Annotated in this window: 53 protein-coding genes and 2 tRNA genes; 19 read left to right on the forward strand and 36 right to left on the reverse strand. The window is 70.1% G+C overall.

The genetic code is table 11. The features are described from left to right. Window positions 1-137: 137 nt before the first annotated feature. Both IIE03_RS26065 and IIE03_RS19285 read left to right on the forward strand, forming a co-directional pair. Entirely contained in the window at window positions 138-257 is a 120-nt protein-coding gene (locus tag IIE03_RS26065) for a DLW-39 family protein (protein WP_318843072.1), read from the forward strand. Between the two features lie 32 nt (window positions 258-289). Then, window positions 290-362 (forward strand) — tRNA-Ala (locus IIE03_RS19285). 80 nt (window positions 363-442) lie between these two features. Here IIE03_RS19285 and IIE03_RS19290 read toward each other — a convergent pair. From IIE03_RS19290 to IIE03_RS19350, 13 genes are all read right to left on the reverse strand, one after another. After that, entirely contained in the window at window positions 443-1,636 is a 1,194-nt protein-coding gene (locus IIE03_RS19290; RefSeq protein ID WP_192864400.1) for a site-specific integrase, read from the reverse strand. After that, a complete protein-coding gene (locus IIE03_RS19295; RefSeq protein WP_192864401.1) occupies window positions 1,633-1,851 on the reverse strand; it encodes a helix-turn-helix domain-containing protein in 219 nt (72 codons plus the stop codon). Before IIE03_RS19295 ends, IIE03_RS19290 begins: the two co-directional genes overlap by 4 nt. 26 nt (window positions 1,852-1,877) lie before the next feature. Then, a complete protein-coding gene (locus IIE03_RS19300) occupies window positions 1,878-3,464 on the reverse strand; it encodes a replication initiator (protein ID WP_192864402.1) in 1,587 nt (528 codons plus the stop codon). After that, on the reverse strand, window positions 3,461-4,147 hold the full coding sequence (locus tag IIE03_RS19305) for a DNA cytosine methyltransferase (protein WP_192864403.1): 687 nt from the start codon (window positions 4,145-4,147) through the stop codon (window positions 3,461-3,463). The genes IIE03_RS19300 and IIE03_RS19305 overlap by 4 nt, the downstream gene beginning before the upstream one ends. Beyond that, window positions 4,144-4,413, reverse strand: a complete 270-nt coding sequence (locus IIE03_RS19310) for a WhiB family transcriptional regulator (RefSeq protein ID WP_192864404.1) — start codon at window positions 4,411-4,413, stop codon at window positions 4,144-4,146. Before IIE03_RS19310 ends, IIE03_RS19305 begins: the two co-directional genes overlap by 4 nt. Then, on the reverse strand, window positions 4,410-5,123 hold the full coding sequence (locus IIE03_RS26485) for a DUF2637 domain-containing protein (protein ID WP_192864405.1): 714 nt from the start codon (window positions 5,121-5,123) through the stop codon (window positions 4,410-4,412). Before IIE03_RS26485 ends, IIE03_RS19310 begins: the two co-directional genes overlap by 4 nt. Beyond that, window positions 5,120-6,922 carry an FtsK/SpoIIIE domain-containing protein gene (locus IIE03_RS26875; protein ID WP_192864406.1) on the reverse strand — a complete coding sequence of 601 codons (1,803 nt, stop codon included), beginning with the start codon at window positions 6,920-6,922 and terminating at the stop codon, window positions 5,120-5,122. The genes IIE03_RS26485 and IIE03_RS26875 overlap by 4 nt, the downstream gene beginning before the upstream one ends. Then, window positions 6,919-7,173, reverse strand: a complete 255-nt coding sequence (locus IIE03_RS19325) for a hypothetical protein (protein WP_192864407.1) — start codon at window positions 7,171-7,173, stop codon at window positions 6,919-6,921. The genes IIE03_RS26875 and IIE03_RS19325 overlap by 4 nt, the downstream gene beginning before the upstream one ends. Beyond that, on the reverse strand, window positions 7,173-7,424 hold the full coding sequence (locus IIE03_RS19330; protein ID WP_192864408.1) for a hypothetical protein: 252 nt from the start codon (window positions 7,422-7,424) through the stop codon (window positions 7,173-7,175). Before IIE03_RS19330 ends, IIE03_RS19325 begins: the two co-directional genes overlap by 1 nt. Next, complete coding sequence (locus IIE03_RS19335; protein ID WP_192864409.1) at window positions 7,424-7,570, reverse strand: hypothetical protein; 147 nt, start codon at window positions 7,568-7,570, stop codon at window positions 7,424-7,426. Before IIE03_RS19335 ends, IIE03_RS19330 begins: the two co-directional genes overlap by 1 nt. A gap of 101 nt (window positions 7,571-7,671) precedes the next feature. Continuing rightward, window positions 7,672-8,043 carry a hypothetical protein gene (locus IIE03_RS19340; protein ID WP_192864410.1) on the reverse strand — a complete coding sequence of 124 codons (372 nt, stop codon included), beginning with the start codon at window positions 8,041-8,043 and terminating at the stop codon, window positions 7,672-7,674. Continuing rightward, entirely contained in the window at window positions 8,040-8,435 is a 396-nt protein-coding gene (locus IIE03_RS19345; protein WP_193107591.1) for a hypothetical protein, read from the reverse strand. The genes IIE03_RS19340 and IIE03_RS19345 overlap by 4 nt, the downstream gene beginning before the upstream one ends. A gap of 35 nt (window positions 8,436-8,470) precedes the next feature. Continuing rightward, a complete protein-coding gene (locus IIE03_RS19350) occupies window positions 8,471-8,944 on the reverse strand; it encodes a plasmid replication, integration and excision activator (protein WP_192864412.1) in 474 nt (157 codons plus the stop codon). Window positions 8,945-9,206: 262 nt separating this feature from the next. Between IIE03_RS19350 and IIE03_RS19355 the strand changes: the two genes are divergently transcribed. Both IIE03_RS19355 and IIE03_RS19360 read left to right on the forward strand, forming a co-directional pair. After that, window positions 9,207-10,004, forward strand: coding sequence for a GntR family transcriptional regulator (locus IIE03_RS19355; protein WP_318843073.1), 798 nt, complete (start codon window positions 9,207-9,209; stop codon window positions 10,002-10,004). Further along, entirely contained in the window at window positions 10,001-10,660 is a 660-nt protein-coding gene (locus IIE03_RS19360) for a bifunctional 4-hydroxy-2-oxoglutarate aldolase/2-dehydro-3-deoxy-phosphogluconate aldolase (protein WP_192864413.1), read from the forward strand. The genes IIE03_RS19355 and IIE03_RS19360 overlap by 4 nt, the downstream gene beginning before the upstream one ends. A 188-nt stretch (window positions 10,661-10,848) precedes the next feature. Here the strand turns inward: IIE03_RS19360 and IIE03_RS19365 are convergent, their stop codons facing one another. From IIE03_RS19365 to IIE03_RS19385, 5 genes are all read right to left on the reverse strand, one after another. Beyond that, window positions 10,849-12,939 carry a BbrUII/HgiDII family restriction enzyme gene (locus IIE03_RS19365; protein WP_192864414.1) on the reverse strand — a complete coding sequence of 697 codons (2,091 nt, stop codon included), beginning with the start codon at window positions 12,937-12,939 and terminating at the stop codon, window positions 10,849-10,851. After that, entirely contained in the window at window positions 12,936-14,000 is a 1,065-nt protein-coding gene (locus tag IIE03_RS19370; protein ID WP_192864415.1) for a DNA cytosine methyltransferase, read from the reverse strand. Before IIE03_RS19370 ends, IIE03_RS19365 begins: the two co-directional genes overlap by 4 nt. A 934-nt stretch (window positions 14,001-14,934) precedes the next feature. After that, window positions 14,935-16,143, reverse strand: a complete 1,209-nt coding sequence (locus IIE03_RS19375) for a Dyp-type peroxidase (protein WP_225998040.1) — start codon at window positions 16,141-16,143, stop codon at window positions 14,935-14,937. Next, window positions 16,140-16,976, reverse strand: coding sequence for a hypothetical protein (locus IIE03_RS19380; protein ID WP_192864416.1), 837 nt, complete (start codon window positions 16,974-16,976; stop codon window positions 16,140-16,142). The genes IIE03_RS19375 and IIE03_RS19380 overlap by 4 nt, the downstream gene beginning before the upstream one ends. A gap of 83 nt (window positions 16,977-17,059) precedes the next feature. Then, a complete protein-coding gene (locus tag IIE03_RS19385) occupies window positions 17,060-18,406 on the reverse strand; it encodes a right-handed parallel beta-helix repeat-containing protein (RefSeq protein ID WP_192864417.1) in 1,347 nt (448 codons plus the stop codon). A 272-nt stretch (window positions 18,407-18,678) separates the two neighbouring features. On the opposite strand from IIE03_RS19385, the gene IIE03_RS19390 reads away from it, so the two are divergent. Continuing rightward, window positions 18,679-23,514, forward strand: a complete 4,836-nt coding sequence (locus IIE03_RS19390; protein ID WP_192864418.1) for an SdrD B-like domain-containing protein — start codon at window positions 18,679-18,681, stop codon at window positions 23,512-23,514. Between the two features lie 201 nt (window positions 23,515-23,715). On the opposite strand, the gene IIE03_RS19395 is transcribed toward IIE03_RS19390, so the two are convergent. Then, complete coding sequence (locus IIE03_RS19395; RefSeq protein WP_192864419.1) at window positions 23,716-24,843, reverse strand: hypothetical protein; 1,128 nt, start codon at window positions 24,841-24,843, stop codon at window positions 23,716-23,718. Between the two features lie 118 nt (window positions 24,844-24,961). Between IIE03_RS19395 and IIE03_RS19400 the strand changes: the two genes are divergently transcribed. Together IIE03_RS19400 and IIE03_RS19405 are read left to right on the forward strand one after the other, a co-directional pair. Further along, entirely contained in the window at window positions 24,962-25,504 is a 543-nt protein-coding gene (locus IIE03_RS19400; protein ID WP_192864420.1) for a peptidylprolyl isomerase, read from the forward strand. Window positions 25,505-25,714: 210 nt separating this feature from the next. After that, on the forward strand, window positions 25,715-26,422 hold the full coding sequence (locus IIE03_RS19405) for a rhomboid family intramembrane serine protease (protein ID WP_319643989.1): 708 nt from the start codon (window positions 25,715-25,717) through the stop codon (window positions 26,420-26,422). Between the two features lie 155 nt (window positions 26,423-26,577). Here the strand turns inward: IIE03_RS19405 and IIE03_RS19410 are convergent, their stop codons facing one another. Next, entirely contained in the window at window positions 26,578-26,838 is a 261-nt protein-coding gene (locus IIE03_RS19410; protein ID WP_192864421.1) for a cell division protein CrgA, read from the reverse strand. 130 nt (window positions 26,839-26,968) lie between these two features. On the opposite strand from IIE03_RS19410, the gene IIE03_RS19415 reads away from it, so the two are divergent. The 4 genes from IIE03_RS19415 (at window position 26,969) to IIE03_RS19430 (ending at window position 29,511) form a co-directional block, all read left to right on the forward strand. Continuing rightward, window positions 26,969-27,742, forward strand: coding sequence for a DUF881 domain-containing protein (locus IIE03_RS19415; RefSeq protein WP_318843074.1), 774 nt, complete (start codon window positions 26,969-26,971; stop codon window positions 27,740-27,742). Beyond that, window positions 27,739-28,554, forward strand: coding sequence for a class E sortase (locus IIE03_RS19420; RefSeq protein WP_318843075.1), 816 nt, complete (start codon window positions 27,739-27,741; stop codon window positions 28,552-28,554). Before IIE03_RS19415 ends, IIE03_RS19420 begins: the two co-directional genes overlap by 4 nt. Before the next feature lie 7 nt (window positions 28,555-28,561). Beyond that, window positions 28,562-28,720 carry a hypothetical protein gene (locus IIE03_RS19425; protein WP_192864423.1) on the forward strand — a complete coding sequence of 53 codons (159 nt, stop codon included), beginning with the start codon at window positions 28,562-28,564 and terminating at the stop codon, window positions 28,718-28,720. Window positions 28,721-28,827: 107 nt separating this feature from the next. Further along, on the forward strand, window positions 28,828-29,511 hold the full coding sequence (locus tag IIE03_RS19430) for an anthranilate synthase component II (RefSeq protein ID WP_192864424.1): 684 nt from the start codon (window positions 28,828-28,830) through the stop codon (window positions 29,509-29,511). A gap of 59 nt (window positions 29,512-29,570) precedes the next feature. On the opposite strand, the gene pknB is transcribed toward IIE03_RS19430, so the two are convergent. The 7 genes from pknB to IIE03_RS19465 are packed head-to-tail and all read right to left on the reverse strand — an operon-like array spanning window position 29,571 to window position 39,163. Then, a complete protein-coding gene (pknB, locus tag IIE03_RS19435) occupies window positions 29,571-31,637 on the reverse strand; it encodes a Stk1 family PASTA domain-containing Ser/Thr kinase (protein ID WP_192864425.1) in 2,067 nt (688 codons plus the stop codon). After that, the gene (locus IIE03_RS19440; protein WP_192864426.1) at window positions 31,638-33,341 is read right to left on the reverse strand and encodes a serine/threonine-protein kinase; all 1,704 of its coding nucleotides are present in this window, start codon (window positions 33,339-33,341) and stop codon (window positions 31,638-31,640) included. Then, window positions 33,341-34,864, reverse strand: coding sequence for a peptidoglycan D,D-transpeptidase FtsI family protein (locus tag IIE03_RS19445; protein WP_192864427.1), 1,524 nt, complete (start codon window positions 34,862-34,864; stop codon window positions 33,341-33,343). The genes IIE03_RS19440 and IIE03_RS19445 overlap by 1 nt, the downstream gene beginning before the upstream one ends. Next, window positions 34,861-36,414, reverse strand: a complete 1,554-nt coding sequence (locus IIE03_RS19450; RefSeq protein ID WP_192864428.1) for an FtsW/RodA/SpoVE family cell cycle protein — start codon at window positions 36,412-36,414, stop codon at window positions 34,861-34,863. Before IIE03_RS19450 ends, IIE03_RS19445 begins: the two co-directional genes overlap by 4 nt. Continuing rightward, the gene (locus tag IIE03_RS19455; RefSeq protein ID WP_192864429.1) at window positions 36,411-37,925 is read right to left on the reverse strand and encodes a protein phosphatase 2C domain-containing protein; all 1,515 of its coding nucleotides are present in this window, start codon (window positions 37,923-37,925) and stop codon (window positions 36,411-36,413) included. The genes IIE03_RS19450 and IIE03_RS19455 overlap by 4 nt, the downstream gene beginning before the upstream one ends. Window positions 37,926-37,932: 7 nt before the next feature. Next, window positions 37,933-38,439, reverse strand: a complete 507-nt coding sequence (locus IIE03_RS19460; protein ID WP_192864430.1) for an FHA domain-containing protein FhaB/FipA — start codon at window positions 38,437-38,439, stop codon at window positions 37,933-37,935. A 10-nt stretch (window positions 38,440-38,449) separates the two neighbouring features. Continuing rightward, a complete protein-coding gene (locus IIE03_RS19465; protein ID WP_123816171.1) occupies window positions 38,450-39,163 on the reverse strand; it encodes an FhaA domain-containing protein in 714 nt (237 codons plus the stop codon). A gap of 247 nt (window positions 39,164-39,410) precedes the next feature. On the opposite strand from IIE03_RS19465, the gene IIE03_RS19470 reads away from it, so the two are divergent. Together IIE03_RS19470 and IIE03_RS19475 are read left to right on the forward strand one after the other, a co-directional pair. After that, window positions 39,411-39,494, forward strand: a tRNA-Leu gene (locus tag IIE03_RS19470). A 346-nt stretch (window positions 39,495-39,840) separates the two neighbouring features. Further along, complete coding sequence (locus tag IIE03_RS19475) at window positions 39,841-40,686, forward strand: class I SAM-dependent methyltransferase (protein ID WP_192864431.1); 846 nt, start codon at window positions 39,841-39,843, stop codon at window positions 40,684-40,686. Window positions 40,687-40,783: 97 nt separating this feature from the next. On the opposite strand, the gene IIE03_RS19480 is transcribed toward IIE03_RS19475, so the two are convergent. Then, entirely contained in the window at window positions 40,784-41,566 is a 783-nt protein-coding gene (locus tag IIE03_RS19480; protein ID WP_192864432.1) for an alpha/beta fold hydrolase, read from the reverse strand. A 456-nt stretch (window positions 41,567-42,022) separates the two neighbouring features. Between IIE03_RS19480 and IIE03_RS19485 the strand changes: the two genes are divergently transcribed. After that, entirely contained in the window at window positions 42,023-42,904 is an 882-nt protein-coding gene (locus tag IIE03_RS19485) for an NAD(P)H-binding protein (protein ID WP_192864433.1), read from the forward strand. Between the two features lie 29 nt (window positions 42,905-42,933). Next, entirely contained in the window at window positions 42,934-44,004 is a 1,071-nt protein-coding gene (locus IIE03_RS19490) for an alpha/beta hydrolase (protein ID WP_192864434.1), read from the forward strand. Here IIE03_RS19490 and IIE03_RS19495 read toward each other — a convergent pair whose 3' ends face one another. Further along, a complete protein-coding gene (locus IIE03_RS19495; RefSeq protein WP_225998041.1) occupies window positions 44,005-45,342 on the reverse strand; it encodes a serpin family protein in 1,338 nt (445 codons plus the stop codon). It abuts the gene before it with no gap. Window positions 45,343-45,497: 155 nt separating this feature from the next. Next, complete coding sequence (locus tag IIE03_RS19500; RefSeq protein WP_192864435.1) at window positions 45,498-45,773, reverse strand: hypothetical protein; 276 nt, start codon at window positions 45,771-45,773, stop codon at window positions 45,498-45,500. A gap of 144 nt (window positions 45,774-45,917) precedes the next feature. Here IIE03_RS19500 and IIE03_RS19505 point away from each other — a divergent pair, with 144 nt between their 5' ends. Both IIE03_RS19505 and IIE03_RS19510 read left to right on the forward strand, forming a co-directional pair. Continuing rightward, window positions 45,918-47,087 carry a pyridoxal phosphate-dependent aminotransferase gene (locus tag IIE03_RS19505; protein ID WP_192864436.1) on the forward strand — a complete coding sequence of 390 codons (1,170 nt, stop codon included), beginning with the start codon at window positions 45,918-45,920 and terminating at the stop codon, window positions 47,085-47,087. A 1-nt stretch (window position 47,088) separates the two neighbouring features. Continuing rightward, window positions 47,089-47,901 (forward strand): endonuclease/exonuclease/phosphatase family protein, encoded by an 813-nt coding sequence (locus IIE03_RS19510; protein ID WP_318843076.1) that lies wholly within the window; start codon window positions 47,089-47,091, stop codon window positions 47,899-47,901. A 272-nt stretch (window positions 47,902-48,173) separates the two neighbouring features. Here the strand turns inward: IIE03_RS19510 and IIE03_RS19515 are convergent, their stop codons facing one another. Further along, window positions 48,174-48,500, reverse strand: coding sequence for a hypothetical protein (locus IIE03_RS19515; protein ID WP_192864437.1), 327 nt, complete (start codon window positions 48,498-48,500; stop codon window positions 48,174-48,176). 225 nt (window positions 48,501-48,725) lie between these two features. Between IIE03_RS19515 and IIE03_RS19520 the strand changes: the two genes are divergently transcribed. Beyond that, window positions 48,726-49,631: a LysR family transcriptional regulator gene (locus IIE03_RS19520; protein ID WP_192864438.1), complete on the forward strand. Its 906-nt coding sequence runs from the start codon at window positions 48,726-48,728 to the stop codon at window positions 49,629-49,631. Window positions 49,632-49,746: 115 nt separating this feature from the next. After that, complete coding sequence (locus tag IIE03_RS19525; protein ID WP_318843077.1) at window positions 49,747-50,562, forward strand: 2-phosphosulfolactate phosphatase; 816 nt, start codon at window positions 49,747-49,749, stop codon at window positions 50,560-50,562. Here IIE03_RS19525 and IIE03_RS19530 read toward each other — a convergent pair. The 5 genes from IIE03_RS19530 to gcvPB all read right to left on the reverse strand — a co-directional run bounded on the left by IIE03_RS19530 (window position 50,549) and on the right by gcvPB (window position 56,139). Further along, window positions 50,549-50,971 carry a (deoxy)nucleoside triphosphate pyrophosphohydrolase gene (locus tag IIE03_RS19530; RefSeq protein WP_192864439.1) on the reverse strand — a complete coding sequence of 141 codons (423 nt, stop codon included), beginning with the start codon at window positions 50,969-50,971 and terminating at the stop codon, window positions 50,549-50,551. The two genes, IIE03_RS19525 and IIE03_RS19530, sit on opposite strands and share 14 nt — an antisense overlap. Before the next feature lie 128 nt (window positions 50,972-51,099). Next, on the reverse strand, window positions 51,100-51,330 hold the full coding sequence (locus tag IIE03_RS19535) for a response regulator transcription factor (RefSeq protein ID WP_192864440.1): 231 nt from the start codon (window positions 51,328-51,330) through the stop codon (window positions 51,100-51,102). A gap of 188 nt (window positions 51,331-51,518) precedes the next feature. After that, on the reverse strand, window positions 51,519-51,890 hold the full coding sequence (gene gcvH / locus IIE03_RS19540; protein WP_192864441.1) for a glycine cleavage system protein GcvH: 372 nt from the start codon (window positions 51,888-51,890) through the stop codon (window positions 51,519-51,521). Between the two features lie 27 nt (window positions 51,891-51,917). Beyond that, window positions 51,918-53,075 carry a glycine cleavage system aminomethyltransferase GcvT gene (gene gcvT, locus IIE03_RS19545; protein WP_192864442.1) on the reverse strand — a complete coding sequence of 386 codons (1,158 nt, stop codon included), beginning with the start codon at window positions 53,073-53,075 and terminating at the stop codon, window positions 51,918-51,920. Window position 53,076: 1 nt separating this feature from the next. Continuing rightward, window positions 53,077-56,139, reverse strand: a complete 3,063-nt coding sequence (gene gcvPB / locus IIE03_RS19550; protein WP_318843078.1) for an aminomethyl-transferring glycine dehydrogenase subunit GcvPB — start codon at window positions 56,137-56,139, stop codon at window positions 53,077-53,079. Window positions 56,140-56,292: the final 153 nt, after the last annotated feature.

The raw sequence follows: 56,292 nt of genomic DNA on the forward strand, positions 1-56,292 counted from the left end.
TGGCCCCGGGCCCGCCACCTGGTGCGTGGGTCGATCCTGCTCCGCTCCGACTGGTCGTTGTCGCCGGGAATGTGGGATTGTGGAACGCACGAGGACCGGAGACATCGGTCCGGCGTTCACTGACCACGGAGGAACTCGTGAAGAAGTTGCTCGTCCTGATTCTGGCTGCCGGCGCCGGGTACATCCTGTGGCGCAAGCTCAACGAGGACGCCGAGGGCCGTGACCTCTGGTCGGAGGTCACCGACACCGTCGAGTAGTATGTGCGGGGCGCCGATCAGGCGTCTCGTTCGGGGCCATGGCGCAATTGGTAGCGCACCTGCTTTGCAAGCAGGGGGTTAGGGGTTCGAGTCCCCTTGGCTCCACCCACTCCCACCAGGCACGATACCGAATCGGCCCGGTGGGATTCGTCGTCTCGGGGCCGCGATCCTGACGAACGTCCTGACTAGGCCGCTTCATCGTCGCCGCTCTTCCCGCCGTCCAGGTGGCCGAACACGTCATCCATGACCGTCGCGCCCGTCTCCAGGACTGGCCGCAGCTCGTGGCGGTAGACCAGCTCGGTCACGGCGGTTCCGGAATGACCCATGAGCCGCGAGATTTCCTCGATGGGCAGCCCGTGACGGGACAGGATCGAGACGAACGACGGCCGCAGCTCGCGGGTGACCCAGTCCTCTGGGTCGATGCCCGGCACGAGGCGAAGGGCATCCCGGAACATCCGCAGCACGTTGTGCGCGTCCTGCACAGTGCCGACCTCGGACGGGAAGACGAGGTTCGCTTCCTTCCACCGCTCCCCCGCACGACGCCGGGCCTCGTCCTGGTCGTCGCGGTGCTTGCGGAGCACCGTCGCGGCGTAGCCCGAGATACCGAGAGTCCGGCGAGACTTGGGAGTCTTGGTGTCTCCGCCGAGCCGGTCCGCTCGCCACACCTCGATGTGGGGAGGCTGCCCGCCGACCGTGTCGAGCTGAACCCGATCCCAGGTCAACACGCGTTGCTCTTCGACGCGGACCCCGGTCAGCAGGCCGACCACGATGTACGCGTGCATCTTGTGATCCTTCGTGTTCGCGAGGACCGCCGAAGCCTGCTCCAGGGTGAGCGACTTCGAGCGCCGACCATCGCGCCCCTTGGGGGCCACGCACAGGTCCACCACATTCCGCTCCGCGAGGCCGCGCTTGATTGCGCGGTCGATGGACCGCTTGAGCACCGAGCGCACCTGCTTGAGTGACGACGTCGAAAGGTTGGGCGCGAGCTTCTCAAGCCAGTCATCGACTTCGTCATGCCGCAGGTCAGCGAGCTTTCGCTTGCCGAGATGCGGCTCAATGTGGTTGAGGTAGTTGTCCTCGTTGCCCTCCTTCGTCTTCGGACCGACGTCACCACGACCGTGATCGAGCCAGTCTTTGCAGACTTGTGCGACGGTCACCCGCCGGGAGTCCGCCAGCAGGCCAGCCTCGTACTCGCGGATCTTCTCCCTGAGCGAGTTGCTGGCCGCCGTCCGCGTCTTGCCCGTACCGGTCTTCACGATCCGCTTGCCGTTGTCAGCCCGGTAACCCACGGTCTTCTCAGCGATCCACAGGTTCTTGGACGCCTGCCACCGCAGGCCACCCTCACCACGTGCCCGGCGCGGCTTCTCGTTCTCGCTCACGCCGCCGCCTCCAGACCGTTCGCGTACTCGACCACGGCCGACACCGGCACGAGGCGACGAGCGCCGACCTTGACCGTGCGGAGCGCCCCGCAGCGGATGAGGTCATACACCGTGCGCCGCGACAGGCTCAGAGCCCGGGCGGCATCCTCGACCCGGTACAGCACCGGGACGACGTTCGCGGCCGTGGCCTTGTTCGTGTTGTTCTTGCTGGTCATGTCCTCATCCCTTCACTGCTGGTCAGTCATCGAGACGTGCGCTGGTCTGCCTGCCATTGGGCGTATTCGCGGGCGCGTGCGGCTGCGGCGTCGGCGAGGGCTTTGTCGCCGGGTGAGCCCCATCCGGCGGCGCGGAAGGTCCATTCGCCGACGACGAGGGTGGTTTCTTCGTCCTCGTCCGCGAGTAGCCGGCGTTCGAGGTCGGCCACGTCCAGGGGTACGCCGCGGCGTTCGGCATCGGCGCGGAGGCGCGCGTAGCGGGCCCGTGCGTTGCGGAGCTTGCCGAGGGTGACGGAGTAGGCTCGCGACTTGGAGGAGAAGTGTCCGCGGAAGCCGAGCATGCGCGCCCACTTCGCGAGCAGCCGGTAGGGCGAGTCGGCGCACGTGCCGCACCAGCAGCCCTCATCGTCCTCCGGGTCGGGTCCGTCCAGGGTCCGGCAGGCCGTGGCCGCCCGTTCGGCCAGGTAGCGCGCCGTCTGAGCCATACGGACCAGGTGAGGGCGTGGCGCGGCGGGGTCGATGCCGGTTGACTTGGTGGAGTACTTCGCCAGGTACCCGGCGACCTGCTCCGGGCTCAGCTTCCCGCCGTCGTCGTTGGTGTCCGGTAGGCCGGTGCGCACGGTCCGCACTTCCTGCTGTTCCCCGAAGGACAGCAGGCGCGGCACGTCTGCACCGTCGACCGGAGGTGCCTCGAAGGAGACGGCACCGATGGCGTGTTCGACTGCGGCTTTGAGCGCTTCCCCGTCCAGCGGGGCAGCGTTCCCGGCGTCGGCCAGGCGGGCGCCGACCGGAGCGGTGTTGGGTCCGTCGAGGCGGATGAGGGCGTGGAAGTGGACGAGGCCGCGTGCCTGGAACTCGGCGACCTTGGCGAACTCGAGCGCGGCCCGTTCCCGCAGCCGAGACTCGGGCACACCGAGCACGGAGGCGAGGTGTCGGCGCAGGGTGATGGTGAAGCGCCGCCACAGCTCCGGGGCCCACCACTGCCAGACCACGGCGGTGTTCCAGTCGTAGCAGTCGAAGCACAACGGCTCCCCGAGGTGCTTGTCCTCGGGTCCGTGCTTGCGCCAGCAGGAGACCGGCCGGCCGTGCGGGCAGTACTTGGCCCGTCCTCGGGGCAGGCAGGGTGCGGGGGTGCCGTCCTTCTTGGTGCGGATGCCGTGCACGTGCCCGACGCCGGGCGCGGTCAAGGTCGCGAACACCAGCGGGTTCGCCGTCACGGTCTCGGGGACGGTTTTGCCGCCCACGGCGCCGGCGCGGATCATCTCGAAGGTGTCACGGGCGTAGACGCGGGAGCAGGCGGGGCACACGTCCGCGCGCCGGTTCCCGCATGCCCGGTACAGCTCCCCCAGCGGCGCATCCGCAGACCGGTACTCCGACAGCACCTCACCGGTAGCCCGGTCGATCGTCATCGAGGACCCGGCCAGGCGCACCGGGTGGGAGCAGTACCCGACCGACGCCGCCACATCCGCGAACGCGCCGGAGGTGCGATTGCGTAGCCGGCCGATCAGGGAACCGACTTCCGCGTCGGTCAGGTTCCCCAGGTCCAGGGGCGCATCCGGCCCGAACCCAGGGAACCCGGACCGCGACCCGGCGTCGAGGTCGAGGGTGTTCATGCCGCCGCTCCCCGAGAGGCCGCCGCGGTGCCGGCGTGGGTGGTGGCGGTGAGGTGTTCGGCGAGCTGTGTGCCGATGAACTGGGTGTAGGCCGGCGGGATGGCCTGGGACAGGCCGGGGCCGGTCATCCAGTCGATGCCCATCGCGGGCCCGCCGATGCTGGTGCCGATGTCCCCGGTCACGGAGATGTTCAGGCCGGCGTCCCAGTCGGTGCGCCGCTTCTTGGTCGAGGTGCGCACCCGGTGGGACGGGTGGGACGGGAGGGCGAGCAGGGTCGGGCCGGCGATGAGGAACTTGCGGTGCCGGTAGACGCGAAGCCCGAACATGCCCCCGCACAGCACCATGTCCGCCCGCATGGGCGCGCCCATGACGTTCTCGACCACGTACGTGTCCACGAGGGTCGGCAGGAGGTCCAACGTCGCGTCCAGGAGCCAGCCCGTGCCCTGCATCCCAGCTCGGGAGCGCAGCGAGGAGTGGTCGTGACACGGCGGGGAGGCATGCACGACGTCGAACCGGTGCGCATACCGGCTGGCGTAGTCCAGCGCGTCGGCCTGCACGAACTCGAACGGGTACCGCGGCTGCGGTTCGCTGTCGATGCCTACGACGTCGAACCCGGCGCGGTGGTAGCCCATCGCTGCGCCGCCCTGGCAGCAGTACAGGTCCAGCAGTCGAGGCCGTCTCATGCCGCCACCGCCACCACGTCCAGGCCCGGGAGGGTGTCCTGTTCGGGCAGGTCGGGTTCGGTGCGGTCGTGGCCGGCCCAGAACCCGGCCGTGGTCTGCGTGGTCGCGACCTCCACGGCGCAGCGGATGAATGCCGGGCAGGTGGCGCACACGCGGGCCATCGCGGCCCGTTCCCGGATTGAGGCATCCTCAGAGACCCAGGGCAGATCCCGGTTCTCGGGACGGGCGCACGCCGCGTCTCGCATATCCTCGGTCGAGGCGATCATGCTTCGGCCCCCACGACGTCCAGGCCCGGCAGGGTCGCCTGCCGCACCGGAGCCACCCGACGGGCCACCGCACGCACCGGACGGCCAACCCGAGCAGGAGCAGCCGGAGCGGGAGCGGCCGACGCCGGGGTATCCGCGACCGCCGCCGGCTCCGGGACGGGAGCGGGTTCGGGCTGCGCGTCGATGTCGACGGCGGGCGGTTCGATCGCGGCCGGGGCCGGCGTTGCATCGACGGTGGGTGCGGGTGCCGGCTCAGGCACCGCGGCGACAGCGGCCGGGGCGTCGGCCACCACGAGTGAGGCCAGCGCATGCGTGGAGGTCAGCACGGACAGCGGGGCGAGGGCCACGAGGACGACGCCGACCAGGGCGCGGACCTCGGGGCCGACGTCGTAGGCGTGTGCCGCGTTGGCGCCGACGCTGACCACGGTGAAGAAGAACATCAGCAGCCACGCCCAGGCCGAGGACCGGCCGCGTGCCCGTAGGACGAGCGCGACGAGCCCATACACGAGGACGCTCGCATCGATGACGACGGGCACGAGGAACGCCAGCGCGTGCGGCACGCGGCCCCAGGTCGCGGCATCCCGCAGGGACGCGAACGACAGCGCGAACGACGCCAGGGCGACCGCGACCGTGAGGGCGACGGTGAACACGAGGACCGGCCGGGAGTCGGCCGCGATTCGGGCCATGGGCCCGGGCATGGTGCGGTTCATGAGTTCGTCTCCTTTTCAGGTGTGGTCTGGTTTCCCGTGGAACCGTCGACGGCCTGGGTGGTTGCGTCGGCCGGGCGGCGGTTGCGGGTGGACTTGCGGGCAGAGCGCTTGCGCTTGGGCTGTTCCGATGCCGGGGCGGCGTCGTTGGCTGGGTTGTCGTTGACTGGGCCGTCGTCGTTCGGGCCGGGGTTGGCCGGAGCGTCGAGGGCGGGCAGGCGTCCGCCGGCGGCGAGCCATGCCGAGGCCGCGTCAGCGACCGGAGCCGCGGCCGGGGTGTCGGGATAGGTGGGTGCCGGGTAGCGCTGGGCGACGGCGTGGATGAGTTGGTCGGGCCAGTAGTCGAAGCGGCACAGGGTCGGGGTGCCGTCCTCGGCGACGAGGTAGGCCGTCCCGGCGGTGCCGGAGATGCCGCCGGGTTGGATGTCGGCCGGGATGTCGTGGGCCGGTGCCAGGCGCGCGGCGGTGCCGAGCACCATCTCGGTTTCGGTCTCGGAGTCCAGGCGCAGCGCGATCTTCTGGGGCCACAGGTTGCGCGTGCCGCCCAGGGCTTCCTGCCGGGGGTTCTGCACGCACCCGAGGACGACGACGCCGAGGGCGCGGCCCTGGGTGAGCAGCTTGGACAGGAGTCGTTCGGCCTCGCGCTTGTGATCGAAGCCGGAGTAGGCCATCAGGTCGGCCAGCTCATCGACGATGAGCACGTGCAGGGGTGCGTCGGGGGTGGGCGTGTGGTTGCGCGAGACGCCGCGCATGAGGGTCCCGCGCTCGTTCATGATCTGCACGAGGGCTTCCAGCACGGCCACGGCGTCGGCGGCGGTGTAGGCGACCTGCCCGAACAAGGCGCGGCCGGTCTCGACCTCGATGCCCTGCTTGAGGTCCACGCCCCACAGGCGCACGTACCCGGCATGCACGGCCGGAGCGAGGTTCCCGGCCACGGACCAGAGCACCGAGCCCTTGCCCGCACCGGTGGCGCCGACCACGAGGGTGTGACGGCCCCGCACGACCAGGTCTAGCCTTCGCCCGTCACGACGGATACCGGCCGCCACCACACCGACCGAGGCCGCGTCGACGAGTTCGGCCGGCATCACCGCGGTGCGCGGGGCCAAGCGCGCGATGAGGAACAGCACCAGGTCGACCACACCAGGCTTCACGGGCCGCAGCTCGTGCCCATGGGCGCCGTAGGCCGTGGCGATACGGGAGGCGGCACGCACGATGTCATCCACCGTCTGCCCCACCACCACGTTCAGCCGCAGCACGGCCGCGCCGGGAGCGAACCGGACCTTGATGCCCGGCACGAGTACGCCGCCGTCAGGCTGACGCACCCCGAGCCCGGCAGCCGTGCCGACAGCTTCGGAGCCCTTGCGGCGAAAGCGCGCGGGGGTGCCAGTGAGCCAGCGGCGCACGTACCAGGCCCGCAGGCGCGAACGCCGGTAGGCGCCAGGAGCGATCGCCGCCCAGATGCCGAACAGGAGGCCGGGGGACCAGAACAGCGCCCATACGATGACCGGGCCGGTGAGGGTGGAGCCGGGCCAGCCGGAGGCTTGCAGGCCCAGCCAGACCAGGCCCGCGAGCACGAGCCCGAACACGGACAGGGGCAGGTGTCGGCCCGCCCACGCGAATGTGGCCCGAACGAGCATCCATGAGCGGCCCAGGACGAAGCCGAGGACCGCGACCAGGACCCGCAGCAGCACACCGAGGACGCCAGGACGGCCGAGGGCGGCGGCGTGGAGGCGGGCCCGAGCCCGGGCCACAGTGGTGTTCACCGTGGCCCGGAACTCGCGCACCTTGTCGACGGGGTTCACCGCTTGTCCCCGTCCCGCTCGGCGTGCAGCCGCTCGTTCAGGTCGTCCCACATGTCCAGCAGCCGGTGCCTCGTCGCGGTCAGGTGCTCCGCCGCCCGCTGGTGCGCCCTGGTGTACGGGCGCAGGTCCTCGACCATGTTTTCCGCGCGCCCCACACCCTCCACGGCGGAATACACCAGCTTCAACGCCTGCTCCAGCGTCTCCACCGTGCGCTCGTGCACCTCCCGCGTGGTCTTCTCGTCGCCAGCCATCACCGCTCACCCCCGTCTCGCTCGGCGCGAAGGCGCCAGTCGAGGTTGTCGGCCACGCTCAGCAGGCCGTTGCGGACCCGGAACAGGTCACCGGCAACCGGCGCGTGGACGCTGGTGACCATGCGCAGGTCCTCCATCTCCCGCAGTGCCCGGCCGACCCCATCGGTGGCCACCACTACGAGCCGGTAGGACTGCTCCAGCGCCTCGACCGCCTTGCGGTTGGTCTCCCGCGTCGTCTGCTCGGTCGCCATCACCGCTCACCCCCGCCCCGACGCTCGTCTTCCTCCAGGCGGTCCAGGACCTTGCCCGCGAGCGTGTACAGCACGTCSACCTGCGTGCGGGCGTGCAGCGTSCCGTCRCGCAGGTCCCGGAACTCCGGCAGCGCGGCGGCCTCCATCGCGTCCTTSGCCGCAGCCAGSGCSTCCGAAGCGCCCTCCAGCGCACGCACCGCCGYGTCGGCCGCCTCGGTCACCTTGTCTCTACGTCCCAGTCCGAACATCAGCCCTGCCCCTTCCCGCCGTCACCGGCGTTGTTCTGGTCGTTGTTGTTGCGGTGTTCGCGGTCGAAGACCGCGCGCTTGTCGGCCTCGGTGCGCTCGTCGAACCACGAGCCGTCGTAGCCCTCGCCGTACATCCGGCCGGGAGCGTCCGGCGGGACGATCCGCACCACCGGCGGCTCAGCAGCCCGAGCGGTCTCGGCGGCCTGAGAGGTGGCCAGTTCCAGCTCGCTCACCTCACGAACCAGCCGCTCCGCCTCCGCCTGAGAGCCCGGCAGGTCGACCACGCCGAAGCAGGCGCGCGCCTGGCCGAGCTTCCCGACCGCATCCCCGAGCAGCCCGGCCGCCACCTGAAGCGTGTCCGCGCGCGTCATGCCGCCACCGCCTTACGCGGGTTGCGCACGTTCTTGCCCAGCAGGAACGGCACCGGCTCATCGAACGCGACAGCCCGGTATGGGAAGGCCCGCACGGGACGAGCGAGCGCGGCCGAGGCGCAGAAGACGCGGAACTCCACGCCGGGCCAGCGGCCCCCGGACCAGACCACACAGCCAGGCCGGTCCAGGTCGTTCGCGTCGTGGTAGGAGACCTCACCCAGGCCGAGCAGCCGGGCCAGGTGCTCCGCGTCGCCCGGCTCGTCCACGTGCACGGCGACCATGCTCGTGTGCGTCGAGACCGTCACGTAGGCCGCCCGGCCCTCGACCATCGCCGCCACATCGGCCGCGACCGTCAGCAGCTCGGCCACCGTGGGGGCGGCAGCCTCAGCCACCGCCAGCCCCGAGGCGACCGCGTCCCCGCCGGGCATCAGGCAGCCGCCGTCGTGTCGAACGCGCCACCCTTGACCAGGTCGGCCTCCGCCTCAGCCGCCTTGCCCGGCGCGCACAGGCCCACCGCCTTGAACGACCACGCGATACGCGGGCGGGTGCCGTTGTCGTCCACGTACGGCATCGCCGTGAGCCCGATGAACTCGATGAAGCGGACCTGCACCGTCCCCAGGCCCGGCACCTCGACGTCCATCGCGGCCGGGGGCACCGGCTGGTGGGTCGCGGCGATCTTCACCGCCACACCCGTGTCGCGCTTGTTCGCGTCCTCGTCCATGTCCGACACCACGACCTGCCACAACGGCAGCCCCGTGTCCTTGTCGATCTGCTGAGGACGCGACCCGTCCTCACGCGCCGGAGCGTTGAAGTCCGACACCGGCTCCACGCCGCCCTTCATCTGCGCACCCGCCGGGAACACCATCGAGTGCTCCACCGCGAACCTTCGCTGCATCGCCATGGCTGTCTCCTTCGCATCGGGGTGACGTGGGTCTATGACCTCGGTCACCGATCTGATGGAAGAAAACCTAACAGTAGACTTGTCGAACCTGTCAACTGTTTGGTTGCAACGGATGAGGCTTGGCCGCCCACTCCGGGGTGGTGCATGATCGGTGGCAGACCAGTTGTTAGGCCGATACGAGCCAGTTGAGAGCCCTCAATGTGAGGTAGGTCACATGTCGCAGTACCGAGCCGACGACGTCGGCGGCAAGAAGCTCGACCGCGTGGAGCGCATCCTCAGAAACGACATCGAGGCGGGCAGACTCCGCGACGGCGAGGCGCTGCCCTCAACGCGCGCACTCGCCGAACAGATGGGCGTCAGCGTGTGGACGATCAACAAGGCGATGGAACAGCTCGCAGAGGAAGGACTCGTCGAGAACGTGTCCCGCTCGCGGCGCATCGTTCGTAGCGGCATCACGCCGCAGTCTGCGAGCCGCGAGGCGAACCGGCCGCACACGTTCCTGATCGGCGGCTACGCCGGTTCCGGCAAGTCCGAGCTGGCGCGGGTGCTCTCGCGCCTGACCGGTTCGGCCATCGTTGACAAGGACACCATCACGCGGCCTGTCGTCGAGCGGCTTCTCGAAGAACTCGGGCAGCCGCCGCACGACCGGGAGTCGGAGACGTACCTGGAGCACGTCCGCCCGCACGAGTACGAAGCGCTGCTCTCCACGATCCAGGAAAACGCCGACGTCGGTCGCGGCGTGGTGGCCTCAGCGCCCTTCATCCGGGAATTCCAGGACACCGCCTGGATCGACCGCATCAGCACCCGCCTCCGCGCCGCCGGCGTCAGCCTCACGCTCGTATGGGTCCAGTGCGACGCCAACACCATGCGTACCTACCTCAAGCGGCGCGGCGCAGCCCGCGACACCGGGAAGCTCGCCAACTGGGACCACTACATCGCCGCCATCGACCTGGACTACCGTCCAGCGGCGGACCACGTCATCATCGAGAACTCGACATCGAGCGAACCACTCCAGGGCCAGGCCGCAAGGATGCTCGCAGCCATTGGGAGCAAAGCATGAGCGCGCCCTCGACCGGATCGCCCAGCCAGAGCACCGCCGAGGCGATCCGCAGCACACGACTCGTCGCGATTCTCCGCGGACCGGACGCCGAGCACCTCGCAGCGGGTGCTGAAGCGCTCGTCGACGAAGGCGTCCGCGTCCTGGAATTCCCGATAGCCGGGCCCGAAATCCTGTCCGTGGTCTCCACCGTCGCCGCCCGACTCGGCTCCGCCGCACACATCGGTGCCGGCACCGTCCGCACCGTGGCCGACGCCCGCCGCGCACTCGACGCCGGCGCCAACTTCCTGGTGGCACCGAGCCTGTCCATCCCGGTCATCGACTACGCACGGCAACGCGACATCGCCGTCGTACCCGGCGTCTTCACCCCCACCGAAATAGACGCCGCCACCCAGGCGGGAGCTGAGGTGGTCAAGCTCTTCCCCGCAAGCTCCCACACCCCCAAGTTCCTCCGACAACTCCACGCACCGCTACCCGACGCCGGGATCATGCCCACCGGCACCATCACCCGCGACGACGCCCACGCATGGCTCAACGCCGGCGCCGTCGCCCTCGGGGTCGGCTCGGACCTCACCGGCGACAGCCTCACAACCGGCGACCTCACCCCGCTCCGAGCCGCCGCCCGCGACTGGCTGCTACTGGTCACCGCGTCGCCGTAGCCGTCTGGGCCGTTCGGACCAGCGGGCGACTCGCGCAGGACATTCGCAGGGCTTCGGGAGAACCTTCCCGGGGCCCTGCTTCATGCCCACAGGTTGGTATACCCGCCGCAGAGTATTGCCCCCATACCTGCTTGGCTCATCAGGTATTGAAACCCGAAGTTATGAGCAAAGACAGAGCCGCTACCCGGCTAATCGGTCATAGCCGCGGAAGGCTCGTCAATGCCTGCCCCATGATCGGAATTACCTCCGTCCGACGTGGGACTTTCAGTTCCCAGCTGACCGTCCAACACTCGAAGTAGCTCCGAGAGCCGAGTAGAGTCCTGGCTACGGTCTCGATACTCCTTATAGCGCCTTTCAGCAGTGGCGAGCAGGTTATCGTAATGCAGAATTCGTCCACCGATGTGACCCAGCTGATCGGCGATATAGTCGTCAGCGTTTCGGTCACCAAGATAGCTGATCGTAGGTTCGGGACCAATTACGAATACAACGTTGATATTCCTTGTCGGTTCATTCTGGCGCCGAAGCACCTCCGACAATGCCTCGTGGTACTTTTCGCCTTGTTCCTTGAGTTCAGCAAGGGAGACCGTGCGTCCGTATCTCTTGAGTTCGACAATCATATGAACTCCCGCTGCCGAGCGGTACCGGATGTCGATTCGGCCCTGCCTTTGCTCGATTTCCTCATTCACATCGAAGAGTCCGCTTTCCCTGCGAATTCGGCGCAGCGACCTCTCCATCTCAACATCTCCGGTAGCGCCTTCCCATGACGGATCAAGCAGCCACATATTCTCGAAGAGATGGTTCTGAAGAACCTTCTCCAGATCATCCGTGGTCATGAGGTCCTCGAACTTCTCGATTGCATCGAGTCTAGATCGGAGGATCTGAACATAAAGTGCGTCTTCGTATGTCTTTGCGGTGGCAAGGATCGGGAGTAGCTCCTCGGCAGAAATGCCCGAAGCGAATTGCTCCAGATCATCCAGCGTAGACTCTAGGGCCAGGCGTTCGAACGCGAGAACACTCGACCTATATAGTGCTGGCCTTTGAGACTCATTCGTCAATTGGAGCGCAGCAACCGTTCCGATCACCTTCCGCGCCGCATCCCGCTGATGGCCAGGGCGAGAGTCAACCCACTCCTGGATGGCCGGGTATTTGTCGGTCAGTTCCTTGAATTTCTGCTTTGGCCGCTCGTCTGACCACTGTTGAGCAGCTTCATTGAACATCTCGCGGAGGCGCTTTATCAGCAACTTGACACGGGCGTCATCCTCAATGAGCCGCTGCCTGTCACTCGTGGCGATATCGTCCGTACCGTCGATATCTAGGAACTCTGCTCGAATCTGCCCGGTTACGTAGTTTCCAAATATCTTGTTGAAGTCAAGCTGATCCAGAATGCCCTCTTGAATAGGCCGCTTCCTGGCAAGGATGATGATATTCCGCAAAGATTCCCTAGCGTCCTGCGAATCATTAAGATCTTGCGGCGTTCTGACGGTTCCGAACCAGCCTTCGATCTTCCAGTCCTGCGCCGGATCGACAACATTGTCCGCCATGACCCAACGTCGCTTGACGCTCGGAGTCTGCTGTGAATTTAGTTCAGAAGTTCCAAGCTCCCAGATATACTCAAGTCGCTTGAGATCCTCCCGATCGTCGAACGTCACGGGCTTGCCTTCAACCAGTATGGTGAAGCGGGCTGGATCACCCGGCCGGTATCCCAGTACGTCAAAGCGTCGCGCGATACGGCGGCGCAGTGCTGTAACGGAGACACCTGTACGCTTCCGATTCAGGTCGTTCAGGATGATCCTTGTACCTCTAGTCGGAAAATCGTCAGGAACGGGAACCACGACCGGGTGGTAGGCTTCCTTTCGAGCGATCCGGTCTTTTAGATCGCTCACTCGAATCCTGAATCCGTTCTTCTCACCGTCTTTCGCTGAGAGGACAGTAACGTCTCCAGCAAGGGAAAATACGGAGAGTTTCCCGATCCCCTTCCGACCCATAAATGGGCGATCGTGAACGGGGGACCGCGAGCCTTCGGTGTCTCGCTTCTTGTATGCCACCAGCAGATAGCGCGAGTTCAATTCGCCGCGAGTCATACCGGTACCATCATCCTCGATGATGATTTCATCGCCGGTTTCGTTCCACGTGACGCGAACTTCGTTAGCGTCAGCGTCCCAAGCGTTCGCCACAAGTTCTGAGAGAACCGCAGCCGCGTTGCTATATAGGTTAATCCCCAATGACTCGACCACCGCAAGATCAACACTGAACTTAAATGGGTGCCCTGAATCGGTCACGCCTTCTCCTTGACAAGAGTTTTGACATATTCCGTGAACACTTTACCTACCGCTCGACCAAATGCTGGGGGCACGGCATTCCCGATTAGTCTGCCGACCGCCTTCATGGTTGGCTTTTCCGACGGCCGGACGAACTGGTAGTCGTGTGGAAACCCTTGAAGCATTGCTGCTTCGCGAAGGGTCAAACTCCGGTGCTGTTCGGGGTGGCCGAACCGTCCGGTTCCAAAGTTGTATGCCTGTGTCGTAATCGTAGGTGACGGCTGATCCCAGACCATTCGCCCGTAGAAAGCCTGGAAACTTGCCCCGCTCGCCTTTCGGTGACACGGTGCCAGCAACTCTTCTGGCCAATCTCGCCATGTCCCTCCCGCTATGGACGCTTCCATCCTTGCGAGATTGATTGGTGCGAGCCTTCGGGCCGAATGGAGAGGGTCGTCGGGATCCGACTCGCCATTCTTAAGCGGTCGAAGCCCTTCGATCGTCTGACGCACTGTCTTGAACTCAGAGCGATCGAAGTCCCCATTGGGTAGGTGTACTTCATGTATGCGTGACGCCACAAGAACGAGGCGGCGCCTTTCCTGGGGCAGTCCAAACTTCGGTCCGTACAGCGTGCCGTACTCAACGAAATATCCGAGTTCTTCAAGATCTGCAACGAAATCTGAAAAAATTTGCATGGACTTGAGGCGTGTCACATTCTCCATGGTAACGAAGTGCGGACTGGTCTCCCGGACCAGGCGTGCGAAATGTGACAGGAGGTCCCAGCTCGTCTCGTCGCTTGTGTCGGCTCCGCGTCGATGGCTTGAGAATGGCTGGCAGGGAGCACATCCAGCAAGCAATCGATATTGGGCATCGCCCCACAGTTCCATCAGCTCGGCGCCAGCCACCGAGGCCACGTCCTTCTGTCTGAACTCGGAGCCGAGATTGTGCTCGTAGGGGTATTCGCACGCCGGATCGAGGTCGATCCCAGCCGCTACGTGGACACCTGCCTGCTGGAGGCCCAATGAGAGGCCCCCCGCGCCACTGAAGAGGTCGATCGCAACGATCTTGGAGTCCGTACGACGCATAGCCACACGTTAGCCGGTCTTCCCTGGGTCGTCGACGGTCCAGCACGCGGTCTTCACAACGTGTCGCGCAGTTCACCCGTGAGAAGTTTCCTTACTGGCTCAAGGCGCGCCTCCGGCGCGCGACCGCCGGGGCCCGCGCTACGGGGGCCCGCGCTCCGGGCGCTTCGCGCCCTGCGCGCACCCCTCCGCGCACCCGGCGGCCAAGCATGACGAAGGCGGCCCTGAGAGTCGCCCTCGGGACCGCCTTCATCCACTGTCAGTATCGCGCCTCCGCCTGGCGGCACGATCACGGATTCGCCGAACCTCACCCAGGCCGGCTACCAGCAGCGCCGCGAAGGTCATCACGCCGACCACCAGTGCCCCTGCCCAGTCTCTCCAGGTCCCGAGGTCCATGACCAGATGCTATTGCCGACGAAGCCTCCGGCAGGCACCAACGCGAACACCAGAGGGTCAGGGAAACGCCCGTGGTGCCCCTGCCCCTCCACCGCCCGTCGACCCGGCGCGCGACGCTGACAGAGAACCCCTCGACGCCGCAACCCGTCCCGCCACGTTCCCCGTGAAACCGACGTCGGGCATGATGGGCGGGACGGGTTGCACCGCCGAGAGAACCCCCGTCCACGACGAGCACCGCGCCGCCGGACGCCGGAGGGACAGGGACCCCACGAAGGGGACCCATGGCGGGGGCCGAGTCAAAACCCGCGTGGAAGGCCCGGCCGGAATCCTGACAATCGTCCTGACGAAGCCAGCGGCCAGCCACGCCACGACCTGCACGAGCATGCACAGTCCGCGCCGTTCCCGACCGATCGAACGCACGTCCGAATCGCTTTGCAAGCAGGGGGTTAGGGGTTCGAGTCCCCTTGGCTCCACATGCAATGAACTGCGGCGATACTTTCACCACAGGTCATTTTTCGTGTGCTGGAGCGGGCCAGGGCACTCACTCGTACAGGGTGGAGCCGAGCGGTTGATTCTCGTCGAATCCAGGAAGGACGAGGAACGTAGCGCTCGCCGTCGGTCTGGCGAATTGCATGAGCGCATCCGTCTCGTCGAGGCGATGCTGCGTGCGGACGAACGTGTCGAGCTCACGCTGGAACGCGATGAAGAACAGCCCGGTCTCACCGGGATCGTCGCCGGTGGTCGGCGTGGCGAACGCGTAGCCGCGCCGGAGCATCAGGCCGCTGCCGGTGAAGGACGGGTGTGCCGCACGGGCATGGGACCGCGCGGGCACGAGGTACTCGCCCGTAGGAGTCTTGGCGCGGAGGTCGACGTCGTCGAACATCGTGCCGCCGGACAGTGGGGCACCGTCCGATCGGCGTCGTCCCATGACGGCCTCCTGGTCGCTCGGTTCGAGGTGGGCGAACCGTTCGGTGTCCAGGACCAGGCGCCGCAGCACGCAGATCGTGCCGCCCGCGACCCGTGGGTCACCGCCGTCCTCCTCCGGGGGCAGCCAGACCTCGCGGGCCAGTTTCTCCGAATCGCGTGGGACGGCGATGCCGTCGTGGAAGCCGAACGGGTTCCGCGTGACCGTGCCCACGCCAGGGCCGCGGAAACATGCCTCGGACCAGCGCAGCGGCGTTCCGTCGAGCGTGGCACGCAGCTCCCGGAGGGCGAGGGGCAGCGCCACCGGGTCCGATCCGTGCAGGGCGAGCAGGAGGTCGCCGCCGATCCGGTGAGCTTCGATCGAGTCGTCACCGGCGAACCGGGGCAGTGCCGTCGCGCCTGCGAGACCGGGATCGATCGCGCCCACGAGTCGCGGCCCGAGGCCGACGGTGACAGTGAGATCACCGGCGCCGTCGGGCAGCACGTCCGAACTCTCCCCGGTGAGGGACAGGATCGTCGCGCCCAGCGCAGCGAGCCGGGGCTCGAGCGCTCTGCGATCGGTGGCGCCGGGCAGATCGAGCACCGCGAGCAGCCCGAACCGTTGTGGTGTGCCGGGCCGGTCGACCCCGGCCTGCGTCATCCCGGCGGGTTCCACCCCGCCGGACGATGCCGCCGCGCCTTCCCTGTCCGACCTGGCCGGGCCGTGACGGTAGCTCGTTTCGTCGCCGAGCGCTCCCGCGGCCGTCGCGCCGCTGACCGTCGCCGCGACGCCCATGATGGCGCCACCCGTCCCGAACAGGACTTCCCGCCGGCTGACCCAGCTCATCCGTCGTCCTCCGCCGTCTCGGGGCTCGGCCGCGGGTCGACATCCTCCAGCAGCGGCGGGACGCTCCACGTGGCGTGCTCCAGGTCGACCACGGCCCAGTCGTCGCCCAGGCGGATGTCGACCCGGTGCGCGAGACCGCTCTGGTCCACCCAGTAGCGGATGCCGGCGGCATCGGGATCGACGGGCGCGATCGCCGTCGGCGTGCTCGCCGATGCTTCCGGAGTCACCTCCCCGTCAGCACGCGCGGAGCCCGGCCGCGCGGTGTCGCTCGGCGCGGCACCGCCCCCCGCGCCGTCATCCGGAATCGCTTCGTCGCCGCCCCCAGGTGACACCGGCCCCGCGAACACCGTGACCGGCCGCTCACCGACGGCGTCCTCCCGCAGCCACAGCGCGCCACCTTGCCGGATGAGGAGCGGGTTCTCCGGACGATCGGCGCCCAGGCCGGCGAGGACCGTGAGGACGACGGCGAGCGGCGAGCTCAGCGGGTCCAGCTTCCCGACGCGCCACCCGTCGAGCGACGTCTGAGGCTTTCCGAGCCGGTCGCCGCTGGTGGTGGCGATGACGCGCCCGTCCCAGACGACCCGGGCGGAGGGCCGGCCGTCGGCTGACACGAGGCCGTAGCCGGTGTGCGTCGTGTAGTCGAACCAGCCCTTGAGTGTCACCTCGTGGCCCTGGTCGGTGTACATCGCGGTGACCTTGCGGCTACCCGCGTCGAAGTTCCGGAACCGGACGTTCGCCAGCCGCTCGGCCTCCGCCACCGTGACGGGACGGACGGGACCGTCGTCCGCCGCTGGTTCGTCGCCGGTGCTGCAGGCGGCCGCGAGAAGGAGCACGACGACGACGGTGGCCGCCGTGCGACCTACCGGTCGCCGTCGGGCGCCGCCGGGGCGAGGTCTCGCCTCGCGACGACCCCACGTCACGAGACGCCGCTGCGTTCGGCGAGAAGGCCGGCGTCCGGGACACCTTCGGGCGTCTCGGCGGCGTCGGTGACCGTGTTCGGCAGCCGTGCCGGTATGACCTCGACGTCCACCATGCCCGGCTGGGGAGGAGGTTCGGGCACCTGCAGGAAGCTCATGCCGGGTGGAGCCTCGACGTCCGGGAGCCTGCCGGGCGCGACGGCGGTCGCCGACGGCTTCTTCGTCCCGCAGCCCGCTCGGAGGTGCTTCGGCAGCGTGGACGGACTCCCGCCGATGCAGTTCCCCTGGGCCGGAGCCCGGTCCGCCGAGATGTTCGCGATGTCGACGCCGTTGGGGGCCACGCCGTCGGCGGACCAGGCGCCCTCGATCCGGTTCCCGGAGGCGGCGAGATCCTCCGTGTTCGCCAGGAGCACCCCCGCACGTGGATTCCCCGCCACCAGGTTGTCGCGCAGGAGGTTGTCCCGGCCGCCGCTGATGCCGATCCCGACGCCGAAGCCGCCTTCGGCCTGTGCCGGGGAGTCCGCCGAGGTGTTCGAGGCGATGACGTTGCCGCGTACGATGTTGGCGCGCTGCGGTGTGAACGCCTCCTGGTAGTTCGACAGCAGCGTCATTCCGACACGATTGTGCGAGAAGCGATTACCCGTCACCACGACGGAATCGGATGCGTTGGCGTTCTCGAATCCCACCGCATTACGCTCCGCGACATTTCCGGTCACGAGAATGTCGCAGTGGCGGCACTGCCCCACGTAGATTCCGGAATCGGCCGATCCGGACGCGTAGGAATCCGCGATGATGCCGTGGCGGGCGTCGAACGCGTAGATCCCGTAAAGCCCGTTGTTCGACGCCGTGACGTTCCGGACGGCGAATCGCTCCACCGGCGGGAACATCGCAGGATCGAGCCGTTCGTAACCGTCCACTCCGTGCGCGCTCGGGCCGTTGTCGTCGTGCATGCCTGTCACGAGCACGCCGTAGTGCATGACGCGGCGGACCGTGAGGTTCTCGATACGGACGCCGTCGGCGACGGCGACGATCCCCGAACTCCGGACGCCCTCGCCGTCGATCACCACCCCGTTGCGGTCGGCGCCGCGAATCGTGACATCGGTGGTCTCGACGAGGACGTTCTCGGTGTAGACCCCGGGGGCAACCAGCACGAGGTCACCCGGTGCCGCGGCATCGACGGCGGCCTGGATGGTTGCGTGATCGGCGGGAACGCGCAGGACACCGAGAGGCCCGTCGTCGGAGGAGGCGGGTCCTGCCGTGCAGGCGGTGAGAACAAGGACGAACACGTACGCGGCGGTTCGGGGAACCCGCCCGAACAATGATGCCCGGCGCCTCTTCGGTGGCATGGATGGAGTGTAGGCAGACATGCCGCCGCCGCACGCGGTGAAACTCCAGGTCGCGCGCGCCGTACCGGTCTTTACGGGCCGGCTCGTCTCCCGGTGCGCTGGGTTGCGCGGAGATGCGACCAATGCCTTTCGGTGCGCCACGGCGGACCATTTGGACAAAGATTCGGCCTGTCGCATTTTCGGTCGGCACATCTTGCTGGGGTGGCATTCGATGATCTTGGAGCAATGTGCTGATGAAAAGCCATTGCCCGCGTGATGACAGGAGAGACGAAATGCGAATTCGCCAGCAGTCGCGGCGGAGGACGCGCGTGTGGTGGCCCTTCTGGGCCGGTTCCCGCGCACTCGCCTCCCGCCTCGACCTCCGACGAATCGGGGTACCGCCACGGCGGAGCCTCGTGGCCACCGGCGGGGCGCTCGCCCTCGCCGCCGTGATGATCGTCCCGGCAGCTGTGCCGCCGGCCTCCGCGGCGCCGGGAGACGTGATCGCCGCAGGCCAGGTCTGGGAGGACAACGACGGTGACGGGCTGTACGACGGCGACGACTCCGACGGATTCCTCGAGCAGGGCGTCGGCAACGTCACCGTCACCGTGACCGACGCGCTCGGGAACTCCGCGTCGACCCGCACCAGCCGCGTCGATGCGGCCGGCGGCTGGTCCATGACCGAGGGCGAGTTCACCGACCAGACCGGTGAGGTGCCCTACGTGGCCGACGGCGCGGCGGACGCGGAGCTCCGAGTCACCTTCTCCGACATCCCGGACGGCTACGAGTCGTGGCTCGCCGGAGACCTGGTGGACAACGGTACGTCGGTGCAGTTCGTCACCGCCGGCGACGAGTCCGTGAACTACGCCGTCCTGCCGCCGGAGGACCATCGTCCGGGGTCGCCGGAGATCATCACGGCGATCCACTCGGCGGGCGACCCGCTGGCTGAGGGCACGGCGGAGCAGCCCGCGCTCGTCGTCACCGACTGGGCCACCGCCCAGGACACGGGCAAGCGCGACATCGCCACGGTCGGCGATGTCGGAACCGTGTGGGGCACCGCCTACGAGAAGGCTGCGAACGCGTTTCTGACCTCGGCGGTGTACCGCCGGAACGCCGGCCTGGCCGAGCATCGTTGGGACGGCTCGACCGACCGGGCGCTGGGCGGCATCTACCGGATCCCGGACGTCATCGACCCGGCGACGGGTGACGTCGCGGCCGGCATCGGCCCCGCGGGAAGCGTAGAGGCCTGGTTCTCCCTGACCGACCTCGGGATCGCCGTCGGCTCGGTGCCGTCCAACGCGGATCGCGGGCTTGCCGGCGGAACCGACCTGGTCGCCGACCCCGACGGGTTCGCGAATGCCGCGAAGGTCGGCATCGGCGGTATCGACACGTGGACCGACGGCATCACGACCTACCTGTACGTGATGAACCTCTCCGACAACAACCTGTACCGGATCGACATCTCGCCGACGAACCCGCAGAACCCCGGCTATGACCCCGCGTTCGTGCCGACCGTGGGGGACGTCCTGCAGATCCCGCTCGGGCTCGCCGACAGCCGGCGTGCCTGGGCCGTGGAGGTGCACGACGACGAGGTGTACGTGGGCTGGGCCGACACCGGCACCGCGCCGGGCAACTGCGCCACGACCGCGCCCGGCGAGTCCACCGAGGATTGGCCGCAGTGCGACTCGACGGAGCCGCTGCACGGCTACGTGGGCAAGGTGGCCGTCGACGGCGGCGCCGTGGCGCAGGTCATGGACGTGGACCTGGGCTACCCCCGGGGCAATCCGATGTCCTGGTGGGACGGGACCCAGCAGGGGCTCGTCGAACGGAACCCGCAGATCCGTCACTGGAACGCCTGGACCGACGTGTGGACGTGGGACAGCGCGGATGCGAACGGCGACAGCTGGCCCGACGGGTCGGTCGGATTCAGCAAGACCGCGGCCGGCGACCCGGACGGGGCTCAGGCGTATCCGCAGGCGATCATGTCCTCGATCACGTTCAACACTGCCGGGTACATGACGGTCGGCATGACGGACCGTACCGAGTTGCAGGGCGGCAACCGGCAGTGGGCGGCCGACACCGGTCAGGACGGCCGAACACCGCCGGAGATCTTCTTCGAGACGGTCGCCGTCGGCGACGTCCTGCTGGCCGGCCGGAACTCGGATGAGACGTACACGCCCGAGGCCGGCGCCGCGGCCGAGGGGACGGGCCGCGACGGCGAGACCACCCAGTGGGCGAACGGCACCCCGCCGATCCTCGCGTCCGGCCCGGGTGGCAACGAGTTCCACGGCGACGACCAGGGCCTCGACGGCACCGTCGCGGGCGTGACCCACGAGGAGATCGCGCTCGGCGCCGTGCTCGACGTGGCCGGTGCGACGGACGTGGCCTCCACGGCGTTCGATCCGCTCGCCGAGCTTCGTGTGCAGGGCCTCATCTGGTTCCACGACGGTGACGGCGCGGCGACGCGTGGCGTCGAGTTCACGGAGGACGACGGGAACACCGGCAGTCCGACCGTCAGCTTCCAGAAGGGCGGAGGCCTCGGTGACCTCGACGCACTGACACCACCGCCCCCGGTCGAGGTCGGCAACCGCGTGTGGTTCGACGGCGACGGCGACGGCCTGCAGGACGCGGGAGAGCCCGGTATCGCCGGGGTCACCGTCGAGCTCCTGGACGCCGAGGGCGCCGTCGTCGGCACGCAGCTCACCGCCGACGACGGGACCTACTACTTCTCGTCCGACGCGACCGACACCGCGCACTTCACCGAACTGGTGCACGGCGCGGAGTACACGGTGCGGTTCGTCCCGCCGGCCGACGGCGACCTGACCGTCGACCACCAGGGGGCGCCGATCACGGTTCCCTGGTCCGGCGTGCTGTTCACCGCGATGCAGGCGCCCACGGGTGACAACCCGCACGCGGACACGGACAACGCCGACGGCGTGAACCCGCGCCCGGAGCCTGTGCCCGACGTGCCGGAGGTCGCCGAGGACGCGGACCGGATCGACTCCAACCCCGATCCGGCAACGGGTGAGTACACGTTCACGCTGGGCGGCTACGGCCAGAACGATCACTCGATCGACGCCGGCCTGGTGATCCTCGGCTCGATCGGTGACTGCGTCTGGTCCGACCTGAACGGGGACGGTGCCCAGGACGAGGGTGAGCCCGGTCTCGAGGGTGTCGAGGTGAACCTGTACGACGGCGACGGCAACCTGGTGGACACGACCACCACGGACGCCGAGTGCAACTACCTGTTCGAGGAGTTGCCGCTGGGTGACTACACGGTCGAGTTCATCGCGCCGGACGGCTCGGAGTTCTCCCCGCAGGGTGCGGGCGAGGACCCGGCGCTCGACTCCGACGCCGACCCGGCCACCGGGGTGACGCCCGTCATCTCCCTGACGCCCGACGCGCCCGTCGATCTCGACGTGGACGCGGGAGTCGTGGCGCCCGAGGAGGTGCTGGGTTCGATCGGTGACTGTGTCTGGTTCGACGAGAACGCCGACGGTGTCCAGGACGACGGCGAGGCCGACGTCGAGGGCGTCACGGTGATCCTGTACGACGCCGACGGCGGCGAGGTGGCCCGCACCACTACGGACGCGGAGTGCGCCTACCTGTTCGAGGACCTGCCGTTGGGTGACTACTCGGTCGGGTTCTCCGACCTGCCCGAGGGCACGGTGTTCACGGTGCAGGGCGCCGGGGACGACCCGGCGCTCGACTCGGATGCCGACCCGGTCACGGGGCAGACGGGCGTGTACTCGCTGACCGAGGAGGTTCCCGATCGGCGGGACGTGGATGCGGGTATCTACGAGCCGACCGAGCCGGTGGGTTCGATCGGTGACTGCGTCTGGTCGGACCTGAACGGGGACGGGATCCAGAACGACGGCGAACCCGGCGTCGACGGCGTGACCGTGATCCTGTACGGCGCGGACGGTGCTGAGGTGGCGCGCACCACCACGGATGCCGAGTGCGCCTATCTGTTCACGGGGCTGCCCTTGGGCGACTACACGGTCGAGTTCGTCGCGCCGGACGGCTCGGAGTTCTCCCCGCAGGGTGCGGGCGAGGATCCGGCGCTCGACTCGGATGCCGACCCGGTCACGGGGCAGACGGGCGTGTACTCGCTGACCGAGGAGGTTCCGGACCGTCTCGACATCGACGCGGGCCTGGTCATGCCGGAGGAGGTGCTGGGTTCGATCGGTGACTGTGTCTGGTTCGACGAGAACGCCGACGGTATCCAGGACGACGGCGAGGCCGGCGTCGAGCGTGTGACCGTGACGTTGTACGACGCGGACGGCAACGAGGTGGCGACGACCACCACGGACGCGGAGTGCGCCTACCTGTTCGAGGAGCTGCCGTTGGGTGACTACTCGGTCGGGTTCACGGATCTGCCTGACGGGACGGTGTTCACGGTGCAGGGTGCGGGCGACGACCTGGCGCTCGACTCGGATGCCGACCCGGAGACCGGGATGACCGGCGTGGTGTCGCTGACCGAGGAGGTTCCGGACCGCCTCGACGTGGATGCGGGTATCTACGAGCCGACCGAGCCCGAGCCGTTGCTGGGTTCGATCGGTGACTGTGTCTGGTCCGACGAGAACGGGAACGGCATCCAGGACGAGGGTGAGCCCGGCATCGAGGGTGTGACCGTGACGTTGTACGACGCCGACGGCGCCGAAGTGGCGGCCACCACCACGAGCGCCGACTGCACGTATGTGTTCACCGGCCTGCCCGTGGGTGACTACCAGGTCGGCTTCGAGGACGTCCCGCAGGGGATGTGCTTCGTACCGATGGGGTCCGGTGACAACCCCGAGCTGGACTCCGACGTCGACCCGAAGACGGGCTGGACGCGTTCGGTCGCGGTCACCGAAGGACTCGACCGCTCCGACATCGACGCCGGCCTGTGTGCCTGCGCCGACGAGAAACCGGAGAAGCCGGAGAAGCCTGGGACGGATCAGCCTGGGACGGATCAGCCCGGGACGGATCAGCCGGAGCCGAACGAGCCCGGTGAGAAGGCAGCGGGGCGTGAACCGCTGGCGCACACGGGTGCGGATCTGGCGGTGCTGGCGCTGCTGAGCTCACTGCTGGTCGCCGCCGGAGCGATCCTCGCAGGGTGGCGCCACAGCCGTCGTCGGACCGCCTGACCGTTCCGGCACGGCGCCGATGGCCCCGCACCCGCCCGGTTGCGGGGGCCATCGGCGTCCGGTCGCGGACTCCCGGCCGGCGGAACCGTCCTCGCCAGGCTGCCCCCTTGGGCACGACGAGCGGGGACAGGTCGGTCTGCCGAAACGACGAGGCCGGGCCGGCACCCTGCGGTGTCGGCCCGGCCTCGTCGCGCATGCGGTTCAGGCGTGCTTTCCCGCGGTGCCTTCCTGGTTCTCGAGCTCGTCGAAGGCGTAGGTGTCGGAGTCGGACTTCTCGCTGGCGTCCGTGTCCGGTGCCGACTCCGGAGCAGCCTCGGCCGCCTGCGGAGTCGCGTCGATCGGCGTGCGCTCCGGCTCCGCCGCAGGAGCCGACGTCGTCGCGTCCTCCGGGGATTCCGGTGCGCTGTCGGGTGTCCCGTCGTCGGTGGACGACGCACCGGCGGCCGCACCGCTCGCCGTCGTCCAGGGCGCAGCCTCCGAGACCTTGTGCGCTCCCGCGCGTGCCGCCGAGCCGGCCTTGCCCGCCGCCGACCGGGCGGCGGACGTGGCCTTGCCGGCCGCGGCCGACGCCTGCCTGGCGGCAGCTTCCGCGACCTCACGGCTCTTGGCCACCGCGGACCCGGCGGCCGCACCCACACGCTGCCTGGCGTCGGAGGCGCCCGAACCGGAGTAGTCCGCGGTCGAGGTCTGCTCCCACGGCTCGGCCCAGGGGTCGCTCTGCGGCTGCGCACGCTTCCAGAAGACGTAGCCGGCGGCCACGGCGCCCACCCCGACCGCGGCCCAGACCCAGCGCTTCCTGGTCGAGCCCGACCTGGACTCCTTGGCCGCCTGCTTCGCGGCGGCCGCGGCGGCCTTGGCCGACGCCTTCTCCGCGGCGGCTGCCGCCTTCTTCGCCGCCTTGGCGGCCCGGCCCTTCAGCTGCGGTGCGGTGGCCGCGTCGACGCGATGCTGTACCTCGGCCGCGTGGGCCGCGGCCTGGTTCGCCGCGGCGACGGCGCGGGGCAGCAGGTCGTCGACGAGCTTGTGATGTGCGGAGTCGATGAGCGGCACGGCCTTGTCCGCGGCCTGCCGCACCCGCGGTGCGGCGGCCTGCAGGCCGTCCCGCCACGCCTTCTCGGCCCGAGGCTGCGCCCAGTGGCGCAGCTCGGCGACCCGCGGTTGTGCCCAGTCCTTCGCGTGGATCGCCTGCTCCCTGGCCTGCCCGGCAAGTGTTCCGGCCTGGTGGGCGGCCTTCGCACCCCGCTCGCCCAGCAGCGCGGCCGCCGCGGCGGCCTGCTGCTTCAGCTTCTCCTTGTCGACATGGTGGTCGACGGTGATCTTGCGTCCCATGGAAAGGAACCTCCCGGGATGTCTGCCGTCCAACGATCTGGTATGTAGCACCCACTCTGCCATCGCATGCCGCGAGTGGCGAGGCCGGACACTCGCGCGACGTGGAAAGATTGGGGACATGTTCGCAACCCTGCACACTTCCGCTGGTGACATCCGCCTCGAGCTGTTCGGTAACCACGCTCCGAAGACGGTCCGCAACTTCGTCGAGCTCGCACGCGGCGAGAAGGCCTGGACGGATCCTCGCACCGGTGAGGAGCGGAAGGATCCCTTCTACGACGGACTGATCTTCCACCGGGTCATCGACGACTTCATGATCCAGGGTGGCTGCCCGCTGGGCACGGGCACCGGCGGCCCCGGTTACACGTTCGACGACGAGATCCACCCCGAGAAGTTCGAGTTCAACGAGAAGTACCTCCTCGCGATGGCCAACGCCGGCAAGCGCCGCAACCCCGTGACCGGCGAGGTCGAGGGCACCAATGGTTCCCAGTTCTTCATCAGCACCGCCGAGACGCCGTGGCTGAACGGCAAGCACACGATCTTCGGGAAGGTGGCCGACGACCGGTCACGCGCCGTCGTCGATGCCATCGGCAAGACGCCGACCCGTCCGGGCGACCGGCCGGTCGAGGACATCACCATCAACTCCGTCACGATCGAAGACTGACCGGAGGGCCGAGCCATCGCCGACGACGAGGCAAGCGCGACCCCCGACGCGCCGGCCGGTCCCCCGGTCTGTCCGCGACACCCCGACCGGCCCTCCTACGTACGGTGCCAGCGCTGCGGTCGCCCGGCCTGCCCCGAGTGCCAGCGGCAGGCGGCGGTCGGCGTCCAGTGCGTGGACTGCGTGAAGCAGGCCGCGAAGCAGGCACCGCGTGTGACGACGACGCTCGGCGGAGAGGTCCGCACCGGGCGCCCGGTCGTCACGTTCACCATCATCGGCGCCTGCCTGGTGAGCTTCCTGCTGCAGCTCGTGCCCGGCCTCGGCTGGACCGAGCGGTGGCTGTTCTGGCCGGAGGGCGGCGCGATCGAGCCGTGGCGCTTCCTGACCGTGGCCTTCCTGCACTCCACCGGCATGCTGCTGCACATCGCGTTCAACATGTACGCGCTGTACATCACGGGCCAGTTCCTCGAGCCGTTGCTCGGGCGGGCGCGGTTCGGCGCGTTGTGCGCTTTGTCGGCCGTCGGCGGGTCCGTGGGCTTCCTGCTCTTCGCGGGCGTGTCCGGCCCGCTCGGCGTGTCGTGGATGCAGGGCACCGTCGGTGCCTCCGGCATGGTGTTCGGCCTGTTCGGAGCCATGCTGCCGGTCCTGCGGCGGATGGGACGATCGGCCGGGCAGATCGTGGTCCTGCTGGTGATCAACGGCGTGCTCGGATTCGTCGTCCCGAACATCGCGTGGCAGGCGCACCTGGGCGGCCTCGTCACCGGGCTGGCGCTCGGCGCGGCGTTCGCCTTCGCGCCCAGACGGTCTCAGCGGGTGATCGGCGTCGTCGCTCCGGCCGCAGTGCTCCTGGTCCTCGTCCTGGCCGCCGTCGCGAAGTACCAGCTCGCCCTGGCACCGGTTCTCACGCCGGGCCAGGTCTGACCGTTGTCCACAGCGTGCTGTCCACAACGGGTTCCGGGGAACGCCGATCGACCGCTCCACCGGGGCCGACCTCGGGACTTTTCCACAGCTTTACCCACAGCTGTGGGAAAGTCTGCCGAGGGCTGTGGAAAAGCCTGCCGAACGGCGAGCCGGCGTCAGCGCCAGCGCGTCGTGAGGCCGAAACCCACGATGATCAGGCCGAACCCGACCGCCAGGTTCCACTGGCCGAGCTGCGGCACCGGCAGCCCCAGGCCCGAGCTCGTCAGGTAGAACGTGACGATCCACGCCAGACCGAGCACCATCAGGCCCACCATCAGCGGAGCCAGCCAGCGTGGGCTCTCCTTGGGCTTCGCGACCGGGGCGTCGACGGCCGGCGGGGTGGTGGTCTTCTTCTTTCGGGGCTTCGACTCGGGCACGCTCGGGGGCTCCTGTCCGGACGGTGCCGGCCCTTGGTCGCGTCGGCGCGTAAGGGTCGGACGATGGCATTCTCGTGGACTAGCGTAGTGGTCGAGGCGAGCGAACGGTGACGCTGACAGGAGGTTGCCCGTGATCCGGGTAGGCGGGGGCACGCAGGTCACACGCGCGCGCGTGCGGTCGTGGGTCATCGTGGGCGGTGTTCTCGCCCTGGCGGGACTGTTGTTCGTCGCCAGCGGACGCCACGCGATCCAGTCCGGCTCGCGCCAGCCCCAGGACATCGCCGCCCTCGTGGAGGCCGAGTCGGCGCGGGTGAGCGAGCTGTCCGAGAGGGCGTCCGCGCTGAACCGCGAGATCAATTCCCTCACCCTGAGCGACCGCAGCGGAACCGACCTCCCGCAGGTGGACCCACCGTTGGCCGAGCGCGAGGGCGTGGCCGCCGGCTCCACTCCGGTGAGCGGCCCCGGCCTCACGGTCACGCTGGACGACGCACCGGCGTCGTCCCTGGACACGGTCCCGGGCAACCCGCAGCCCAACGACCTGGTGGTGCACCAGCAGGACCTGCAGAACGTCATCAACGCACTGTGGGTGGGAGGCGCGGAGGCGATGACCCTGCAGGGCGAGCGCGTCACGTCGACCTCGGCGTTCCGGTGCTCCGGCAATATCCTGCTGCTGCACGGCAAGGTGTTCTCCCCGCCGTACGAGGTCACCGCCATCGGGGACCAGGAGGCGCTCGCCCAGGCGCTGGAGGAGGACAAGGGCGTGCAGAACTACCGGGCCTACGTCGACTGGGTGCACCTGGGCTGGGGAGTCCGGACGCACGACCGGATCGACGTACCCGCGTCACAGTCGACCGGCGAGCTCCGCTACGCCCGCGTCCCGGAAGGAACGGACGTCTTCGCGTGAACCGCACACCCACTTCCGCAGCGCTCTTCCCGACCCCTGCCCCGCCCGACGGCCCTCGCCGCCGGCACGCCTACCGCGGCGGCCGTCGTGGCGGTGGCGTGGTGGCGGGCGTCGTCGGCGTGTTCGGGGAACTGCTCGTCACCGTCGGCGTGCTGCTCGGCCTGTTCGTCGTGTGGCAGCTGTGGTGGACCGACGTCGAAGGCGCCCGGGCACAGGATCAGATCGTCGCCGACATGGGCTGGGAGGAGCCGGAGGACGAAGGACCCGAGGTCGCCGTCGCCACCGAGCACCGCGAGGACCCGCCCGTTCCGGACGCGCCGCCGTCGGGCGAGACCTTTGCTCAGCTGTACGTCCCGCGGTGGGGCGAGGACTACCTCAAGCCCATCGCCGAGGGCACGGACAAGGCGACCGTGCTCGACACGATCGGCATCGGGCACTACGAGGGCACCGGCATGCCGGGTGAGCTCGGCAACTTCGCCACGGCCGCCCACCGCACCACGTACGGCAAGCCGTACAACAAGGTTCACGAGCTGAAGCAGCAGGACGCCCTGGTGGTCCGCACCGAGGACACCTGGTACGTCTACAAGGTCACCGAATCGGAGATCGTGCTCCCGGAGAACATCGAGGTGATCTCCCCCGTGCCCGGCATCAAGCCGGGGGAGCCGCTGCCGGAGCTCACCGAGCGGTACATCACCCTGACGACGTGCCACCCCATGTTCTCCGCGGCCGAGCGGTACATCGTCTACGGCACGCTGGACTACTGGGCACCCGTCAGCGAGGGCACGCCCAAGGAACTGCTGGAAGAAGGATGACGCGCTGATGTACGCCGCACTGTGGAACTTCCTCCCCGGCCCGCCGTGGGCCCGCGCCCTGCTCTGCGCGGGCCTCGGGATCATCCTGCTCGCGGTCTGCTTCGAGTACGTCTTCCCCTGGCTGAGCGACTACATGCCGTTCAACGACACCACGGTCGGGGAGTGAGCCGCCTCGACGGCCTGGCGCATCCACGGCCGCTCCCTCGGCGGACGAGTAGTCGTCCGACTCCTGCGGATCTCCGGTCGCGGGACACAAGCCCGTAGGCTTTCCGCATGGCGCGCATCCTCGTCGTCGACAACTACGACTCCTTCGTCTACACGATCGTCGGCTACCTGAACCAGATCGGGGCCGAGACCGTCGTCGTCCGCAACGACGCCGTGCCCGAGCCCGATGCGGAGGGCCGCTTCCACGACGACTCCGGAGTCCCGTACGACGGCGTCCTCGTCTCCCCTGGCCCCGGCGCCCCCGCCGAGGCCGGCGCGTCCGAGTCCGTGATCCGCGCCTGCGCGCGCTCCCGCACGCCGATGCTCGGCGTGTGCCTCGGCCACCAGGCGCTCGCCGAGGTCTACGGCGCGACCGTGACGCACGCCCCCGAGCTCATGCACGGCAAGACGAGCAAGGTCTTCATCGCCGACGACGACGGCGGTCGTGGCGGGCCGGGCGCGGAGGGTTCCGTCCTCGCCGGACTGCCCTCGCCGTTCACCGCGACCCGCTACCACTCCCTCGCGGCGACGCCGGAGAGCGTGCCGGACGAGCTCGTGGTCACATGCGCCACCGAATCCGGTGTGGTCATGGGCCTGCAGCACCGCGACCTCCCGCTGCACGGCGTCCAGTTCCACCCGGAGTCGGTCCTCACCGAGGGCGGCCACCGCCTCCTCGCCAACTGGCTGGAGCAGTGCGGCCTGGAGGGCGCGGTGGATCGCTCGAGGGGCATGGCGCCACTCGTCGCAGGCTGAACGCGACGGGGCCCGACCACTCGCTCGTGGTCGGGCCCCATCGGCGTCGGTGTGGCGGGTCAGCCGTCTCCGCCGGGAAGGATGCCGCCTTCGGTGGCGCCGCCGGTCGGGTCTCCGGCGGATTCCTCGTTGACGACGTAGAGGGTGACCTCGGTACCGGGATCGACTTCCAGACCCGGGGCGGGGTCGGTGTTGAACACCGTGCCGGGTTCGTACTGGGCGTTGTCCTCGTAGACGACGTCATCCTCGCTGCAGTTGAGCTGGACTCCGCCGCAGGCCTCGATCGCCTCCTGCAGGGTCATTCCGAGGATGTCCTCAGGGACCGCCGTCTTCGTCACCGGCTGGGCGACGAAGTAGGTCACCTGGGTACCGGCGTCGATATCGCCGGCAGGTGGATCCGTGCGGCTGATCTGGCCCTCGTTGACCTCGTCCGTCTGCTCCGTTTGCCGGATGCCGTTGAGACCGAGTTCGTTGAGCTTCGCCTTGAGCTGGTCTTCCGACCACCCCTTCATGTCAGGCAGGGTGACCGTGCCGGAGGCGTACCACACGTTGACCTCCGTCCCCTCCGTGACAGTTGAACCACCGGTCGGTTCTGAACGTGTCGCTTGGCCGGCTTGATACTGGGTGCTGTTCTCGGCCTGCCACGTACCAAGCCTCAGGCCGACCGCCTCGAGCGCCGCCTTGACCTCGTCCTGAGTGTCGCCTGTCACGTCCGGGACACTGACCTCACCGGGAGCCCCCGAGACATAGATCGTCACGGTCTCGCCCTGCTCGATCGTCTCTCCGGCCGCCGGATCCGTCTCACCCGTGGTGGTGCCCGCCTCCTGCTCGGACTCCTCGTCGATCTCCTGCGCACACTCCAGGTTCGCGTTCGTGACCGCGGTGCACGCTTCCTCGTAACTCACGCCCGCCTGGACCTCCGGCACCGTCGCCGTCGTCGGCTCCTCCGGCTGGCGGTTGTTGTTGTTGACGACCACCGCGATGAGGATCGCCGCCAGGGCCGCGATCGCGATCGCGATCAGGGTCCAGATGAGCGTCTTCTTGTTGTCCGGCTCGGTGTCCCGGCGGCCGGCGGGTCCCATCGGTCCGGTCGGATAACCCTGGCCCGGCGTCTGGACCGGCGGCTGCCCGGTCGTGGGCGGCCCGCCCCACTGCTGCGTGCCGTACCCGACGGGCGACATCTGCTGCGTCCCGAACGGCGGCGACATCATCTGCGTGGTCTGCCCGCCCATCGCCATCGCACCGACCATCGGCGCGGAGACCTGGCCGCCGCGAAGCGCCGCCTCGAGGTCCGCGCGGAACTCGGCCGCGGTGGCGTACCGGTGGTCGCGGTCCTTGGTCAGCGCCTTCAACGTGATGCGGTCGAGCACCTCGGGCACGTCGACGGCGATCTCGCTCGGCCGCTGCGGCTCCTGGCCCACGTGCTGGTAGGCCACGGCCACGGGCGAATCGCCCTGGAACGGCGGGCGACCGGTGAGCAGCTCGAACAGCAGGCAGCCGGTGGAGTACAGGTCGGACCGCGAGTCCACCGTCTCGCCGCGAGCCTGCTCCGGCGAGAGGTACTGAGCGGTGCCGATGACGGCGTTCGTCTGGGTCATCGTCGCCGCGGAGTCGGCCATCGCGCGCGCGATGCCGAAGTCCATCACCTTGACGGCGCCCGTCGGCGTGATCATCACGTTCGCGGGCTTGATGTCGCGGTGCACGATTCCCGCACGGTGCGAGTACTCGAGCGCGGACAGCACGCCCGTGGTGATCTCGACGGCCTCCTCGATCGGCACGGCCGACCCGTCCGTCAGGATGTCGCGGACGGTGTGGCCCTCCACGAACTCCATGACGATGAACGGGACGGTGACCTCCTTGCCGCTCGCGTCCTTGGCGCGATCCTCCCCCGTGTCGTACACGGCGACGATCGCGGGATGGTTCAGCGCGGCCGCCGACTGCGCCTCGCGGCGGAAGCGGGCCAGGAAGGACGGATCGTCGGCGAGATCGGAGCGCAGCACCTTGATCGCGACAGTGCGGCCGAGCCGTGTGTCATGGCCGACGTGCACTTCGGCCATACCGCCACGGCCGACCAGCTCACCGACCTCGTAGCGGCCGGCGAGCACCCGGGGCGTGTTGTCCACCACTTATACGTCCTTCGAAGATTCGGCCGGCCGCGATGCGGTCAGCGGCTCGTCAAGGAGCATCATCCCAGAGTCCGCGGCTGGCGCCGTGGTGCCAGGACTCAGCATTGCGTCCGTCGTTCCGTAGGAACTATCACCCAACGGTTGTGCTTCGCCACCCTCGTCTCCCCCAGTGGTCAGCACCAGGACGAGGACGACCGCGCCGAGCAGGGCGCCGAGCGCGACGAGGGGCCACGGGACGCGGATGCCGAGGCGGTCCTCGAGTTCCGCCGCCCAGTGGGCGATGCCGGCGGCCATCCCGCCCCGGCGACTCGACCTGCTGCTTCGCTCGGCCCGGACGTCCCGTCGGGACGGGTAGGACCGCGAGGCGCCGTCCGGCGGCGATATCGAGGTCGGAACGTAACCGGTCGTGGGATGGAAGTCCTCGATCGAGGTTCCGTGGCGTCCGACGGACCGACCCTGCGGACCGACGCCCGCGTCGTGTCCGGGCGGGTGATAGCCGTCGGGCGTCTCGTACTCCGGAGTCCCGGAGGCGGGCGCCCCGTGCTGGTGCGGCCGAGGCTGTGCGCCTGGGCCCGCCGTTGTCGGACCCCACGGACTCGGCCCGGCACCCCACGGGTTCTGCACCTCAGGTGCGACCGCCGGAGCGGACTGCGGCGTGGCCGTCGCCGTGAACTGCCCGTGCGACGGCGCCGGCTGCGCCGCGCCGTGGGGACCCGGCGCGTGTGCCCGGGCCTCGGCCTGCGCTGCCCGCCGCGCCTCGCTGCGGGACCGGACGACCGGCCGCGAACCCCGGCGCCCGCCGCTGACATGGCGCGAGGGCCCGGCGTCGGGCTGCTCACCCGACCGGGGCCCGGCGACCCGGCGCGTGCCGAACGGGTCCGCGCTGATCTCCTCCGCGAGGGCGTCCATCTCGCGCGCCAGCGTCTCGGCGGACGCGAAACGGTGCGCGGGATCCTTCTCGAGCATCTGCATGATCAGCTCGGACATCCCGGGATGGACCGACGACGGCAGCGGGGGTACCGGCGCGTTGACGTGCGCGATCGCGATGTCGACCGGGCTCTTGCCGGTGAACGGGCGCCGGCCCGCGGACGCCTCGTACGCGACGACGCCGAGCGCGTAGATGTCGGACGCCCCCGTCGCGGACTGGCCCACGGCCTGTTCGGGCGAGAGGTACTGGGCGGTGCCCATGACCATGCCCGTGGCGGTCATCGGCACCTGGTTCTGCGCCACCGACACGCCGAAGTCCGTGATCTTCACCGTGCCGGAGTGCTCCAGCAAGATGTTGCCCGGCTTGACGTCGCGGTGCACGACGCCGGCCGCGTGCGCGGCGTGCAGGCCGCGGGCCGTCTGGGCCAGCAGCGGAAGCAGGCGCTGGGCGGGCAGGACCGGCTCGCGCTCCAGGAGGTCGGCGAGCGGCTCGCCCAGCACGAGCTCCATGACCAGGTAGCCGGCGCCCTCCTCCTCGCCGTAGTCGTACATCTGGGCGATGTTGGGGTGCAGCAGCGTCGAGGAGTTGCGCGCCTCGGTCCGTAGCCGGCGGAGGAAGTCCTCGTTGCCCGTGTACTCCTCGCGCAGCACCTTGATGGCGACCTCACGGGTGAGCTTCTCGTCGAAGGCGACCCAGACCTCGCCCATGCCACCGATGGCGAGGCGGCGCACCAAGCGGTAACGCCCCCCGACCAGCACGCCTTCGACGGGGCGCATCAGTTGATCGCCGCCTCGAGGATCGCCTTCGCGATCGGCGCGGCGAGGGTGCCCGAGGCCGTGTCCTCGGTGGAGCTGCCGCCGTTCTCGAGCACGACGGCGACAGCGACCTGCGGGTCGTCGGCCGGGGCGAACCCGGTGAACCACAGCGTCGGCTGCCGGCCGCCGCCGTTCTCGGCGGTGCCCGTCTTGCCCGCGACGGACACGCCGGGGATCTGGGCGCGCTCGCCAGAGCCGTCCTCGACGACGCCGATCATCATCTCCGTGAGGGCGTCGGCGGTGGAGGAGGAGATGGGGTTGGCGAGCGTGCTGGGGTTCGTCTTCTCGACGACCTCGAGGTCGCTGTCGCGGATGCTCTCGATCAGGTACGGCTCCATCTCGGTGCCGCCGTTCGCGACCGTGGCGCTCAGCATGGCGACCTGGAGCGGCGTGAGCCGGACGTCGCCCTGGCCCATGCCGCTGAGCTCGATCCGGTCGATGGAATCGGGGTCGTTGTTACCGAGCCCCGGGTAGCTCCCGGCGACGGTGCTCATCGGCAGCTCCAGGCTCTCGTCGAAGCGAAAGTCCTCGAACATGTCCCGCATGCCGTCAGCGCCGACCTGGCCGCCGAGCCACAGGTACGACGAGTTGCAGGAGGTGCGCAGCGCGTCGGCGAGGGTGATCTCGGTCTGGCCCGCGACGCAGTCGTAGCCGCCGAAGTTGGCGATCGGTGTACCGGTGTTGGTCAGCTCGTACCCGTTCGGCGCCGGCACCTCGGAATCCGGGTCGAACTCACCGCTCTCGATCGCGGCGGCCGACGTGAAGACCTTGAACGTCGACCCGGGCGGGTAGGTCGCCTCGATCGCCCGGTTCTGCAGCACCGAGTAGGTGCTGTACTGCTCCGAGCCGTCGTTGGTGTTGATCCGCGGCTTCGAGTTCGCCAGGTTCTGGTACGTCTCGTTCACCTCGGCGTTGGAGTGCACCGCCAGTGCGTTCGGGTCGTAGGAGGGCTTGGAGACCATCGCCAGGATGGCACCGGTCCTCGGGTCGAGCGCGACGGCTGCGCCCGTGTAGTCGCCGAGCGCATCCCAGGCGGCCTTCTGGATCTTGGGGTCGATGGTGGTGTCGACCGACGATCCGGCGGCCTCCTGGCCGGTGATGAGGTTCTGCAACTGGTCCAGCCAGAGCGAGTCCGCGCGCCCAGAGAGGTAGTCGTTCGCGCTGCGCTCGAGGCCGGCGGTGTTGCCGTTCACCGCGAAGAACCCGGTGATCGGCGCATACATCTTCGCCACGGCCTCGTCGCCGTCGGCGTACACGCGCTGGCGGCCGTAGTTGTCGTCCACCGGAACGGAGACCACCACGTTGTTCTCGCCGACGACGATCGGGCCGCGGGCCGCGCCGAGATCGCGGTAGATCTTGCGCACGTTGCGGCCGTGGTCGTTGAGCTCGCCGGCCTGGACGTACTGGATCCACGTGGTGGACACCATGAGCACCAGGAACATGCCCATGACCACCGTGGACAGGCGGCGCAGGGTCGTGTTCACGCCTGGTCACCTCCGTCGTACCGGATCGGGGCCTGCATCTGTGTCATCTCGTCGCTCGGTGAGGGCATGCTCTGGCGCGCCGCCTCGCGGTCCTGCCGGCTCGCGCCCGGGCCCACCTCGATCGCGCCGTCGGTGCCGGGATGTCCGACAGGCGTGGGCGCCGGACCGGCGAGCTGGCCCCGCGTCGGCAGGGCGGACGGCCGGCGCGCGGCGTCCGACGTGCGCAGCAGCAGCGCGATGACGATCCAGTTCGCGATCAGCGACGACCCGCCCTGCGCCATGAAGGGCAGCGTCAGGCCGGTCAGCGGGATGACGCGGGTGATGCCGCCGACGACGACGAAGAGCTGCAGGGCCATCACGAATGCGAGACCGCCGGCGAGCAGCTTGCCGAAGCCGTCGCGCACGCCGATCGCGGTGCGCAGGCCGCGCTGCACGATCACGAGGTAGACCAGCAGGATCGCGAGGAGGCCGGTGAGGCCGAGTTCCTCGCCGAACGCGGCGTAGATCATGTCGGAGAACGCGAACGGGATCCGCGAGGAGTAGCCCTCGCCCCAGCCGGCGCCGAACATGCCTCCGTAGGCCATGCCGAACATGCCCTGGACCACCTGGAACGAGCCGCCGACCGCATCGATCAGCTCCGGGTCCAGCGGGTCGAGCCAGATCGTGACACGGCGCTGGACGTGACCGAAGATCGTCCACGCCGCGAACGCGCCGACGACGAACATCGACAGGCCGATCGCGACCCATCCCCCGCGTTCCGTGGCGAGGTACAGCATCCCGACGAAGAGGCCGAAGAACAGGAGTGACGTCCCGAGGTCCTTCTGACCGACGAGCACCGTCAGCGACACGGCCCAGACCACGAGGATCGGGCCGAGATCGCGCATGCGGGGGAGTTGCAGCCCGAGCACCTTCTTGCCGGCCAGCGCGAGCGTGTCACGGTTCGCGACGAGGTAGCCGGCGAAGAAGATCGCGAAGAGGATCTTGGCGAACTCTGCGGGCTGCAGCGAGAACCCGGCGAAGTAGATCCAGATCCGCGCACCGTTGATCTCCTGACCCAGGCCGGGGATCAGCGGCAGCACCACCAGGACGAGGGCGAGGACCATGACCGTGTAGGTGTACTTGCGCAGCACCCGGTGGTCGCGCAGGACGAGGATCAGGACGCAGGCCACGACGATGCCCAGCGAGGTCCACATCAGGTGCCGACCGGCGTCGGCGCCGTTCATGTCGTCCATCTCGAGCCGGGTGATCATGGCCAGGCTCATCGTGTTGAGCAGCATCACCGCGGGCAGGATCACCTGGTCCGCGTACGGTGCCCGGATGCGCAGCACGATGTGGGCGGTGAGCGAGAGCGCCGCAAGCACGAGCGCGTTCGTCCAGAACGCGTCGGGCAGGCGGTCGTTGATCGAGTAGCCCACCATGGCGAGGCCGCCGAGCCCGAGCGCGAGCGCGATCACGAGCATCACGGCCTCGGCCGCGCGGCCCGGCGCGTTCTCCTCGGGCTGGATCGCGTCCTGCATCCCCTGGGGAACCTTCTCGGAGAGCATGCTCATCCGTTCGACCCCCCGCCGCCGCCGTCAGAGTTCGAGTTCCCGCTGTCTCTGTCCTCCGACCGGGAATTCTTGCTGTCGGAGTCCGCGGAGCCCGACGTCGCGTCGTCGGTCGGCTCCTCCGTGGGCTCGTCGGTCGGCTCGTCCTCGGTGGGTGTCGGCTCGCTCTCCTCCTGTGCCTCCTCGGCCTGCTCGATGAGGCGCTGTGCACGGTCGAGGGCGTCGTCGCGCGACGTGGCGCGGATCGTGCCCTCGATGCTGTCGGCGATGTAGCCCGGAAGGTCGGCGACCTGGGTGCCGGTCAGCTCGACGGGCGTCGACAGCGAGAACGGTCCCGCCGTGGCGGGGATGCCGCGGAAGACGGCGACCTGGCCGTCCGCCTCGCCGACGTAGTACTGGGTCTGCGTCCAGCGGTACCCGGCCCAGCCGGCGACTCCCAGCCCGCCGATGAGCAGCAGGGTTCCGACGACCACGAGCCACGGACGCCTCCTCGGGGCGGGCTCGGTCTCGACCTCGTCCTCGCTCCCGTCATCGGGGAGGACCTCGGGCTCGTACGCCCCCGCCTCGGAGCCGTTCACGGCGTGCTCGAGCGCATCGGCCAGGTTCGGGTCGGAGTCGGGCAGCACCGCCGTGCCCAGCGCGCTCGGCTGGGACTGCGTCCCACCTGGTCCGGCGGCGTCGGCCCCGCCCGGATGGATGATCGTGCCCGGGCCGATGGCGGCGGTCACGCCGCGCAGGGCGGCGGCGCCGACGATCTCGGGGTCGGGCGGCGGAAAGGGCTCGGACTCCTCGTCGACGACGTCGGCGACGACCACGGAGATGTTGTCGGTGGAGCCCTCGCGCATCGCTGCCGATACGAGCCGTTCCGCCGCTTCCGCCGGATCGGCGACGGTACCGAGCGTCTCGGTGAGGCTCTCCACGGAGACGAACCCCGACAGGCCGTCCGAGCACAGCATCCACCGGTCGCCGGGGATCGCCTCACGGACCGACATGTCGGGCGTGAGATCGAGGTCGAAGTCGCCGAGCACCCGCATCACGACGTTGCGCTGCGGATGCGTCTCCGCCTCGTCGGCCGAGATGCGTCCGGTGTCGACCAGATGCTGCACGAACGTGTGGTCGACGGTGACCTGGGTGAGGAGTCCGTCGCGCAGCAGATACGCGCGGGAGTCCCCGAGGTGGGCCATGGCGAGCGTGTTGCCGCTGCGCAGCAGCGCGGTTACCGTCGTGCCCATGCCGGCCAGCTCGGGATCCGAGGCGGTGGCGGTGATGAGGTCCTGACGCGCGCGGTCGACCGACTGCTCCAGGTCGGCCAGGAGGCGGTCGGTGCTGTGGTCCCCGTGGTCGAGGGGCGTCAGGGCGGCGATCGTGAGGGACGACGCGACGTCACCGCCCGCGTGGCCACCCATGCCGTCGGCGACCACGAGGAGGTGCGGACCCGCGTACGCGGAGTCCTGGTTGTTGGAGCGGACGAGGCCGACGTCGGAACGCGCGGCATACCGCAGATTCACGGTCACGTGGTGGTCATCCCTGGAGCTCGACGACGGACTGGCCGATCTGGACGCCTACTCCCGGGGGCAGCGGGACGACACCCTGGATGCGCTGATCGTTCATGTACGTTCCGTTGGTGGAACCGAGATCCTCGACGTACCACTGATTCCCTTGCGGGTAGATGCGGGCATGGCGGGACGACGAGTAGTCGTCGTCGAGCACGAGGGTGCAGCTCGGCGCTCGGCCGATGAGAATGCCCGACTGCGTGAGCGGGATGGTGGTGCCGGTCAGCGGACCCGCGACCACGACCAGGCGTGTCGGAGCACCGCCGCGGCCCCCGCCGCCGACCATCGGTGCCGGGGCCGGCCCAGGACCCGCCGGAGGTCCGCCCGCAGGCGCGGGCTCCGGCTTGCGGCGGCGCTTCCGAGCCGTGCGCGGACCGGCGAGATCCCGCCGTAGCACGGCGACGGCCGAGAGCACGAACACCCACAGCAGCACCAGGTAACCCAGCCGCAGCAGGGTGAACGTCAACTCGCTCATGAGGGGTCGATCACCAGTCCTCGTTCTCGGCGCCGGCGCTGCCCGACCAGAACATGATCCGGGTACGGCCGATCGTCATGGTGTTGCCGTCGAGCAGCGTGGCCGCGGGGACCTGGTGCCCCTCGACGTACAGCCCGTTCGTGGAGCCCATGTCGGAGGCGATGACGCCGTCGGGCGTGACACGGATCTCCAGGTGGCGGCGGGAGACGCCCGGGTCGTCCACGACGATGTCCGCCTCGGCGTCGCGGCCGATGACCGTCACCGGACCGGTCAGCAGGTAGCGCTGCCCGTCGATGTCGATCAGCGGATGCCGCGCGCTGGGCGAGCCCGAGGTCGCGGGCGCGACGTTTCCCTGCACGCTGCGGGAGCGCACGTTGAAGCGGCCGGGTACGAGCTCGAACACCTCGTCGAACGTCACGCTGACGGGTCCGACGAACGCATAGTGCTGCGTCGCCGCGTAGGCGGTCACGTTCGACGCCAGTTCGTCCGCGAGCGTCTGTGCGCCCCACGCCTCGATCTGGGCGAAGTCGTCCGGGGACAACTCGATCGTGAACTCGTTCGGTGCGACGGTGCGATCCCGCCCGACCACCGCGGCGCGGTCGTCGAGCTCCCGCCGGAGCCGGCTCGCCAGCTCGACAGGCTTCACCTCACCGCGTCCTACCTTGGCGAACGCGTTGTTCATCATGCGCTCCACGCTCTTCTCGAAGCGATCCAGGGCGCCCATGCCACCTCCTTCCCGGCCTGCGCGTGGGCAGACTACATAGATCGTATAGACCGGCAGGTCGCCACAGACCGCAATCTGTGTGGAAGTCCTGCGGAACTTCTCGATCCTGTGCTGTGAGCCTCGGCACTGCCAGTCGGGAGAAGACGGGCGAACCCGCACGCTACCGGAGGTCGGGTCGCTGCGGAACCAGGCCGGACACATATCGGGTTCGGATCCACCCGCCCTGCGTGCTAATCTCTTCCAGCACGCGCGAGTGGCGGAATAGGCAGACGCGCACGGTTCAGGTCCGTGTGCCCGAGAGGGCGTGGGGGTTCAACTCCCCCCTCGCGCACGAGCCGGTAGGCGGGGTGTGTTCGGCAGGGCCGAACCATCCCGCCTTCGTCATTTCTTGTGGGGGCGGAGCCCCCACACCCCGCCCCGGAGGCACGCCCCCGGACCCCGTTTGGGGCTTCGCCCCTTGCCCCCCGTGGTGCGTCGGGTGCGGATGCGGGCACGTCCTCGGGGCGCTGTCCCAGGAAGCGGCGTCATCCAGGGCTCCGGGCAGGTTGCGCCGGGCCTGCGTTCTTCGGGGAGAAGGCCCCATGTTCGGTGGCTCTCGGGCCGTGTGTTCGTGCTGGTCGAGGGGGATCACGGCGGGATTTGTGCCTGGGCATGAACTTTGCGCCACAATCAGCCCCATGCTTGACGTCTCGATCGCCCCAGCTCCGGCGCCTGATGCGCCGTTCGAGGAGCACGTCGACTGGGCCCGCAGCGCTCCCGCGGCCCCGGTCACGCCCGCCACCATGCCGACCGACTACACGAACTCGCCCGTCGGCGATGCCATCACCGTCGATGCGCAGCCGTGGGACTACGAGTCCGAGGCCCGTAAGGCGGTGTCCGGTTCGTCGCACGGTGTGCTCGACCTCGGCACCGGCGACGGCGCAGCCTTCGCCGCGATGGGTCCGCTGCCCGAGGGGTCGGCCGCGACCAGCACCGGCCCCGCCTTCCTGGCCGCCCGCCGCAAGCTCGAGCCGCTGCGCGTGAGCGTGCAGAAGATCGAGGAGATCTGGGCGGAGGAACTTGTGCTCCCGTTCTTCGACGGGCACTTCGCCACGGTGATCAGTCGGTGCGGCCTTGTCAACGCGCACGAGGTGGCCCGCCTCCTGCAGCCCGGCGGCGTGTTCGTCACCGAGCAGTTCGACACGCGCGACGGGTTCGCCATCAACGAGGCGCTTGGCATCCCGGTGGGCTGGGACCCGGACGGCATGACGGTCGACGTGCTCACCGACGCGCTCAAGGCCGAGGGCATGGAGGTCACGCGGGCCGAGCACCACGCGGGCGTGCGGCGGTTCAAGAGCCTCGCGGCCGTGCTCTGGTACCTGAGGACCGTGCCGTGGCAGGTCCCGGACCTGGCACAGCTCGCCCCCGCGGCGGTCGCGGCCCACGAGGCCGGGCTGCGGGGCCTGCACATGCGCTTCGCGGCGGGAGCGGAACTCGTGGACGAGGCACCACGCCTCTTCGTCACGGCACGCAAGCCCCACTGACGACGATCGCATGGGGACATCAGCCGGTCCCCTGGCCGGTCCGCTCGTCAGCGGTCGACACGTCGACCGGACCGGCCGATCGCTCACGGGCGGCCGATCACTCCCGAACCGGCCTGCCGAGCGCCTGGTGCCGCCCCACCACGCGGCGGAGCGTGTCGGCGAGCGTGCCAGGATCGTCGTCGACCAGCGTCACCCGCCCCCGGGCGCGCACGTCCGAGCTCCGCGACGCGGCGGCCGCCTCGATGACGAGACGGCCGTCGTGGGCGATCGTCGGGGCGTGGAGTTCGAGGTCCGTCCAGGAGGGGCAGCGGCGCATGCCGGCCACGTACTCCGGCGGCATGCCGGCCACGTCGAGGAACAGTTCGACCGCGGAGCCAGGGTCACCCTCCGCGACGCACGACTCGACGGCGGCGACGAGGTGCCGCCAGGCGTAGAGGCCCGCGGCGGCGACGTCGTGCGAGGGCTGGTGCACGACGACGGCGGTCACGCGCTCCCCGAGGTCCGCGGCCGCCCGCAGCGCGAGAAACGCCCCGGTGGACATGCCCAGGAGGGCCGCGGGCCCCGCGGCGTCGAGCACGGCGGCGAGGTCCTCGATCTCGCGCGCCACCGCGTACGGCGCGGTGAAACCGCTGGTGCCGCGACCGCGGCGGTCGTAGCGGACGGTGGCGATCGGCGCGCCGGGCCCGTCGTCCCCGGGCATGTCCTCCCCGGGCGTGGCGAGCCGCCGGGCGAGGGCGAGCGTCGCGGGCGGACGGTGCGCCAGGACGCCGTCGACCACGACGAGTACGGAGCTCGCGTCATCGGGTCCGGTGCGGTCGACGGCGATCGTGGTCCCGTCCGCGGAGGTCACGGCCGAGGCCACGGTGAGCAGCGAGGTCATACAGGTACGACGACGGAGCCGGGCGGAAATGATCGCTCGGAGCGAGTGCGGCGCGAGCGTGCGTGGCGGCGATTCGTATTCCCGCGTTCGCCCCGCGGAAAAACCTTTGGCGCCGACCCGCGCACCGCGTAGGTTCCTGCGTACACAAGAAGGGAGGTGATCCGAGATCGTGAAGACACTCGGGACCTGTGAGGTGGTCGCGCGCTAGCAGTCGCGCGACACGAAGTCGACGCGCCGGGCTAGCACGGCGCACGGGACTGGTGGCGAATCCATCGTGACCACCGGGGCCCGCGGGTACCGCGCCCTCGTCCAGCGCGGTGCGGAGGTGCACGGCCTCCGGACCCGCGGGCCTTTTCCATGCGCACGCACGGACTTTCCATGATTGCGCAAGGACTGCGCGACATGTGCGCCGATCCGCCGGGTCGGGACTCGCGGACGCGGCATATTCTCGAAGACGTGGCCGCCGGAGCAGTAGTCCTCGCGGGCGCCGCCGGAACGGTCGGCGCCCAACTGGCGTTCCGGCTCGCCGCGGAGGCCACGGAGCAGCGAGTCGTCGTCCCGGGCGAGGCCCGCGCACCACGGCTGCCCGACGGTTCCCCACTTCCCGACGCCGAGGTCGTCGTCCTCGGCCACGCATCCACCCACGGCGAGATGACCGCCGCCCTCGACGGGGCCGACACCCTGGTCATCGCCGGCACCCACGCCGCGGACCCCGATCCGGTCGACCTCCTGGCCGCCCACCGGTTCCGGCGGGTCGTCCACCTGTCGCAGATCGGCGCCCACGCGCACGCGACCGCCACCCCCGCCCGGAGGCACTGGCGCGTCGAGGAGGCCGTGCGGGCGTCCGGCGCGACCTGGACGGTCCTTCGGGCATCGGTGCAGTTCAGAACACTGGTCCACGCCGTCCGCGACGACGTCCTGCGCGCGCCGGCCGGAACAGGCCGGGTCGCGGCCGTCTCACCGGCCGACATCGCGGACGCCACCACCGCCGTCCTCCTCGACGAACGCGCCCACGCCCACGACGGCGTCACCTACCGGATCACCGGTCCCGAGGCACTCACCGGCACGGACGTGGCCCGGACACTCACGAGGGCCACCGGACGACCGGTGCGTTACGAGCCGATGTCCACCCGAGACGCCTACGCCACCCCGGTGCCCTGGGTGCACGACCTCGACGCCTGGATCTCCTGCTGCGCCGCCGTCGACGCCGGAGTCTTCGAGGAGGTGGACCACGCCGTCGCCCGCCTCGCCGGCCGCCCGGCCCGCACCTTCGAGGACTGGATCGACGACTACCCGAGCGAACTGGCGGCCCTCCGGCCCCGGGGCACAGCGAGGTAGTTGCGCCCGGCAGCGGTTAGATTCGCCGCATGTGGACGCCCGACGTGCTCGACGGCTTCGAGCAGCTCACCCTCGACCTCGAACCCGACGAGGAGGGCGACGTCGTGGCCACCGTGGCTCGGCGGATCGAACCCGGTGAGACGGACGCCGGCGTCGACCTGCTGTACGTGCACGGCTGGAACGACTACTTCTTCCAGGCCCATCTCGCCGATTTCTGGGAATCGCTCGGCGTCCGGTTCCACGCCCTCGACCTGCGCAAGTACGGCCGGTCCCTGCGCGACGGACAGACCCCGAACTACGTCGCCGACCTCGGCACCTACGACGAGGACATCGCGGCGGCGCTCGCGGCCATCGGGCACGCCGGCGAGACACCCAGCCCTCGGCGGCTCCTCCTCATGGGGCACTCGACCGGCGGCCTGGTCCTGAGCCTGTGGGCGTCGCGGCATCCCGGACGCGCCGCCGGCGTCGTGCTCAATGCGCCGTGGCTGGAGCTGCAGGCGCGTGAGGCCGGCCGCCGGGTGCTGGAGCCGGGCGTGCGTGCGGCGGCGGCGATCAACCCCAGGGGACCGGTCGTGTACTACGACCGGGGCCTGTACTCGCGGGCGATCTCCGCCGAGTTCGACGGGGAGTGGACCTATGACACGGAATGGCGTTCCAACCACGGGAGACGTCCGACGCCGGCCTGGATGGCTGCCATCCTCAAGGGGCACGACCAGGTGGCGCACGGGCTGGCGATCGACGCGCCGGTCCTCGTCCTGCTCTCCGCCAGGTCCACGATGCCGACCCGCTGGACCGAGGAGACGCAGCGCACGGACACCGTGCTCGACGTCGTCGGCGTGGCGCGGCGCGTGCCGAACCTCGGTCCGGTGACCACGCTGGTGTGGGTGGACGGCGCGCTGCACGACGTCACCCTCTCGGCGGCACCCGTGCGCGAGGTGGTGTGGCGCGAGACGGCGCGCTGGTTCAGGGGATACGTCACGGCCGACGCGACCCGGCGGGACGCGGCGGACGACGGCGCGGCGCCGCCGCCCACGCCGTGGTGGCGCAGAGCGCTGGCGGCGGCCACGTCCCGTCGCGGAGGCGCGCGCCGGGTGGCGTGATCAGTGCCGCGGGTCCCCGATCGCGGCCAGGAAGAGCGGCCAGGACGTGTCGGTGTGCGTGACGCGCAGCAGATAGGGCCGGTCGACGGTCATGCTGACGTCGCCGAGCGGGGCCGAGGTCGCGGCCATGCCGAGCTCGGTGACCGCGGCGGCGACCGTCCCTTCTGCGTCGACCTGCAGCACCACCTGCTGGAAGGCCTGCGTGAGGACGAGGTCCTGGTCCGAGATGCCGGACAGGTCGGGCTCCTCGTACAGTTCGCCGAGGCCGGCGTCGTGCAGCGCCGCGCACAGGTCGACGGGGCCCGTCTCGAGGTCGAGCGTGGGCATCGTGAGCTCGACCGATCGCGGCTCGGCGGCGGTGAGTTCGGCGTCGAGCGTGGCCCACGTGTCGGCGTCGGGCGCGGCCGGAGCGCCGTCGTCGGACATCGTGCCTGCCTCGTCCGGCGGGAGGATCACGTCGGCGTGGAACCCCGCCGTGTACGGGAGGCGCACCGCCTGCCAGCCGTCGTGCAGGACGTACGCGGCGTTGGGAGTGCCCCAGACGGCCTCGGCCCGGACCTCGCTTCCGTCGGCGAGGGTGAACGGTTCGGCGTCGCGCGTGTCCGTGAAGGGCTGCTGCCAGCGCGCGGCGAGCAGGACGGCGTTCTGCAGCACGAGCCGGAGGTCGGGGTCCGGAGTGATGGCGCTCTCGTCGATCAGGCCGCCGGTGTGCTCGTTCGTCCAGGCGTCGAGGACGGCCTTGCCCTCCTCGCCCCCGAGGTCCGTGCGTTGCACGCCGGCGCCGAACCCTTCGGCGAGGGCGTCGAGGTAGGTGTCCAGCGGGGTGAGCTGGTCGTCGACGACCGCCTGGTTGGCCAGGTGGAGGACAGGGGTGTCCGGGAGCTCGTCGTCCTGGACCACGGCCGGGTCCCCGTCGTACTCCCCGACGGCCCGGGACAGGGCGTTGAACGCGTCGGTGCGCGCACCGCCGGAGGCACCGAGGGCAGCGTCGAGCGCGTCGCGCGTGGTGGTGTCGGCGCCCTCGGCGAGCATGGCGAGGGCGACGGCGAGCGACGCGGGGGAGACGACGGCGTTGGGGCCGCCGTCCGGCCCGGCGCAGGCGGAGCCACCGGGCGGGGAGGCCGGCGCGAGCATCCTCCTGCCGAGCTCGTCCGTCGCGGCGACGACGCCCGGGACCGCGGACGCGTCCGCGACGGCGACCGACTTGCGCTCGACGTCGGAGCGCACGACCCCCGCGCCGGGATCGGGGCCGCCGCACGCCGCCACCGCGAGCGAGAACGGGACGAGAGCCGAGACGGCGGCGGTGCGGACGGCGGGGCGGCGTGAGGAGCGTGGCATCGTGGGACCTCCTGGCGTGCGGGGCCCGCGACCGCGCACCTCGAGCCGGCGTGCCGTGTCTGGCCGCCGGGCGGCGACGGACCGTGACGTTTCACCTTCACCTTGCCTGTGTCCCGCCGGGGCGCGGACTTGCAGGTGGCGCCCGGCCGGGAGGATCAGCCCACGAAGAAGGTCGACGCGAGGAACGCCAGCCCGGCCGCCGGCACGATCAGCGCCGGCCAGGTCCGCCGTCGCGCAGCGAGCACGATCGCCGTGACGAGCAGCGGCACGCTCACGATGCGGCCCACGGCGTAGGCCGGCTCCATCCCGGCGAACCGGTCGAGGAGCACTCCGAGGATCAGGACGGCGCCGGCGAGGGCGATCATGTTCGTGATCGTCAGGATCTCGCCCCTGTACTCGGGGCGCGGCCTGTCGGGCGGTTTGGCGGACACAGCTCTCCTCTGTCGTGAACGTGCAGGTCAGAACAGGTGATACTGGTTCACCGACAGTGTTCGGCCCAGCGTCCGCGGGGTCAAGGAAAGTCGTGCGGCCCTGACCTCCTCCCCCGTGGCCGTCGACCAGGCATCATTGCGCCTATGAAGGTCTCGCGTCGCTCCGCCGTGCCCCCGTTCGCCGTCATGGAGGTGCTCGCCGCCGCGAACGCCCGCCGCGCCGCGGGTGCGGACGTGCTGAACCTCTGCGCCGGTGAGCCGTCCACCGGCGCGTCCGACGTCGTACGCGAGCGCGCGGCCGAGGTGCTGCGCACCGGCGACATCGGCTACACCGAGGCGCTCGGCGTCCCGGCGCTCCGCGAGGAGATCGCCGGCCACTACGGGCGCTGGTACGACCTCGACGTCGACCCCGACCGGATCGCCGTCACGACGGGGTCGAGCGGTGGGTTCCTGCTCGCGTTCCTCGCCGCGTTCGACGTCGGGGATCGCGTGGCGCTGGCGCGCCCGGGCTACCCGGCCTACAAGAACATCCTGTCCGCGCTCGGATGCGAGGTGATCGAGCTCGACTGCGGTCCCGAGACCCGCTACCAGCCAGGTGTCTCGCAGCTGATGGAGGCGTACTACGAGGGTGGGCTCGACGGGCTCGTGGTCGCGAGCCCGGCCAACCCGACCGGGACGATGATCACGCCGGACGAGCTGGACGCGGTCGCCGAGTGGTGCGCGGCACACGATGTACGCCTCATCAGTGACGAGATCTACCACGGCATCGCGTACTCCGACGAGGTCACGCAGGCCACGGCGGCGCGGTACGCGGACCGGGGCGCCGTCGTCGTGAACTCCTTCTCCAAGTACTGGGCCATGACGGGCTGGCGGCTCGGCTGGCTCGTACTGCCCGGCGAACTGGTCGCGCCGGTCGGCGCGCTGGCCGGGAACGTGGCGCTGTCACCACCCGCGCTGGCGCAGCAGGCAGGGATCGCGGCGTTCTCCGCGGAGGGGTATGCGGCCGCCGCGGAGAACGTGGCCCGGTACGCCGACTCGCGCGCGCTGCTGCTGGAACGGCAGGCGGAGCTCGGCTGGGACCCCGTGGCACCCGCGGACGGCGCGTTCTACTTCTACGGGAACATCGCCCGGTTCGGTCTGGACTCGGTGACGTACTGCGAGCGGCTGCTCGCCGAGGCGGACGTGGCGATCACGCCGGGCCTGGACTTCGACGGGGTCGGCGGCGGGGACTGGGTGCGGCTGTCGTTCGCGTCCGCGCCCGACGTCGTCGCGCGGGCGGTGGACCGCATCGCGGCGTGGCACAAGACGCTGTGAGGTGACGGCCGACGACGACGGAGCGGGCGCGCGGTCGCCGTCGGGCCGCGGCACGATGTGGACGATGCGCCTCGTCACCTTCAACATCCAGCACGGGCTGGGCCCCGACGGCCGTTGCGACCGCGAGCGGCTCGCCGACGCCGTACGTTCCCTCGATCCGGACGTCCTGGCCCTGCAGGAGGTGGATCGGTACCAGCCGCGCAGCCGGTTCGCCGATCAGGCGCGGATCTGCGCGGAGGCGATGGGCGCGGTCGACCATCGGTACGTGCCGACCGTGGCCGGCTGGATGAGTGCGCCCGGGCTGCGGTGGCGGGCACGGGGGCGCGAGCGCTACCCCGCGTACGGGATCGCCCTGGCCTCACGGTTCCCGGTGCGGGCATGGCGACGGTGGCGGTTGCCGATGGCGAGCCGCTGGATCGGTCCCGCGCAGCTGGGCGTCGACGAGCCGCGCGCGGCCGTGGCGGCGGAGCTGGAGACGCCGTCGGGCGGCGTCACCGTGTGCGCCACGCACCTCAGCTCGCGCCTGGGCAACGCGTGGGCGCAACTGCCGTGGCTGCGGGACGCCCTCGGCGCCGCGCCCCGGCCGCTCGTGCTGATGGGCGACCTGAACCTGCGCGACGAGGCGCCCGTCACGGTGACGAGGTGGCGAGCGGCGGCCACGGCGCCGACGTTCCCGGTCGGCAGGCCTCGGTTCCAGATCGACCACATCCTGGTCGACGACGACGGTGCGACGCCGGTGGACGGAGAGTCCCGCGCGGTGGACACGGGTCTGTCGGACCATCGGGCGCTGGTGGCCGACGTCCGGCTCGCGTAGTGCGCTCCCGATCGGCGGGTGCGCGGCGCGTTCGGTCGGCGGAGTCCGCGGCGGGTCGCCGGGCGCCGCCGGACACCACCGCCGCGGCACACGTGCCGGCGGCCGTCATCAGACCCGCAGCGTCTGGTGAGGGCCGCCGGCGCGCACCGAGTTGGCGTCCAGAAACACCGAGTTGCTCAGGTCACACCATTCAGGAGTGTGGGGTTTTTGTCACCACACGTCGGTGATTTGCTGATGTGCCCGAGCGGTCCCGCAGGCCGTCGCGTCCGGAATCAGCGGAACGTCGACCGGACCACCGACTCCGCGTGGACCGCGGGCGTGGCGGCGGGGAGATCCGACTGCGCGTCACGGGCCTTGCGGCCCCGCGCGCGGGCCACCATGAACAGCGCGTTCCCGCCGATCGCGATGGCCGCGATGTTCGACGCCGCGGACGGCCACACCCCGTTGAGCGCGGCCACGGCCATGAGGATCGACGCCGCGGACACGTTGGTCGCCTGGAACGCGATCGAGTCGGGACGCCATTTGCCCTGGCTCACCATCGCGTACGCAACAAGTCCAGCAACGGCGCCGACCCAGCCGAGGGCCGTGAGGACGGTCATGAGTGAGAGCACAGAGCACCTCCCGAATCGATTCGAAATTGCGTGGTCAACCCCGGTGGCGGCTGACGCGAGGGGGTAGGTCCGAGTGCCGCTTGACGGGCACGTCAGAGTTGGCAGCACCGGCCGATCGGAGGGGACCGCAGGCCGGTGCCGGAACTATTCTGAACCCCCGAATACCTTCAGCACAATCGAACGTTCGTGGACTCCCGGGTGTAGCATTGCTTCATGGCTGCCGACCCTCGCCGACTCGCATTTCTCTTGGCGGTGCACCGCGCGGGCGGGGTCCTCGCCGCGGCCGACCTGCTCCACGTCACGCCGTCGGCGGTGTCCCAGCAGATCGCCCGGCTGGAGGCCGAGGAGGGGATCACCGTCCTCGACCGCGGCCCTCGCGGCGTCACGCTCACTCCCGCCGGTCGCGTCCTCGCCGAGGCCGCCGAACGCATCGAGTCGGAACTCATCGAGGCGCGCCAGGCGATCGCCGCCCTGGGCGAGGAGGTCACGGGCCGCGTGATGATCGGCGCCTTCCAGACGGCGATCCGCGCCGTCGTCGCCCCCATGCTCGCCACTCTCGCCGAGAAGTTCCCCGGGATCGAGGTCGAGGTCAGCGAGCACGACCCGTTCGAGTCGGTCCGGAAGCTCCGCGCCGGCGACCTCGACGCCGTCATCCTGGACCGCGACGTGGACATGGACGCCCCCGCCCCACGCGGGGTCCACGAGATCCCGCTGCTCGACGAGCCCTGGTGCATCGTCGTGCCGCCGGGAACCGCGGCGCCCGAGCGGCTCGACGAGCTCCCCGGCCTGCCCTGGGTCGGGCCGCTCGCGGACATCGCGGCCGACCGCGCGCTGCGCCGGCTGGCCCGCACGCTCGGCACCGAGATCGTCACCAGGCACTCCTACTACGACTTCGACACGGCGCTCGCGCTGGTCGCCGCCGGTCAGGGCATCGCGATGCTCCCCGCCCTGGCCCTGAAGGAGGAGGACGTGCCCGACGGCGTCACCGTGGTGCGGCTCGCCGGACTCGGATCCCGCCGGCTCGTCGTCCGGCATCGCGTGGGACGCCACGAACCGAGCCCGGCCGTGCGGGCCGTGGTGGACGAGATGGTGGAGTCGGCGCGGGGTATGACGCCGTGACTCACGAGGTCAGCATGAGGTGTCCGAAATACCAAAAGCACCCGCGCGGAATCGTGACCGATTTTTCCCGGGATGCCGGTACCTGAACACCTCTTGGAGGCTCTACGATGCGTCCGTGAACGCTTCACCACACGACCAGCGCCCTGCCCGGGTCCGCACCGATTGGGGACTGGTCGGTGCCCGCGCGCTGACCGATTCGGGAGCGCGCAAATCGCTCGTCGTGGTGATCGACGTTCTGTCCTTCTCGACCTCGGTGACCGTCGCCTGCGAGGCCGGCGCCGGGGTCTATCCGTTCCCGTACCGGGACGTGGCGGGCGCCGCGCGACTCGCACGCACCATGCGAGCCGTTCTCGCCGGGCCGCGCGCCGAGGAGGGCATCAGCCTGTCCCCCGCGTCGCTGCGTGACCTCGACGCCGAGCGGGTCGTGCTGCCGTCGCCCAACGGCTCCATGATCGCCCACACCATCAGCAGCCGTGGTGCGCTCATGATCGTCGGGTGCCTGCGCAACGCCTCCGCGGTCGCGGGCCTGGCCGCCGCGCACCTGGACGCCAACCCCGAGCACGACGTCGTCCTCGTCCCCGCCGGCGAGCACTGGCCCGACGACTCCTTGCGGCCGGCGCTGGAGGACCAGATCGCCGCGGGGGCGATCGCCGCACGGCTGACGGCGATGCTGCCCGACGACGTCACCCGGATCTCGGCCGAGACCGGGGCGGCGATGGCGATGTGGCAGGGCACCTCGGAGCCCGCCGACCTGCTGTTCGGCTCGGTGAGCGGCCGGGAACTGGTGGACAGCGGTTTCGACGAGGACGTGATGATGGCGGCGGAGGCGGACGCGACCGACGTCGTGCCCGTGCTCATGGACGGCGCGTTCGTGCCGCTCGGCCACCGGATCGCGGCCGCCCGACGGGCGAGGCCGACTACGGCTGCCTGAAGTACCCGCTCAGGGCGGCCACGATCGGCAGGTCTCCCTCGATCCAGTCGACGTCGTGCAGTTCCGCCGTGGCGAGCCAGCGCAACTCGTCGTGGTCCTCGAGCGGCTCGGGGTGCCCGTCGATGATCCGCGCGAACCACAGGCGCATGCGGTAGCGCTCCGTGAGCGGCCAGTCGCCGTCGTCGGGCCCGGGCACCTCACGACCGAGGTCCACGGTGACGCCGAGTTCCTCACGCAGTTCGCGGCGCAGCGCCTGGACGGGTGTCTCGCCGTGATCCACCTTGCCGCCGGGGAACTCCCAGCGGCCCGCCAGCGCCGTCGGGCGCGTGCGGCGGGCGGCGAGCATGCGTGTGGGGAGGTCGAGGTCGTCCACCAGTGCGGCGGCGACCACCAGGATCGGGGCGGCCATGCCGAGCATCCTGGCACGCCCCGCCGCATCGGTCAGCCTCGCGTGGCCACGCCGTCACGGCGACGTCCGCCCTGGGCACACGGACGCCACCGCGAACGGCGGAAGAGGCCGACGATCGGGATTCCGGCTCAGCTGTTGTTGCTGTTGAGGCCGAGGCGCTCGGCGCGCTCCACCGCGGCGGCCCGGTTGGACACACCGAGCTTCCGATAGAGGCTTCGTACCTGCGACTTCACGGTGTTGCGCGTGACGAACAGCGTCTCCGCGATCTGCTCGAGGGTCTCTTCCTTGTTCATCAGGCCTTCGAGCACGACACGCTCACGACGGGTCAGGGCGGGACGGTCGGCCACAACGGTGCTCATGCGTTCTCCTTCTGTGCAGCGGCCGTGTCTGGGGCTACGGCCTTGAGGGGTGCTGCTACGGGTAGAGAGTCCGCAGGGCGGATTTCATGACGCGACTTCTCGGACCGATCCGGTTCCGTGACCTTCTCGCAACACAGCGGGAGGCCCGCGCGGCGACCGCACGAACCTCCCGCAGGTGAACTATCAGGTCAGATGCCCGCGTGCGCCATGTACTCCTCGGCGGTGAGCAGTTCGCCCGTGCCGCTCACGTCGACCTTGAACAGCCAGCCCGCCTCGAACGGGGAGGAGCCCACCAGCTCCGGGTCGTCGATCACCGCCTGGTTCACCTCGGTGACGGTCCCGCTGACCGGCGCGTACAACTCGGAGACCGACTTCGTGGACTCGATCTCACCGACCACGGTGCCGTGCTCGATCGTGGCGCCGACCTCGGGCAGTTCCACGAAGACCACGTCGCCGAGCGCTTCGGCGGCGTACGGCGTGATACCGACGGTCGCGGGGGACTCGTCATTCACCCACTCGTGCTCCTTGGTGTACTTCAGCGTGGCGGGATAGTCGGCCATGAGGGCTCCTTGCTCGTGGTGGCTCGATCACTTGGTACGACGGTAGAACGGCAGCGGCACGACGACGAACGGTTCCGTGCGGCCGCGCACGTCCACCGCCAGTTCGGTGCCCTCGGCCGACACCTCGGGAGTCACGTACGCCATCGCGACGGGATACCCGAGCGTGGGAGACGGTGCGCCCGACGTCACCGAGCCGACCTTCGCCCCCGCGGCTCCGTCGGCGGCGCGGCGCACGACGTCGTACCCGGCGCGGGCGGGACGGCGGCCCTCGCCCCGGAGTCCGACGAGGACCCGCGCGGGCGGCGCGTCCTTGCGCGACGCGAGCGCCTCCCGCCCGACGAACGGCAGCGGCCGTCCGTCCGCGGTCTCCTTGTCGAGGCGCACGACGCGGCCCATGCCTGCCTCGAACGGGGTGGTCGTCGTGTCGAGCTCGTGCCCGTACAGGGGCATCCCGGCCTCGAGACGCAATGAATCGCGCGCCGACAGCCCCGCCGGGACCAGCCCGAACGACTCGCCCGCGGCGAGCAGCGCGCGCCACAGCCCGACGGCGCTTCCCGGGGACACCCAGATCTCGAAGCCGTCCTCGCCCGTGTACCCGGTGCGGCCGACGATCACGGCCTCGCCCCGGAACCGCATCGGCGCGCACGCGTAGTACCTGAGGTTCTCGAGCGTGACGCCGCCCGAGGCCTCGGGATCCTCCTCGAACCCGGCGGTGGCGCGGAGGATCTCCTCGGCACGGGGTCCCTGCACCGCGAGCAGCGCGCTCTCCACCGGTGCCACCTCGACATCGAACCTGGCCGCGCGCTGCCGCAGCTGACCGAGTACGACGTCGGTGTTCGCGGCGTTCGCCACCACGAAGTACTCGGACTCGCCCGTGCGGTACACGATCAGGTCGTCGAGCACGCCGCCGTCGTCGGCGCAGATCATCGAGTACCGGGCGCGCAGGAGCTGCACCTGGGAGATCGCTCCGACGAGGGCATGGTCGAGAAACGCGGCGGCGTCCGGCCCGTGCACACCGATGTCCCCCATGTGGGACAGGTCGAACAGCCCGGCGGCCTCGCGCACGGCACGGTGCTCGGCCAGGTCGGAGGTGTAGCGCAGCGGCATCTGCCAGCCGCCGAACCCGGTCATGTGCGCCCCGAGCGCGGCATGCTCCTCGTGCAGCGGGGTCCTCTTGTCGGTCATCTCAGTTCTCCTCCCCGCGGCTGCGGTGATCGACGGCGAAGGCCTCGACCGGCGGGCAGGAGCACACCAGGTTGCGGTCGCCGTGGGCGTCGTCGATGCGCCGCACCGGCGGCCAGTACTTGTCGTGGCGCAGGTGGGGCAGCGGGTACGCGGCGGTCTCGCGCGAGTACGGCTTGGTCCAGTCGGTCGCGCTGACCGACGCCGCCGTGTGCGGTGCGCCCCGAAGCGGCGAGTCCTCGACGGCCCAGCGGCCCGCCGCGACGTCGTCGATCTCCGCGCGGATCGCGAGCATCGCGTCCACGAACCGGTCCAGCTCCGCGAGATCCTCCGACTCCGTGGGCTCGACCATGAGCGTGCCCGCGACCGGGAACGCCAGCGTGGGCGCGTGGAAGCCGTAGTCCTGCAGGCGCTTGGCGACGTCGGCCGCGGTGACGCCGGTCCTCGCCGTGAGGTCCCGCAGGTCGAGGATGCACTCGTGCGCCACCAGGCCGTTCGGGCCGGTGTAGAGCGTGGGGAAGTGCTCGGCGAGCCGCGACGACACGTAGTTCGCCGTGAGCACGGCCGTCTTGCTCGCCTCGGTCAGCCCGTCCGGACCCATGAGGGCGAGGTAGGCGTAGGAGATCGGCAGGATCCCGGCCGACCCGTGGTTCGTGCCGCTGATCGGCGTCCCCGCCGGCCCGCCGCCCGCGCCGTCCGACGACGCCACGGGGTTCCCGGGAAGGAACGGGACCAGGTGCTCCGCCACGGCCACCGGCCCGACGCCCGGCCCGCCGCCGCCGTGCGGGATGCAGAACGTCTTGTGCAGGTTCAGGTGCGACACGTCCCCGCCGAACTCACCCGGCCGGGCCAGCCCGACCAGTGCGTTCAGGTTCGCGCCGTCGATGTACACCTGGCCGCCGGCGCCGTGGACCAGGTCGCACACCTCGCGGACGTGTTCCTCGTAGACGCCGTGCGTGGACGGATACGTGATCATGATCGCCGCGACCTGGGCGCCGTGCTGCTCCAGCTTGGCACGCAGGTCGTCGAGGAGGATCTCGCCGTCGTCGGCCGTCTGCACGACCACCACCCGCAGGCCCGCCAGCGCCGCGGACGCGGCGTTCGTGCCGTGCGCGGACGCCGGGATCAGCACGATGTCGCGCGTCTGCTCGCCGCGGGAGCGGTGGTACTCCTTGATCGCGAGCAGGCCGGCGAACTCGCCCTGCGATCCCGCGTTCGGCTGGACCGAGACCGCGGCGTAGCCGGTGATGTCGGCGAGCTGGGCCTCCAGGGCCGAGATGAGTTCGGCGTAGCCCGCGGTCTGGTCGGACGGGGCGTACGGGTGGATGTTGGCGAACTCCGGCCAGGAGATCGACTCCATCTCGACGGCTGCGTTGAGCTTCATGGTGCAGGAGCCGAGGGGGATCATCGTGCGGTCGAGCGCTAGGTCCTTGTCGGAGAGCTTGCGCAGGTAGCGCATGAGGCTGGTTTCGGAGCGGTGGGTTTGGAAGACCGGGTGCTGGAGGTATTCGGTGTTTCGGGTGAGTTCGGCCGGGAGCGCGGAGGTTCCCTCCGCGACACACTCACGGGCCCCAGGGGGCCCTCCGTTCGGGGAGACGGTTGCGGAGGGAGCCTCCGCGCTCCCGGCCTCGGTTGTCGCGTTTCCTCCCAGGGGGGTGGGGAGGTCGCGGGTGGCGGTCTTGGCCGTCGGTGTGGTTGCTCCGAGGGTGGTGAGGAGGCTGTGGGTGACGGTCTCGACATCCGCTGCGGTTGTGGTTTCGTCGCAGGAGATCTGGATGTGGTTCTCGTCCGGGACGTGAATGTTGTAGCCGGCCTCCGCCGCTGCCCGGGCCAGCTCGGTGGCCTTGCCGGGAACTGCCGCGCGAACCGTGTCGAAGAAGTGGGGGTGCTCGATCTCGATGCCTGCTGTGCGGAGGGTCTCGGCGAGAGTGGTCGCGTGGGTGTGGACCCGTTCCGCGATGGCCTTCAGGCCCTCCGGGCCGTGGTAGACGGCGTACATGCCGGCCACGATGGCCAGAAGGGCCTGGGCCGTGCAGATGTTCGACGTCGCACGCTCGCGGCGGATGTGCTGTTCGCGGGTGGCCAGGGCGAGGCGGTACCCCGGGGCGCCGTCGGCGTCGATCGAGACGCCCACCAGGCGGCCGGGGAGCTGCCGCTCCAGGCCCTTCCGGACCGCCATGTACGCGGCGTGCGGGCCGCCGTAGAAGAGCGGGACGCCGAAGCGCTGCGCGGAGCCGACCGAGAGGTCCGCGCCGAGCTCGCCGGGGCTGATCAGGAGGGTCAGGGCGAGGAGATCGGTGGCGATCGTCACGAGGGCGCCCGACTCCTTGGCCTCCGCCACCACGCCGCGTGCGTCGAGGATCCGGCCGCTCGCGCCCACCTGCTGGGCGACCACGCCCACGAGGTCGCCGTCGGGCAGCGCACCGCCGCCGGAGACGTGGGCGTCGAGGCCCGCACGCAGGCCGGCGCCCAGGTCCACGACCACGACCGGGAGGCCGATCGCCTCCGCGCGGCCGCGGGCGACGGCGAGGGACTGGCCGAAGAGATCGGCGTCGAGGACGACGTACCCGGCCTTGGCCCGCGATGCCCGCCACATCAGGGCGACCGCCTCGGCGACGGCGGTCGCCTCGTCGAGCAGGGAGGCGTTGGCGATCTCCAGACCGGTCAGATCCTCGACCGTCTGCTGGAAGTTGAGGAGCGCCTCGAGGCGGCCCTGGCTGATCTCCGGCTGATAGGGCGTGTAGGCCGTGTACCAGGCGGGCGACTCGAGCACGTTCCGGCGGATGACGGCGGGGGTGTGGGTGTCGTAGAAACCCTGGCCGATCATCTGGCGCTTGACCTGGTTCCTGCCCGCGATGTCGCGCAGGTGCGCCAGGACCTCGGCCTCGCTGCGGGCCTCGGGCACGCCGAGCGGACGCTGGGTGCGGATCGACTTGGGGACGGCTGCCTCGACGAGGGCGTCCACGGTGTCGTAGCCGAGCTGGTCGAGCATCGCGGCGGTCTCGCGGCCACGCGGGCCGAGATGCCGGTCGGCGAAGACAGCCGGTACCGGGTGGTGCTGGTTCACGGGCGGGCTCCTGCGGTCCGGAGGGCGTGAGGGACGACGAAGGGGGTCCCTCCCCGCTCTGTCATCGGACACCGTGTCCCCGGTGCGGGGCTGACGTCGACCTGAGAGTTTTGCCGGTCCGCCTTCCCTCGCGGGACGGGGCACGCCGGCTTG

It is taken from the genome of Myceligenerans pegani, from assembly GCF_014892515.1.
GTDB lineage: Bacteria > Actinomycetota > Actinomycetes > Actinomycetales > Cellulomonadaceae > Myceligenerans > Myceligenerans pegani.

What these genes read in the sequence shown, in the direction of transcription:
- IIE03_RS19295 (WP_192864401.1), bottom strand. Translation starts at nt 1,851, where the DNA reads ATGACCAGCAAGAACAACACGAACAAGGCCACGGCCGCGAACGTCGTC.
- IIE03_RS19300 (WP_192864402.1), bottom strand. Translation starts at nt 3,464, where the DNA reads ATGAACACCCTCGACCTCGACGCCGGGTCGCGGTCCGGGTTCCCTGGG.
- IIE03_RS19305 (WP_192864403.1), bottom strand. Translation starts at nt 4,147, where the DNA reads ATGAGACGGCCTCGACTGCTGGACCTGTACTGCTGCCAGGGCGGCGCA.
- IIE03_RS19310 (WP_192864404.1), bottom strand. Translation starts at nt 4,413, where the DNA reads ATGATCGCCTCGACCGAGGATATGCGAGACGCGGCGTGCGCCCGTCCC.
- IIE03_RS26485 (WP_192864405.1), bottom strand. Translation starts at nt 5,123, where the DNA reads ATGAACCGCACCATGCCCGGGCCCATGGCCCGAATCGCGGCCGACTCC.
- IIE03_RS19325 (WP_192864407.1), bottom strand. Translation starts at nt 7,173, where the DNA reads ATGGCTGGCGACGAGAAGACCACGCGGGAGGTGCACGAGCGCACGGTG.
- IIE03_RS19330 (WP_192864408.1), bottom strand. Translation starts at nt 7,424, where the DNA reads ATGGCGACCGAGCAGACGACGCGGGAGACCAACCGCAAGGCGGTCGAG.
- IIE03_RS19340 (WP_192864410.1), bottom strand. Translation starts at nt 8,043, where the DNA reads ATGACGCGCGCGGACACGCTTCAGGTGGCGGCCGGGCTGCTCGGGGAT.
- IIE03_RS19350 (WP_192864412.1), bottom strand. Translation starts at nt 8,944, where the DNA reads ATGGCGATGCAGCGAAGGTTCGCGGTGGAGCACTCGATGGTGTTCCCG.
- IIE03_RS19360 (WP_192864413.1), top strand. Translation starts at nt 10,001, where the DNA reads ATGAGCGCGCCCTCGACCGGATCGCCCAGCCAGAGCACCGCCGAGGCG.
- IIE03_RS19370 (WP_192864415.1), bottom strand. Translation starts at nt 14,000, where the DNA reads ATGCGTCGTACGGACTCCAAGATCGTTGCGATCGACCTCTTCAGTGGC.
- IIE03_RS19375 (WP_225998040.1), bottom strand. Translation starts at nt 16,143, where the DNA reads ATGAGCTGGGTCAGCCGGCGGGAAGTCCTGTTCGGGACGGGTGGCGCC.
- IIE03_RS19385 (WP_192864417.1), bottom strand. Translation starts at nt 18,406, where the DNA reads ATGCCACCGAAGAGGCGCCGGGCATCATTGTTCGGGCGGGTTCCCCGA.
- IIE03_RS19390 (WP_192864418.1), top strand. Translation starts at nt 18,679, where the DNA reads ATGCGAATTCGCCAGCAGTCGCGGCGGAGGACGCGCGTGTGGTGGCCC.
- IIE03_RS19395 (WP_192864419.1), bottom strand. Translation starts at nt 24,843, where the DNA reads ATGGGACGCAAGATCACCGTCGACCACCATGTCGACAAGGAGAAGCTG.
- IIE03_RS19400 (WP_192864420.1), top strand. Translation starts at nt 24,962, where the DNA reads ATGTTCGCAACCCTGCACACTTCCGCTGGTGACATCCGCCTCGAGCTG.
- IIE03_RS19425 (WP_192864423.1), top strand. Translation starts at nt 28,562, where the DNA reads ATGTACGCCGCACTGTGGAACTTCCTCCCCGGCCCGCCGTGGGCCCGC.
- IIE03_RS19430 (WP_192864424.1), top strand. Translation starts at nt 28,828, where the DNA reads ATGGCGCGCATCCTCGTCGTCGACAACTACGACTCCTTCGTCTACACG.
- IIE03_RS19440 (WP_192864426.1), bottom strand. Translation starts at nt 33,341, where the DNA reads ATGCGCCCCGTCGAAGGCGTGCTGGTCGGGGGGCGTTACCGCTTGGTG.
- IIE03_RS19450 (WP_192864428.1), bottom strand. Translation starts at nt 36,414, where the DNA reads ATGAGCATGCTCTCCGAGAAGGTTCCCCAGGGGATGCAGGACGCGATC.
- IIE03_RS19460 (WP_192864430.1), bottom strand. Translation starts at nt 38,439, where the DNA reads ATGAGCGAGTTGACGTTCACCCTGCTGCGGCTGGGTTACCTGGTGCTG.
- IIE03_RS19465 (WP_123816171.1), bottom strand. Translation starts at nt 39,163, where the DNA reads ATGGGCGCCCTGGATCGCTTCGAGAAGAGCGTGGAGCGCATGATGAAC.
- IIE03_RS19475 (WP_192864431.1), top strand. Translation starts at nt 39,841, where the DNA reads ATGCTTGACGTCTCGATCGCCCCAGCTCCGGCGCCTGATGCGCCGTTC.
- IIE03_RS19480 (WP_192864432.1), bottom strand. Translation starts at nt 41,566, where the DNA reads ATGACCTCGCTGCTCACCGTGGCCTCGGCCGTGACCTCCGCGGACGGG.
- IIE03_RS19490 (WP_192864434.1), top strand. Translation starts at nt 42,934, where the DNA reads ATGTGGACGCCCGACGTGCTCGACGGCTTCGAGCAGCTCACCCTCGAC.
- IIE03_RS19495 (WP_225998041.1), bottom strand. Translation starts at nt 45,342, where the DNA reads ATGCCACGCTCCTCACGCCGCCCCGCCGTCCGCACCGCCGCCGTCTCG.
- IIE03_RS19505 (WP_192864436.1), top strand. Translation starts at nt 45,918, where the DNA reads ATGAAGGTCTCGCGTCGCTCCGCCGTGCCCCCGTTCGCCGTCATGGAG.
- IIE03_RS19515 (WP_192864437.1), bottom strand. Translation starts at nt 48,500, where the DNA reads ATGACCGTCCTCACGGCCCTCGGCTGGGTCGGCGCCGTTGCTGGACTT.
- IIE03_RS19520 (WP_192864438.1), top strand. Translation starts at nt 48,726, where the DNA reads ATGGCTGCCGACCCTCGCCGACTCGCATTTCTCTTGGCGGTGCACCGC.
- IIE03_RS19530 (WP_192864439.1), bottom strand. Translation starts at nt 50,971, where the DNA reads ATGGCCGCCCCGATCCTGGTGGTCGCCGCCGCACTGGTGGACGACCTC.
- IIE03_RS19535 (WP_192864440.1), bottom strand. Translation starts at nt 51,330, where the DNA reads ATGAGCACCGTTGTGGCCGACCGTCCCGCCCTGACCCGTCGTGAGCGT.
- gcvH (WP_192864441.1), bottom strand. Translation starts at nt 51,890, where the DNA reads ATGGCCGACTATCCCGCCACGCTGAAGTACACCAAGGAGCACGAGTGG.
- gcvT (WP_192864442.1), bottom strand. Translation starts at nt 53,075, where the DNA reads ATGACCGACAAGAGGACCCCGCTGCACGAGGAGCATGCCGCGCTCGGG.